Source organism: Pseudomonas sp. CH61 (assembly GCF_059429415.1).
Window position 1 is genome coordinate 3,265,495 of the sequence record NZ_CM182098.1, and the last position, 57,671, is coordinate 3,323,165.

Here is a 57,671-nt window from a genome sequence, read left to right on the forward strand (position 1 = left end):
CCCGTTTGGCGACGATCGCCTGACCAGTTGCCTGCGCCTGATCGGCAGCGCTGATGCATTGCTGCTCTCCGGCGATGCGGTGTATGCGTTGCAACCAGGCACCGCGCCGTTCAGTGCACTGGAACAACGCCAAATCAAATTATTCGTCCTTGCCGAAGATGCACAGGCTCGCGCCATTGATGTCCCGGCGTGGGCTGAGGCCATTGATTACCCGGCCTTCGTCGAACTGTCGATCCATCACGACAAGGTCAACAGCTGGCTATGAATTCCATGACCGTCGGCGCCCGCGCCATCGAACTGGACAAGGACGGTTTTCTTGTCGACCTCAGCGACTGGTCCGCCGACGTTGCCAGCGCCCTCGCTGCCGCCGAAGAGATCGAGTTGACCGCCGAACACTGGGAAGTCCTCGAACTGTTGCGCAGCTTCTACGCCGAATTCCAGCTGTCCCCGGCCACACGGCCGCTGATCAAATACACCGCGTTAAAACTCGGCCCGGACAAGGGCAACAGCCTGCACCTGAACCGACTGTTCAAAGGCACCCCCGCCAAACTCGCCGCGAAACTGGCGGGCCTGCCCAAACCGACGAATTGCTTATGACCGACTTTCCAGCGCTGACCCTCGAAACGCCTGCCGAACATCCGTTCGCCCAATTCGTGCGCATCCTCGGCAAGGGTAAACGCGGTGCGCGCGACCTGACTCGCGAAGAAGCCCGGGAAGCCATGGGCCTGGTGCTCGACGACAAGGTTGAAGACACCCAGCTCGGTGCATTCCTGATGTTGCTGCGGCACAAGGAAGAAAGCGCCGAGGAAATGGCTGGCTTCACCGAAGCCCTGCGCGAGCGTTTACAGGCACCGAAGCTGAACGTCGATCTGGACTGGCCGACCTATGCCGGCAAAAAGCGTCATCTGCCGTGGTATCTGCTGGCGGCCAAATGCCTGGCGCAAAACGGCGTGCGCATTTTCATGCACGGCGGCGGCGCACACACGGCCGGGCGGATGTACAGCGAGCAACTGCTCGGCGAGTTGAACATTCCGTTGTGCCGCACCTGGCAACAGGTCGGCACAGCACTGGACAACGGCGGCTTGGCGTTCATGCCGCTGGTGGACTGGGCGCCGCAGTTGCAGAACATGATCGACCTGCGCAACACCTTGGGCCTGCGTTCGCCGATCCATTCCCTGGCGCGGATTCTCAATCCGCTGGGCGCACGCTGCGGCCTGCAAAGCATCTTCCATCCTGGCTATCAGGCAGTTCACCGCGATGCCAGCGGTTTGCTCGGCGACACGGCGATTGTGGTCAAGGGTGATGGCGGCGAAATCGAGATCAACCCGGATGCCGACAGCCACCTCTACGGCACCACCGGCGGCGAAAGCTGGGACGAGGAATGGCCGCAATTGTCGGCGCAGCGCCACGTCAAACCGGCGACCCTGGACGTTGAACATCTGAAAGCCGTCTGGCGCGGCGATGTCGTCGACAGTTACCCGCAAATGGCCCTGATTGCGACCATGGCCCTGGCCTTGCGCGGCCTCGGTCAAAACCGTGAGCAAGCCTTCGCAACCGCCGAGCACTACTGGGCCGCGCGGGACAAATCGATTTAACCGATCATTCGCGCCCGATCTTTGCGCTTTTTGTTCGAACTCATCGGAATAGACTCGACTCCAACGATTATTGGTTTACGGAGTCTTGATCATGGGTTTACTCGTCGATGGCCACTGGCAGGACAAGTGGTACGAAAGCAGCAAGGACGGCGCGTTTCAGCGCGAACAGGCCAAGCGCCGCAACTGGGTGACCGCTAACGGCGAACCCGGTCCCAGCGGTGAAGGCGGTTTTGCCGCTGAAGCCGGGCGCTATCACCTCTACGTTTCCCTCGCCTGTCCATGGGCGCATCGCACGCTGATCCTGCGCAAGCTCAAAGGCCTGGAAAATCTGATCGACGTTTCGGTGGTCAGTTGGCTGATGCTGGAGAACGGCTGGACCTTCGACAAAGCACTCGGTTCGACGGGCGATAAGCTCGATGGTTTTGAATTCATGCACCAGCGCTATACCGCCGACACCGCCGATTACACCGGCCGCGTCACCGTACCAGTGCTGTGGGACAAAAAGCTCAAACGCATCGTCAGCAATGAATCAGCGGAAATCATCCGCATGTTCAACAGCGCCTTTGATGATCTGACTGGCAACGATCTGGACTTCTACCCGGCGCCATTACGCGGCGAAATTGATGCGCTGAACGAGCGGATCTATCCGGCGGTAAACAACGGCGTGTATCGCGCAGGCTTCGCGACTTCGCAACAGGCTTATGAAGAAGCGTTCGATGAGGTGTTTGCCGAACTGGATCATCTGGAGCGAGTGTTGGGTGCCAATCGCTACTTGTCGGGTGAGTACCTGACGGAAGCGGACATCCGTTTGTTCACCACGATGATCCGTTTTGACGCGGTGTACCACGGGCACTTCAAGTGCAACCTGCGGCGGATTGCCGATTACCCGAATCTGTCGAACTGGCTGCGTGAGCTGTATCAGCTGCCGGGGATTGCCGAGACGGTGGATTTCCAGCACATCAAGAATCACTACTACGGCAGTCACAAGACCATTAACCCGACTGGGGTTGTGCCGAAGGGGCCGGAGCAGGATTTCACCGTGGCCCATGATCGGGCGCGGTTGAGCGGCAAAGGGGTTTGGCGCCGGGGCTGATCCAGAGTTTTTGTGATTTTTTAGAGCCTCATCGCGAGCAGGCTCACTCCTACAGGGGATTTTGTGTACGACACAGATCCAATGTGGGAGCGAGCCTGCTCGCGAATGAGGCGACTCGGTTTTCAGACCTGCGCCTGAGCCCCTTCGAACCACGCCAGTTTCTCGCGCAGTTGCACCACTTCACCAACGATCACCAACGTCGGCGCATGCACTTCATGCTCCGCCACCAATCGCGGCAGATCCGCCAGCGTGCCGGTAAAGACTCGCTGATTGACCGTGGTGCCCTGTTGAATCAACGCCGCCGGGGTATCCGCTGAACGACCGTGCTTGATCAGTTGTTCGCAGATCACCGGCAACCCCACCAGGCCCATGTAGAACACCAGCGTCTGCGCCGGGGCGACAAGGTCTACCCATGGCAAATCGGTGGAACCGTCCTTCAAATGCCCGGTGACAAAGCGCACCGACTGCGCGTAATCACGATGGGTCAACGGAATCCCGGCATACGCCGCGCAACCGCTGGCCGCTGTAATGCCCGGCACCACCTGAAACGGAATGCCGTGGGCCGCCAGTTCTTCGATCTCTTCGCCACCCCGGCCGAAGATAAACGGATCACCGCCCTTCAAGCGCACTACGCGCTTGCCGGCCTTGGCCAGATCGACCAGTTGCTGGTTGATCTGATCCTGCGGCACGGCGTGATCAGCACGACGCTTGCCAACGTAGACCCGCTCGGCATCACGACGACACAGCTCAAGAATCGCTGGCGCCACCAAGCGGTCATACAGCACCACGTCGGCTTGCTGCATCAGACGCAGGGCCTTGAAGGTCAGCAGGTCAGGATCGCCCGGGCCCGCGCCAACCAGATACACCTCGCCGGTGGTGACCATGGCTTCGCCATCGATCTTGGCTTGCAGCAGACGCTCGGCTTCAGCGCCCTGCCCGGCCAGCTGGCGATCAGCAATCGGCCCCTGAAACACGTCTTCCCAGAAACCACGACGCTGCTGCACATCCGGAAACAGGCTTTTTACCTGATTGCGGAAACGCGCAGCCAGACCGGCCAACTGACCGTAAGTCGACGGAATCCAGGTTTCGATCTTGGCGCGGATCAGTCGCGCCAGCACCGGCGCATCGCCGCCGCTGGACACCGCGATGATCAGCGGCGAGCGATCGACGATCGCCGGGAAGATCACGCTGCACAAGGCCGGCGCGTCGACCACGTTGACCGGTACGCAGCGCTTGTGAGCATCGGTGGAAACTTGTGCGTTGAGCGTCTCATCGTCGGTGGCGGCGATGATCAGCCCGCAACCGTCCAGATCCGCCTCGACGTAACCGCGCAACACACATTCACCGCCAGAAGCGGCGACCAACTCACGCAGTTGCGTTTCGATTTCAGGTGCGACCACCCGCAGTAGCGCACCGGCATCGGCCAGCAGGCGGGATTTGCGCAAGGCAATTTCCCCCCCACCGACGACCAACACACGACTGCCGCGCAGGTTGTGAAACAGCGGCAGATATTTCATTTAGCCGATGACCTCAAGGCCACCCATATACGGCTTCAGCACGTCCGGCACACGGATCGAACCGTCGGCCTGCTGGTAGTTTTCCAGCACGGCCACCAGCGTACGGCCAACCGCCAGACCGGAACCGTTCAAGGTGTGCACCAGCTCAGGCTTGCCGGTTTCCGGGTTACGGAAACGCGCTTGCATACGACGGGCCTGGAAGTCGCCGCAGTTCGAGCACGAGGAGATTTCGCGGTACTTGTCCTGGCTCGGAATCCACACTTCCAGATCGTAAGTCTTGACCGCGCTGAAGCCCATGTCGCCGGTGCACAGCGCCAGGGTGCGATAAGGCAGACCGAGCAGTTGCAGGACCTTTTCGGCGTTGGCGGTCAGGCCTTCCAGTGCTTCCATCGAGGTCGACGGCTCAACGATCTGGACCATTTCAACCTTGTCGAACTGGTGCTGACGAATCATGCCGCGGGTGTCACGACCCGACGCGCCGGCTTCACTGCGGAAGCACGGAGTATGGGCAACGAACTTGATCGGCAGCAGTTTCGAATCGACGATTTCACCGGCAACGATGTTGGTCAGCGACACTTCGGCGGTCGGGATCAGGTACAGATCGGCTTCGCCTTCGCGAGCGATCTTGAACAGGTCTTCTTCGAACTTCGGCAGTTGACCGGTGCCTTGCAGCGCCGGGGCCTGAACCAGATAAGGCGTGTACGCCTCTTCGTAGCCGTGCTCGTTGACGTGCAGGTTGATCATGAACTGCGCCAGTGCGCGATGCAGACGGGCGATCGGGCCACGCAACAGGGCGAAACGCGCGCCGGACAGTTTGGCGGCGGTTTCAAAGTCCAGCCAGCCGAACTTCTCGCCCAGCGCCACGTGGTCTTTCACTTCGAAATCGAATGCAGTCGGCGTGCCCCAGCGGCGCACTTCGACGTTGTCGTCTTCGTCTTTGCCGACCGGCACGGATTCGTGTGGCAGGTTGGGGATACCGAGCAGGATCGAGTCCAGTTCGGTCTGGATCGCGTCCAGTTCGACTTTACCGGCGCTCAGTTCGCCCGCCATGCGCTCGACGTCCGCCATCAACGGCGCGATGTCTTCGCCGCGCTGCTTGGCCTGACCGATGGATTTGGAACGCGCGTTACGCTCAGCCTGCAGTGCTTCGGTGCGGGTCTGGACGGTCTTGCGCTGTTCTTCCAGCGCTTCGATGCGCGCGGTATCCAAGGCAAAGCCACGGGAAGCCAGGCGGTCCGCTACGTCCTGAAGGTTGCTACGTAACAGTTTGGAATCGAGCATGTCGGTTTCTCGTTATCAAAGTTTGGTCAAAGACAGGCCAGCCCACGTCGCGAGCAGCCCGCCGAATACGCTGAGTGCCGCATAGCCCAGGGCCAGCGGCACTTGCCCGCTTTCCAGCAGGCGCACCGTATCCAGTGAAAAGGATGAAAAAGTCGTCAGCCCCCCGAGGAAGCCAACCATCAACCCGGCGCGCACCTCGATCGGCACCTCCGGGCGTATCAAAAACAGGCCGTACAACACGCCAATCAACAGACAGCCCACGATATTAACGGCCAGCGTCGCGGTATAGAAGTGCCGCGGCCAATTGGCGTTGATCCAATTGCCCGTAGCAAAGCGCAACAAAGTGCCGGCAACCCCGCCGGCGGAGACCGCAATGATCAATGGAAGCACTATTTTCTCCGCTGCCGAGGGCTTAAACGGTCAAGTTGGGCGAGGTGGTTGAGTTTCTCGCCGATCTTCAACTCCAGGCCGCGCGGCACCGGTTGGTAGAACGGAATGGGATCGAGCTCTTCCGGGAAATAGTCTTCGCCAGCGGCATAAGCATCCGGCTCGTCGTGGGCGTAGCGGTATTCGTCACCGTAACCCAATTGTTTCATCAGTTTGGTCGGCGCGTTGCGCAGGTGCAGCGGTACTTCCAGCGAGCCGTTTTCGGCAGCGGCACGCAGGGCGGTTTTGAAGCCCATATAGACGGCGTTACTTTTCGGCGCGCAGGCCAGATAAGTAATGGCCTGGGCCACGGCCAACTCGCCTTCCGGGCTGCCGAGACGTTCTTGCACCTCCCACGCCGCCAAGCACAGGCTGAGGGCGCGCGGATCGGCGTTGCCGATGTCTTCGCTGGCCATGCGCACTACGCGTCGGGCCAGGTACAGCGGATCGCAACCGCCGTCGATCATCCGCGCAAACCAGTACAGCGCGCCGTCGGGGTTGGAGCCGCGCACCGATTTGTGCAGCGCCGAGATCTGGTCGTAGAACGCCTCGCCACCCTTGTCGAAACGCCGGCGCGTGTCACCGAGCAAACTCTGCAACAGATCGATGCCCATCTCGCTGTTGTCGTCGGCCAGATCGGAGGCGTTTTCCAACAGATTGAGTAAACGTCGGCCATCGCCATCGGCGGCGGACAGCAGCATTTGAAAGCCCTCATCGCTGAGGGTCAGGTTGCGCTTGCCCAGACCGCGCTCTTCGGTAAGTGCGCGGTGCACCAGTTTGCGCAGCGCCGCTTCGTCGAGGCTTTTCAGCACGTAGACGCGGGCACGCGACAACAGAGCGTTGTTGAGTTCGAACGAGGGGTTTTCGGTGGTGGCGCCGATGAAGATCAGCGTGCCGTCTTCAACGTAAGGCAGGAACGCGTCCTGCTGGGATTTGTTGAAGCGGTGCACTTCATCGACGAACAAAATCGTGCGCTTGCCGTACTGGCCGGCCTGCTGCTTGGCGATTTCAACGGCCTGCCGGATCTCCTTGACCCCGGCGAGCACCGCCGAGACCGTTTCGAAATGCGCATCGGAGACTTCGGCGAGCAACCGCGCCAGGGTGGTTTTGCCCACGCCCGGCGGGCCCCAGAAGATCATCGAATGCAGGGCACCCTGCTCCAGCGCCTCACGCAGAGGCTTGCCGCGAGCGAGCACGTGCTCCTGACCGACGTACTCATCCAGATTGGTCGCACGCAAACGCGCGGCCAGTGGCTGGGCAATCGGTGCACTGCGAAACAGATCCATCACTACCTATGAAACCTCACTGGGGACAACAATCCCTGTGGGAGCGAGCCTGCTCGCGAATGCAATGGTCCATTCAACATTAATGGTGACTGATACACCGCATTCGCGAGCAGGCTCGCTCCCACAGGTTATTGGGTTTATTCCTGGATCACGTCGGCACCCTTGGGGATGTCGAACTTGAACTTGGACGGCGACACCGGCTCGTTGGCCTTGACCCCGGTAAACAGGATGTTGGTGCGCTGGCCGACGCTGTCGATCAGTTGCATATCGTTAAGCAGACCGTTGCGGAACGACAGACGCAGGTTGTCGAACAGGGTGTCCTTGGTCTTCGGCTTGAGGGTGAAGTCGATCACACCGCCCGCCTCTTTCGCGCTGATATCAAAGCTCTGGCTGATCTTCGATACATCACCGGACAGCAGCAGCGCCGGGGTCTGGGTCAGACGCTCGTCGAGTTTCTTGATCGTGGCCTGTTCCAGGTCCGGGTCCCACAGGGTGACTTTCTTGCCATCGGAAACCATGGTCTGCTCGGCTGGCGCATTGGTGTGCCAGTAGAACAGGCCCGGACGCTGCAAGGTCATGTCGCCGGTGGTTTCCTGCAACTGCGTGCCGCCGCCGTCGAGGGTCAGCTGCGAGAAGTTCGCGCTCAGGGTCTTGGATGTTTCCAGCAATTGGGTCAGACGCGCCACGTCCTTGTCATCGGCGTGGGCCGTGAGAGTGGTCAGCGCCAGTACTGGCAGCAACATGCGGATAAGACGCATGGGAGTCCTCTTGAATACTCGTTGGGAGAGCGGCGGCACATCATTGTCCCGCCTCTTGCGTTTGCAATCAGTCGCGCACCGGGCCCGGGGCCAGGACTTCACGGGAACCGTTGGTGTTCATCGAGGTGACGACGCCGGCCATTTCCATGGCTTCGATCATCCGTGCGGCGCGGTTGTAGCCGATCTTCAGCTTGCGCTGTACCGCGGAAATCGAGGCGCGACGGCTTTCCAGCACAAACTGTACAGCTTCGTCGTACAGCGCGTCGGCTTCCGGATCATCACCGTCGCCGCCACCGCTGCTGCCTTCAAAACCGCTGCCGGCTTCTTCGACACCGTTGAGGATGTCGTCGTTGTATTCCGGCGCGCCGCGCAGTTTCCACGCTTCGACCACGCGGTGTACTTCATCGTCGGAAACGAACGCACCGTGAACCCGGATAGGCAGACTGGTGCCCGGTGGCATGTAGAGCATGTCACCGTGGCCGAGCAGTTGTTCGGCGCCGCCCTGATCGATGATGGTGCGGGAGTCGATCTTGCTCGACACCTGGAACGCCATACGCGTGGGAATGTTCGCTTTGATCAGACCGGTGATCACGTCCACCGATGGCCGCTGAGTGGCGAGGATCAAGTGAATACCCGCCGCACGCGCTTTCTGGGCAATACGGGCGATCAGTTCTTCGACCTTCTTGCCGACGATCATCATCATGTCGGCGAATTCGTCGACCACCACAACGATGGTCGGCAATTTCTGCAGCAGCGGCGCTTCGTCGTGAATGCTTTCGCGCTTGTACAGCGGATCGCTCAACGGTTCGCCGGCGTCCTGCGCTTCCTTGACCTTGGCGTTGAAGCCGGACAGGTTACGCACGCCCATCTTCGCCATCAGCTTGTAGCGGCGCTCCATCTCGGCAACGCTCCAGCGCAAGGCGTTGGCGGCATCCTTCATGTCAGTCACGACCGGGCACAGCAGGTGCGGAATGCCTTCGTAGATCGACAGTTCCAGCATTTTCGGGTCGATCATGATCAGCTTGGCGTCTTCCGGGCCGGACTTGAACAGGATCGACAGGATCATCGCGTTCACACCCACCGACTTACCGGAACCGGTGGTACCGGCCACCAGCAAGTGCGGCATTTTCGCCAGGTCGGTGATGACCGGTTTGCCACCGATATCGTGACCCAGCGCCAGGGTGACCGGCGATTTGAAATTGTCGTATTCAGGCGTCGACAGCACTTCGGAGAAGCGCACGATCTGCCGGTCTTCGTTGGGAATCTCGATACCGACGGTGGTCTTGCCCGGAATCACCTCAACCACCCGCACACTGGTCACGGCCAGCGAACGCGCGAGGTCTTTGGCGAGGTTGGCGATGCGGCTGACTTTTACGCCGGCGGCAGGCTGGATCTCGTAACGGGTAATTACCGGGCCGGGGTGGATCGAATCTACCGTGACCTCGACACCAAACTCCTTGAGCTTGATTTCGAGCAAATGGCCGACCGCCGCCAAGGATTCCGGTGAGTAATTGAGTTGTTTCTTTTCTGCCGGATCGAGAATCGAGATCGGCGGCAAGGTGCCTTCCACGGCGCTGTCGACGAACAACGGCACCTGCTTCTCTTTCTGTACGCGCTTGCTTGGCTCGGGCGCCTTGGCCGGAGCCGGGGCGATAACCGGCGGCACTTGTTTCTCGCGATCAGACATGTGCTTGCTCAGGGCTTGCTCACGTTCGATCAAGCGTTCTTTGACTTTGGCTTGCTCACGTTTGTCGGTGACCGTCGGCGCGACCACGTCATGCACGCGATCGTCGACTTCACGCAGTTGCGCAACCAGTTGCTTGCGCTCGGTACGCGCCGCCCACCAGCGATTGAGCGCGCCCTGGAACAGCTCGAACAGGTCGAGGGTGATCTTGCCGGTGATGTCCATCACCTTGAACCACGACAGGTCGGTGAACACCGTCAAGCCGAACAGGAACAGCGCGATGAACAACAGCGTGCTGCCCTGAATGTTCAGCGCGTTCTTTGCCAGATTGCCGAGGCTTTCGCCCAACGCGCCACCAGCACCCGCCGGCAGCCCCGAAGCCGCGTGAAAGTGCAGATGCGCCAGCGCCGCGCCGGACAGCACCAGAAACACCAGACCGATCAGGCGCCAGGAAAACAGCCAGCCGCTCCACTGCCACGGCTCATGACGCTGACGGAAGATCTGGTAGGCCTTGATCGCCAGCAACAACGGGAAGATGTAGGCGAAGTAACCCAGCACCATGAACAGGATGTCGGCGCTGTAGGAACCCGCCGGGCCGCCGAAATTCTGTACGTCGTCGATCTTGCTGTTGTGGCTCCAGCCCGGATCGTCCTTGCCGTAGGTCAGCAAGGCCATCATCAGGAACAGGCACAAGGCGCCGATGGCGATCAATGCACCTTCCTTGAGCCGGTAGTGCAATTGTTGGCGCCAGAGCGGAACGACTGTTTTTGGTGCTTCGGTGGATTTCTTCAAAACGCTTCTTTTCCTGCGCACGAGGCGCGTCCATCTATTGAATGACGATAAAAAACTGCCCAATCCAGGCAGGTAAAAAAGTGAACGAGCGCAACTGAGACTACTTTTAACACTGCGTCGCGCCTTTTATAAACACAACGCACCGCGAATATTCTGTAACAGCCCGGCATTGTACGGGTTTGTGCGTCTGATGCCATGCTTCAAACCCCAGGACTGAGCATAGTCAAGCACACAGAACCCGCGACTCAATTTGAGCATGCATTACCTTTTGTGACAAAGGCTTATGAGGTGTATTTGATGAACGTAGCGAAGCATTCACGCCTGATCATCCTCGGCTCCGGTCCGGCCGGTTACAGCGCTGCCGTGTATGCCGCCCGCGCCAACCTCAAACCGGTGGTCATTACCGGCCTGCAGGCAGGTGGCCAGCTCACCACCACCGTTGAAGTCGACAACTGGCCCGGCGACGTCGAAGGCCTCACTGGCCCGGTGTTGATGGAGCGCATGCAGAAGCACGCTGAACGCTTTGCCACAGAGATCGTTTACGACCACATCCACACCGCCAAGTTGCAGCAGCGCCCGTTCGAGCTTGTCGGCGACAGCGGCACTTACACCTGCGACGCGCTGATCATTGCCACCGGCGCGTCGGCGCAATACCTGGGCCTGCCCTCGGAAGACGCTTTTGCCGGCCGGGGTGTCTCTGCTTGTGCGACCTGTGACGGCTTTTTCTATCGCAATCAGGTGGTCGCCGTGGTCGGCGGCGGCAATACGGCCGTGGAGGAAGCCCTGTACCTGTCGAACATCGCTAAAGAAGTGCACCTGATCCACCGTCGCGACAAACTGCGCTCGGAAAAAATCCTCCAGGACAAACTGTTCGAGAAAGCCGCCAACGGCAATGTGCGCCTGCACTGGAACCAGAATCTCGACGAAGTGCTGGGCGATGCCAGCGGCGTCACCGGTGCGCGACTGCGCAACAGCCACACCGGCGAAACCCGCGAACTGGCGCTGGCCGGCGTATTCATTGCCATTGGTCACAAGCCCAACACTGACCTGTTTCAAGGACAGCTGCCGATGCGCGACGGGTACTTGCTGGTCAAGGGTGGCAGCGAAGGTGACGCTACCTCCACCGAGATCCCCGGGGTGTTTGCCGCTGGCGACGTCGCCGACCACGTTTACCGCCAGGCGGTGACGTCAGCAGGTGCCGGCTGCATGGCCGCGCTCGATGCCGAGAAGTATCTGGACGACATTCCTGTCATTTAACGGCACACTTTATCGCGGGCCGAACAGCCCGCACCGCCCTCCCCTTCTGCAAGCCTGGATGCCATGCTGACTTGGTTACAACGTAATTCCCTGACTTTTCCGCCGCTGGAAAAGGCCATGCGCGACCCTAACGGATTGCTCGCCGCCGGTGGCGATCTGTCGGCCGATCGGCTGATTCAGGCGTATCGCCATGGCTGCTTTCCGTGGTTTTCCGAGGGCCAGCCAATTCTCTGGTGGTCGCCGGATCCGCGCACAGTGCTGTTTCCCGACGAACTGCATGTCTCGCGCAGCCTCGGCAAACTGCTGCGCCAGAAACGCTATCAAGTGACCTTCGATCAGGACTTCGACGCGGTAATTCGCGCCTGTGCCGTACCCCGGGATTACGCCGACGGCACCTGGATCACCGAAGCCATGCAGGACGCCTACGTTGAGCTGCATCGTCGCGGCTTCGCGCATTCGGTGGAGGTCTGGGATCAAGGTGAACTGGTCGGCGGCCTGTACGGCCTGGCGATGGGCCAACTATTTTTCGGCGAATCGATGTTCAGCCGCGCTGACAACGCCTCGAAATTCGGCTTTGCCACGCTGGTGCGCCATCTGAAAGACTCGGGATTCGTGCTGATCGATTGCCAGATGCCGACCGATCATCTGCACAGCCTCGGCGCGCGGGCGATTCCTCGTGAGCAATTCGCCGACTATCTGGCAAATCACTTGGATCAACCCAATCGTGCCACTTGGGTTTGCTGAGCGACTTTTGCGCGCGTGGCTTACACTTAATTCATCAGCTTATCCCGAGGGTTGATCATGACCGAGTTGGCGCGGTTGAAGTTCTATGCCACTCAGCCTCACTCTTGCAGTTATCTGCCCGAGGAGCAGGCCACGACCCTGTTTCTCGATCCGAGCCAGCCCATGGATGTGCATGTCTACGCAGACCTGTCGGAAATGGGCTTTCGCCGCAGTGGCGATCATCTGTACCGCCCGCATTGCCAGAACTGCAATGCGTGCGTGCCTGCGCGCATTCCGGTGGCGCAGTTCACACCCAATCGCCAGCAGAAGCGGATTTTCAAACGCAACACGGATTTGCAGGTACGCCCGGCCAAGCCGCAGTTCAGCGAAGAATATTTCGATCTGTACCAGCGCTATATCGAACAACGCCACGCTGACGGCGATATGTACCCGCCGAGTCGTGATCAATTCTCGACGTTTCTGGTTCGTGACCTGCCCTTCTCGCGCTTTTACGAGTTCCGACTCGACGGACGGTTACTGGCCGTGGCCGTGACCGATTTACTGCCGAATGGGTTGTCGGCGGTGTACACCTTCTACGAACCCGCCGAAGAGCGCCGCAGCCTTGGCCGATTTGCCATCCTCTGGCAAATCGCCGAGGCACAGCGCCTTGGGCTTGAGGCGGTGTACCTCGGATACTGGATCAAGAACTGCAAAAAGATGAATTACAAGACGCAATATCGACCCATCGAATTGCTGATTAATCAGCGCTGGGTCATCCTCAACTAAACCCAAGCCGTAAACCCCTTGGCGTAAACCCCATTTTTCGGGCACAATGCACGCCGCTTTTGCCTGGCGCAGTTGCACCGGGCCATTCATTGGATACCGAGGGCTTTACTGCATGTCGAAAGAAGACAGCTTCGAAATGGAAGGCACTGTCGTCGACACCCTGCCCAACACCATGTTTCGTGTGGAGTTGGAAAATGGGCACGTCGTAACCGCGCATATTTCCGGCAAGATGCGCAAGAACTACATTCGTATTCTTACCGGTGACAAAGTGCGCGTCGAGCTGACGCCCTATGACTTGAGCAAAGGGCGCATTACTTACCGCGCTCGTTAATCAAGTCAATACAGAACGCCCGGTTTATGCCGGGCGTTTTTGTTTGTCTGGGATTTGGGTTTTTGGTTGGGATTGGGATTGGGGGCATATCCGTTTTTTCGGGTGCGGCCGCTGGCGGTTTCGCTCTTACAGCCATCCCTTTCAAGGTCTTTTCGTTTTGGCAGCCTTGATAACTCTGTCCGTTGAGACATGAGCATGGACCGCTGTACCTTGAACCCATGTCTTGGGTTTAGGCACCTTGGGACCGCGGGGGCTTTTCGCAACTTGTTTGGGCTGGATGTTTCTGGCCAGCTCCAACAAGCGTTGGGCCAGTTGCTCCAGAGGGACAACGGGAAGATATTCCGAGGGCAGCGCAATCTGCATTCCCTCATAACCACTCCTGACCTGAACCGCCAAGTGATAGATGGAGGCTTCCCATCCTTCAGGCTGAGTCTCCCGGTGAGCTTGCTCGACACTTCGTTTGAGGACGGCCAGGACGTTGTAGGCCAATACCGCAGTGGCGAACCCGAGCAAGGCAGCCTTTGGGCTGCCAAGGGTTTCGATTTCACTTTCCAGAATCGCTTCCAGTCGCTGGAACATACCTTCAATGCTCCAGCGGCGGCGATAGAGCTCTGCGATCTGCTGTGCACTGACGCTTTGGGGTAGGTTGCTCCAGAACATCAAGCTGCTGTCTCCCGAGTCCGTTGGCGAATGAAGCGTCAGTTCGACACGCCGACATTGGTAACCGCCTCTGACCTGGATGATCTGCTCACGCACAGTGCCTGTTTCCACAGGCACCGGCTCTTGCCACTCACCTTCTTGAATCAAGCGTGGATGCTTGGCTTGCTGGCGAATGACAAAGGAGGTCTGGGCCTGCTCACAAGCTTCCATGACCGGGAGCGTGCAATAGAGTCGATCAGCCAACCACACTTGGCCCGGCTCGGCATCAGCCAACAGCGGCAGCACGCAAACACGCTCGCTTGCGTAGGCATCCTCACACGCCTGAAGGTCGATGACCTGATCGAGGTCGGGGTCGTAGGCCACCACCGAAAAACCGGGACGAGCGGCGCCGCGCTCGTGACGTAAAGCTCCCAGACGTTTCTCAGTGGATGCCAAGTGATTACCGTCCACTACCCGAACCTGCCAACCCGGCAGCATCGTCGTGCAACCCAGCTCTTTTATGGTTGGAGTCAGGCGTTGAGCGCAGCCCGTAACCAGGGCGCGCAACAGCGCCGGCTCGGTACGACTGATCTTGTCGTAGAGAGCCGCCAAACTGACAGGAAGATCTTCCAGTTGCCGCGCGGCGGCGTGCAGGGATGGCTTCAGGCCCAATGAAACAAGGGACATCAGCTTGACGATGGTCGAGAACAGTAGCTCACGAGAATACTGCCGTTGCCGATGCTCTTCGAAAACCTGATCGACCCACTCAGGGGCAATAGCCTGCTCCAGCGCCAATTTAGCCATGACACTGGCGGGTGCTTTTTTCTCGAAACGCGCTAGAACATCGGCCCACATCGTTTGGGGATCCCTGAATGAAATTTCAGGGGATTTTACCGAAGACCTTGAAAGGGATGGCTCTTACAGCGAGTCCCTTTTTCAAACGCCAAAAAGGAACCAAAAGGCTTTGCCCCTGGCGTACGGCACTTCGCCTAGGCTCAGTGTTCCCTCGCTACGGTGTCCATCCGGGGGCATCGCCTACGGTTTGCTTCGCTGCACCTCCTCTCGATGTATGCGGCTACGCCGCACGGCGCTACGCGCCTACCCCCGGATGAACACCTCCGCTCGGCCTGCCGATGGGGCAAAAGATCAAGAGCCGAAGCAAGATCACAAGCCAAATCAAAAGCCAGATCAAGAGCCAGATCAAGAGCCAGATCAAGAGCCAGATCAAGAGCCCCTCACCCTAGCCCTCTCCCAGAGGGAGAGGGGACTGATCGCGGTGTTTGGAAGAGGTGCGCCGACGTGCGATACCGAGTTGAACTCAGGTTTTGAAAAACACACAAATCGGCCCCTCCCCCTCCACTCCGGGATATAGAGAGGACTGATCGAGGTGTTTGGGCGAGGTACGCCGACGTGCGATACCGCGGTGAACTCAGATTCTGAAAGGCCCACCATCGGCTCCCTCTCCCTCGGGAGAGGGCTGGGGTGAGGGGCAAGAGCACCGCAAAAACAAAAGCCGTGCGCGCCGTGCTCTTCACCACTCAATAGGCCGAGTGTCAGCTCGCCTGCTCTTGATCTTGATCCACGGGCGACGTCGGAAGGCTGAGTGGAGGGATTGATCCGGGCATGGGAGCGCAGCGACCGTTTGGCGCAGCCAAACACAGCGAGAGGAGGTGCAACGAAGCAAACCGTAGGCGCTGCGCGCGGATCGATCCCGCAGCGAAGGAACCCCGAGCCCCAGCGAGCGGGCCGCACGTAGGAGCAAGCGTTTTTTGCTTACTTTTTTTGGCGTTTGAAAAAAAGTGAGTCGCCGTAAGGGCGAAACCGTAATAAGCCATCACCGCAGCAACGGATATTCACCCAAAAACCCCAAACGACCAATAACAAAAAGGCGCCCGAAGGCGCCCTCTTGATCCAAGGCCGTCAGGCCATTTCTGCGGTAGTCTCGAAGTCAAACGTCAACTCACCATCCTTGATGTCGATGTGCACCACACCGCCATGCTCGGCCAGCTCGCCAAACAGAATCTCCTCCGCCAACGGACGCTTGATCTTGTCCTGAATCAGACGCGCCATCGGACGTGCGCCCATCGCCGAGTCATAACCACCCGCCGCCAGCCAACTACGCGCAGCGTCAGTCACCTCAAGCAGCACACGCTTGTCTTCCAGCTGCGCCTGAAGCTCGGTAAGGAACTTGTCCACCACACTTTTGATAACCTCATGACTGAGGCGACCAAACTGGATAATGGTGTCCAGACGGTTACGGAACTCCGGCGTGAAGCTTTTCTTGATCACTTCCATCGCATCAGACGAGTGGTCCTGATGGGTGAAACCGATCGAAGCCCGAGCTGCCGTTTCGGCACCGGCGTTAGTGGTCATGATCACGATCACGTTGCGGAAGTCCGCCTTGCGCCCGTTGTTGTCGGTCAGCGTACCGTGGTCCATCACCTGCAGCAGCAGGTTGAAGACTTCCGGATGCGCCTTCTCGATTTCATCGAGCAGCAATACGCAGTGCGGCTGCTTGGTGATCGCCTCGGTCAACAGACCGCCCTGATCGAAACCGACATAGCCCGGAGGCGCACCGATCAGACGCGATACGGTGTGACGCTCCATGTACTCGGACATGTCGAAGCGAACCAGCTCGATCCCCAACGCCTTGGCCAATTGCCGCGCAGCTTCGGTTTTACCAACACCGGTCGGGCCTGCGAACAGGAACGAACCAACTGGCTTGTCAGGCGATTTCAGCCCGGCGCGAGACAGCTTGATCGCAGTCGACAGCGAATCGATCGCTGCGTCCTGACCAAACACCGTCAGCTTTAGGTCACGCTCAAGGTTACGCAGCAGTTCCTTGTCGGAACTGGTGACGTGCTTCGGCGGAATCCGTGCAATTTTCGCCACGATGTCTTCGACCTGTGGCACTTCAATGCGCTTCACGCGTTTTTCGACCGGTTGCAGACGCTGATAGGCGCCCGCCTCGTCGATCACGTCGATGGCCTTGTCCGGCATGTGCCGGTCATTGATGTAGCGCGATGCCAGTTCAGCAGCGGCGCGCAACGACTCATCGCTGTATTCGATGTTGTGGTGCTGCTCGAAACGCCCTTTCAGGCCGCGCAGGATACCAATGGTGTCTTCCACCGACGGCTCGACGACATCGACCTTCTGGAAGCGACGTGCCAAGGCACGATCCTTCTCGAAGATGCCGCGGAATTCCTGGAACGTGGTCGAACCGATGCAGCGAATGTCGCCAGACGACAGCAGCGGCTTGAGCAGATTCGAAGCGTCCATCACGCCACCGGACGCAGCGCCGGCACCAATGATGGTGTGGATTTCGTCGATGAACAGGATCGCCTGCGGACGTTTTTTCAGCTCATTGAGCAGCGCCTTGAAGCGTTTCTCGAAATCACCGCGATACTTGGTGCCCGCGAGCAGAGCACCGAGGTCGAGGGAGTAAACAACGCTGTTGGCCAGCAGATCCGGCACCTGGTTGTCGACAATGCGCTTGGCCAGACCTTCGGCGATCGCGGTCTTACCCACGCCTGCTTCACCGACCAGCAGCGGATTGTTTTTGCGCCGACGCGCGAGAATCTGCGCGACACGCTCGACTTCCGATTCGCGGCCGACCAGCGGGTCGATGCGACCCTGGCGCGCGAGTTCGTTGAGGTTGCTGGCATAAGCATCCAGAGGATTGCCTGAAGAAGAAGACTCACCGCCCTCGTCGTCCTGCATATCTTGTTCACCTTCAGAGTGATCGCCATGCCCCGGCACTTTGGAAATGCCGTGAGCGATGTAGTTGACGACATCGATGCGCGCCACGCTCTGCTGTTTCAGCAGGAACACGGCCTGACTCTCTTGCTCACTGAAGATGGCAACCAGCACGTTGGCGCCGGTTACTTCGCGCTTGCCCGAGCTCTGTACGTGGAAAACAGCACGTTGCAGTACACGCTGGAAGCCCAGGGTTGGCTGGGTTTCGCGATCTTCGTCATGAACGGGGATCAATGGCGTGGTGGAGTCGATGAACTCCTGCAGGTCATGCTTGAGTTTGTCGAGGTTTGCGCCGCAGGCACGCAAAACGGTAGCGGCAGCCTCATTGTCCAATAGGGCCAGCAAAAGGTGTTCGACGGTCATGAATTCATGACGTTTCGAACGAGCCTCCTTGAAGGCAAGATTGAGGGTGACTTCGAGCTCGCGGTTTAACATAGCTTCACCTCATACCCAAGTGGTCGGCGATTAACCGTCCTTCTCGATTTCACAGAGTAGCGGATGCTGGCTTTCCCTGGCGTACTGGTTGACCTGCATGGCCTTTGTCTCGGCGATGTCGCGGGTAAACACTCCACATACTGCCCGTCCTTCTGTGTGGACGGCCAGCATGACCTTGGTCGCCAGCTCGCGATTCAGGTTAAAAAACACCTCGAGCACTTCGACGACGAAATCCATCGGTGTGTAGTCATCATTAAACAAAACCACCTTGTACATCGGCGGCGCCTGTAACGCAGGCTTTGCTTCCTGAACAGCAACGCCTGCCGAATCGTCGTCGTGCTCCTGTGGAAGATCCTTTTGGAGAAGCGGGCGATCCTGATTGAATGTTAGTCGAATCTGGCTGATTGCATGCATGGAAAGAAAGGTTCGTCAGTTGTGCAAATACAGTGGTGGGGGCGGTTGTCCACGTTTTCAACTCCGACTGCCCGGTCACCTTGACTATCGGGAAAACGGTGTTACAACCAATAGAGCCCACAGTGGGTAAAAAAGATCCGCGGAGTCAATCCTTTTAACGGATTAGATTGCGGATGAATTGGATGATACTCCAGCGATGGAGTCTGTTGCAGAGGGATTTGAGCATGGCTGTCGGCAAGGTGAAATGGTTCAACAATGCCAAGGGATTCGGCTTTATCAATACCGACGCCCGTGAAGGCCGCGATGAGGATGGCAAAGAGATCGATTTTTTTGCTCATTACTCCGCCATAGAGATGGACGGATACAAAACCCTGAAAGCGGGTCAGGCAGTGAAATTCGAAATCATGCAAGGCCCTAAAGGCCTCCATGCAGTGAAGATCTGCTCGGCCGACGCGGTCAAGGAAGCGACCACGGCCGCCCCCGCAGCGCAAACGGTATCCAGCTGACGCCTCAGAACCTCCAGCCATAAAAAAACCGCCTGACTCAATTCATCGAGTCAGGCGGTTTTTTTGTGCCCGCGTTTTTACATATGCGAAATCAACGCATCCCCGAAGCCCGAAGACGAAACCAGCTTGGCCCCCTCCATCAGACGTTCGAAGTCATAAGTCACCGTCTTGGCCGAAATAGCGCCGTTGGTGCCCTTGATGATCAGATCCGCCGCTTCAGTCCAGCCCATGTGCCGCAGCATCATTTCTGCCGAGAGAATCAGCGAGCCCGGGTTGACCTGATCCTTGCCGGCGTACTTCGGTGCCGTACCGTGGGTCGCTTCGAACATCGCCACGGTGTCGGACAGGTTGGCGCCCGGCGCGATACCGATACCGCCCACTTCCGCCGCCAAAGCGTCGGAGAGGTAGTCGCCGTTGAGGTTGAGGGTCGCGATCACATCGTATTCGGCCGGGCGCAGCAGGATCTGCTGGAGCATGGCGTCGGCGATGGCATCTTTGACCACTACGTTCTTGCCGGTTTTCGGGTTTTTGAACTGCATCCACGGACCGCCATCGAGCAGGGTCGCGCCGAATTCTTCAGCGGCCACTTCGTAGGCCCACTCTTTGAAGGCACCTTCGGTGAACTTCATGATGTTGCCTTTGTGCACGATGGTCAGCGAATCGCGGTCGTTATCGACCACATATTGCAGAGCCTTGCGCGCCAGACGCTTGGTGCCTTCCAGCGAAACCGGCTTGACGCCGATGCCGCAGTTTTCGTCGAAACGGATCTTGGTGACGCCCATTTCTTCTTTAAGGAATTTGATGACTTTGGTGGCTTCCGGCGAACCGGCCTTCCACTCAATGCCGGCATAGATGTCTTCGGAGTTCTCACGGAAGATGGTCATGTCGACGTCGCCAGGCTTTTTCACCGGGCTTGGCACGCCTTCAAACCAGCGCACCGGGCGCAGGCAGACATACAGGTCGAGTTGCTGACGCAGGGCCACGTTCAGCGAGCGGATGCCGCCACCGACCGGCGTGGTCAGCGGGCCTTTGATGGAAACCACGTAATCCTTGACTGCATCGAGTGTTTCCTGAGGCAGCCAGGTGTCCTGATCGTAAACCTGAGTGGCTTTTTCCCCGGCGTAGACTTCCATCCAGGAAATCTTGCGCTTACCGCCGTATGCCTTTTGAACTGCAGCATCGACAACCTTGATCATCACCGGACTGATGTCGACACCAATGCCGTCACCTTCGATGAAGGGGATGATCGGGTTATCAGGAACATTGAGAGAATGGTCTGCATTGACGGAGATTTTGTCGCCGACGGCTGGAACCTGAATCTTCTTGTAACCCATGCTGAACTCCATTGTTTGGATTGAACATCTGGCTTGGTTCGAGCGTAACCCAGTTAAATCAACACGCAAACCCTCTGTTCGTGGCGCGGCCACATCTCGTTTCGTACAAGCCTGAAAGCAAAGGGAAAAGCGCCAAACTCAAGCATTCGCGACGACTCTACGCCCCACCCTGCCCTGCGACCTTTAGACCAATGGACGAGAATCGTTGCATATGAACCATCGGCAGATTGCCAGCTACCTATGTATAATGCCGCCCGCTGACCACAGGGTCACGACGGCTGGCCTCTCTAGCACGAGACTTTCCGCCTGATTGGTCGGGTTGTTACCGCAGTCCGACTGCTTGACGCTCTACTGATGCACCCAACATCACCGCGAAGAATCTCGACATTCGGTTCATGGATGACTTTGAACGAACGCGCTTACCCGGCGCCCCTCGAGTTTCTGCGCACGCTTTAGCAAAGAAGAGAGAGTTAATCCGAATATGCCCACCCGCTCGAAGATCATCTATACCTTCACCGACGAAGCTCCAGCCCTCGCCACCTATTCCCTGCTGCCGATCATCGAGGCTTACACCGCCTCGGCCGATATCGCCGTGGAAACCCGCGATATCTCTCTTGCAGCGCGCATTCTGGCCAGCTTCCCCGAGCAACTGGGCGACAAAGCCGTAGCCGACCACCTCGCCGAACTGGGCGACCTGGCCGTTACGCCTGAAGCCAACATCATCAAGCTGCCGAACATCAGCGCTTCGGTGCCACAGCTGCAAGCCGCGATCAAAGAGCTGCAAGCTCAGGGTTACAACCTGCCGGACTACCCGGAAACCGTAACCAGCGACGCCGACAAAGACGCCAAGGCGCGTTACGACAAGGTCAAGGGCAGCGCCGTGAACCCGGTCCTGCGCGAAGGTAACTCTGACCGTCGCGCACCGCTGTCGGTGAAGAACTATGCGCGCAAGCACCCGCACAAGATGGGCGCCTGGGCCAAAGACTCCAAGTCCCACGTCGCTCACATGAGCACCGGCGATTTCTACGGCAGCGAAAAAGCTGCCCTGATCGACGCCGCTGACGCCGTGAAGATCGAGCTGATCGCCAAGGACGGTACCGCTACCGTTCTGAAAGAAAAAACCACCGTTCAGGCCGGCGAGATCCTCGACTGCGCCGTGATGAGCAAAAACGCCCTGCGCGCGTTCATCGCTGCTGAAATCGAAAGCGCCAAGGCGCAAGGCGTGCTGCTCTCGGTGCACCTGAAAGCGACCATGATGAAGGTCTCCGACCCGATCATGTTCGGCCAGATCGTTGCCGAGTTCTATAAAGACGCGCTGACCAAGCACGCTGCCGTGCTGGCCGAGATCGGCTTCAACCTGAACAACGGCATCGGCGATCTGTACGCGCGCATCAAAGCCTTGCCGGCTGAGCAGCAAGCTCAGATCGAAGCAGACATGGCTGCGGTCTACGCTGCTCGCCCATCGCTGGCGATGGTCAACTCTGACAAAGGCATCACCAACCTGCACGTGCCGAGCGACGTGATCGTCGACGCCTCGATGCCAGCGATGATCCGTGACTCCGGCAAAATGTGGGGTACCGACGGTCAGCTGCACGACACCAAGGCGGTTATCCCGGATCGTTGCTACGCAACCATCTACCAGGCCGTGATCGAAGATTGCAAAGCCAATGGCGCTTTCGATCCGACCACCATGGGCAGCGTGCCAAACGTTGGTCTGATGGCGAAGAAAGCCGAAGAGTACGGCTCGCACGACAAGACCTTCCAGATCAAGGCTGACGGCGTGGTTCGCGTCACCGACAGCAAGGGCAACCTGCTGATGGAACAGGCTGTTGAAGCCGGCGATATCTTCCGCATGTGCCAGACCAAAGACGCGCCGATCCAGGACTGGGTCAAACTGGCCGTCAACCGTGCTCGCGCCAGCAGCACCCCGGCGATCTTCTGGCTCGACCCGATGCGCGCTCACGATGGCGTAGTGATCGAGAAAGTTCAGGCATACCTGAAGGATCACGACACTGCCGGTCTGGACATCCAGATCATGGCACCGGTCGACGCCATGAAGTACACCCTGCAGCGCACCCGCGAAGGCAAGGACACCATCTCGGTGACCGGCAACGTACTGCGCGACTACCTGACTGACCTGTTCCCGATCATGGAACTGGGCACCAGCGCCAAGATGCTGTCGATCGTGCCGCTGATGAACGGCGGTGGCCTGTTCGAAACCGGCGCCGGCGGTTCGGCTCCGAAGCACGTGCAGCAACTGGTTGAAGAGAACTTCCTGCGCTGGGATTCGCTGGGCGAGTTCCTCGCACTGGCAGCCTCCCTTGAGCATCTGGGCGTGAACTACAACAACCCGAAAGCGCTGGTGCTGTCGAAGACTCTGGATCAGGCCACTGGCCAGTTCCTCGACAACAACAAGTCGCCATCGCGCAAAGTCGGCAACATCGACAACCGCGGCAGCCACTTCTACCTGGCGATGTACTGGGCTCAGGCCCTGGCCACCCAGACTGAAGACGCGGCACTGCAAGCGCAGTTCGCGACGCTGGCAAAGACCCTGACCGAGAACGAAGCAACCATCGTTGCCGAGCTCAACGCCGTTCAGGGCAAGCCAGTCGACATCGGCGGTTACTACCACGCCAATGCCGAGCTGATCAGCAAGGCCATGCGCCCAAGCGCAACCCTCAACGCCGCGATTGCTGCGCTGGTTTAAGGTTGTAAAGGGAACATCACAAACCCCGGCCCCGTGCCGGGGTTTGTGTTTCCAGAGCTCACACAATTCCCCTGTGGGAGCGAGCCTGCTCGCGAAAGCGGTTTATCATTCAGCATCTTCATTGACTGACACACCGCTTTCGCGAGCAGGCTCGCTCCCACATTTTGATTGCGTTTCAACCTTGAGACTTGAGGAAGGTTTTATGGAATGGCTCCCCCACATCACCGTCGCCACCATCGTCGAGGACAACGGTCGCTTCCTGATGGTCGAGGAACACAAGGCCGGGCGTAACGTGCTCAACCAGCCCGCCGGCCATCTCGACCCGGACGAAACCCTGATCGAAGCCGCCGTGCGCGAAACCCTCGAAGAAACCGGCTGGGACGTCGAACCCACCGGCGTCATCGGCATTTACCTGTACACCGCACCAAGCAACGGCGTGACCTATCAGCGCGTGTGTTTCAGCGCCAAAGCCATCAAACACCACCCGGATTATCAACTCGACGACGGCATCGTCGGCGCCAAGTGGCTGACCCGTGACGAATTAATGACTCAACGCGACAACTGGCGCAGCGAGCTGATCATCCGTTGCATCGACGATTATCTGGCCGGTCATCACTTCAGCCTCGAACTGATCCGCCCTTCTCTTTAGCCTTGAGGCCGCGAGCCTGCTAGAATCGCGTCCTTTTTCAAGACACTCATTGAATCCCTATGCGTGATCCAGCCCCTTCTGACACATCCAAGAAGCGCGTCATTGTCGGCATGTCCGGCGGCGTGGACTCTTCCGTTTCCGCTCTCCTGCTGATCGAGCAGGGTTATGAAGTGGAAGGCCTGTTCATGAAGAACTGGGAAGAAGACGACGGAACGGAATACTGCACCGCCATGGACGATCTGGCGGATGCCCAGGCTGTCTGCGACAAGATCGGCATCAAGCTGCACACCGCCAACTTCGCCGCCGAGTACTGGGACAACGTGTTCGAGCACTTCCTCGCCGAATACAAGGCCGGTCGTACACCGAACCCGGACATCCTGTGTAACCGCGAGATCAAGTTCAAGGCGTTCCTTGATTACGCCATGATGCTCGGCGCCGACCTGATCGCCACCGGCCACTATGTGCGCCGCCGTGACATCGATGGTCGCACCGAACTGCTCAAGGGCCTCGATCCGAACAAGGATCAGAGCTACTTCCTGCACGCCGTTGGCGGCGAACAGATCGCCAAGACCCTGTTCCCGGTCGGCGAACTGGAAAAGCCGGAAGTGCGCGCAATTGCCGAGAAATACGAGCTGGCCACCGCCAAGAAGAAGGATTCCACCGGGATCTGCTTCATCGGCGAGCGTCGCTTCAGCGATTTCCTCAAGCAATACCTGCCGGCGCAACCGGGCGAGATCAAGACCACCGAAGGCGAAGTCATCGGCCGCCACCACGGTTTGATGTACCACACCATCGGTCAGCGTCAGGGCCTCGGCATCGGCGGCCTGAAAGACGCCGGCGATGAGCCGTGGTACGTGCTGCGCAAGGATCTGGACACCAACGAGCTGATCGTCGGCCAGGGCAACAACCATCCGTGGCTGTTCTCCAGCGCCCTGCTCGCCTCGGAAATCTATTGGGTCAACCCGATCGACCTGAGCCAGCCGCTGCGCCTGACCGCGAAAGTGCGTTATCGCCAGAGCGATCAAGCCTGCACCCTGGAAAAAACCGCCAGCGGCTATCGCGCGGTGTTCGACGAACCGCAACGCGCGGTCACGCCGGGACAGTCCGTGGTGTTCTATGACGGTGAAATCTGCCTCGGTGGCGGCGTGATTGAAGTCGCCGAGCCGTGGAGCGGCCAGGCATGAGCCCGACTCAGGAACAACTGACGGCGCTCGGCGGCGTGTTTCTCGCCGCTGTGCTGGTCGACCGGATCGCCAAGACCGGGCAGACCAGCGAGGCCGGCCTGAGCTGCATGCTCGGCAGTCTGCTGGTGCGCGACCCGAAAGACACGCTGGACGTGTACGGCGGCGACGACATCAATTTGCGCGAAGGTTACCGTGCACTGATCGGCGCCCTCGAGCGCGACCCGAGCACTTTGCAGCGCGAGCCGTTGCGTTATGCCCTGTCGATGCTGGGTCTGGAGCGTCAACTGGCCAAGCGCAACGATATGCTCGACACCATCGGCAAGCGTTTGCCGCAGATCCAGTCGCAGGTCGAACATTTCGGCCCGGCTCACGAAAACGTGGTGGCTGCCTGCGGTGCGCTGTATCAGGACACCCTGAGTACCCTGCGCCAACGCATTCAGGTGCATGGCGACATGCGCAATCTGCAGCAGCCGAGCAACGCCTCGAAGATCCGCGCCCTGCTCCTCGCCGGTATCCGTTCGGCACGCCTTTGGCGGCAGCTCGGCGGCCATCGCTGGCAGCTGGTGATCAGCCGGCGCAAGCTGCTCAAAGAGCTGTATCCGTTGATGCGCAGCGAGTAAAACGCCGCGCAATAAAAGCTTTGTAGTCTGTAACGCGTAATACGCCGGTCAGTTGGCAACGGACCGGCGGATTTTTTCATGTATGATACGCGCCCCATTTCGTTGCCCGACTGTCCGAGAACACCCCATGCAGCTTTCTTCGCTCACTGCGGTTTCCCCTGTTGACGGCCGCTACGCCGGCAAAACCCAGGCCCTGCGCCCGATTTTCAGCGAGTACGGCTTGATCCGTGCCCGCGTTCTGGTTGAAGTACGCTGGCTCCAGCGCCTGGCCGCCCACGCTGGTATCCCTGAAGTGCCAGCCTTCTCCGCCGAGGCCAACGCCGTTCTCAATGAACTGGCTGAAAACTTCTCGCTGGAGCACGCCGAGCGCGTCAAAGAGATCGAGCGCACCACCAACCACGACGTCAAAGCGATTGAATATCTGCTCAAAGAGCAGGCGGCCAAGCTGCCGGAGCTGGCCAAGGTCAGCGAGTTCATTCACTTTGCCTGCACCAGCGAAGACATCAACAACCTGTCCCACGCCCTGATGCTGCGCGAAGGCCGTGACGACGTGATGCTGCCGCTGATGCGCCAGACTGCCAACGCCATCCGCGAACTGGCCATCCGTTTCGCTGACGTGCCGATGCTCTCGCGCACCCACGGTCAACCCGCTTCGCCGACCACTCTCGGCAAAGAGCTGGCGAACGTGGTTTACCGTCTCGAGCGTCAGATCGCTCAAGTCGCTGCCGTGCCACTGCTGGGCAAGATCAACGGCGCTGTCGGCAACTACAACGCGCACCTGTCGGCCTACCCGCAGATCGACTGGGAAGCCAACGCCCGCGCCTTCATCGAAGACGAGCTGGGCCTGGGCTTCAACCCGTACACCACGCAGATCGAACCGCACGACTACATCGCCGAGCTGTTCGACGCGATCGCGCGCTTCAACACCATCCTGATCGACTTCGACCGCGACATCTGGGGCTACATCTCCCTGGGTTATTTCAAGCAGCGCACCATCGCTGGCGAAATCGGTTCGTCGACCATGCCGCACAAGGTCAACCCGATCGACTTCGAAAACTCCGAAGGCAACCTGGGCATCGCCAACGCATTGTTCCAGCACCTGGCGAGCAAACTGCCGATCTCCCGCTGGCAGCGCGACCTGACCGACTCCACCGTACTGCGCAATCTCGGTGTCGGCTTCGCCCACAGCGTGATCGCCTACGAAGCCAGCCTCAAAGGCATCAGCAAACTGGAGCTCAACGAGCAGAAGATTGCCGCTGACCTCGACGCTTGCTGGGAAGTGCTGGCTGAGCCGATCCAGACCGTGATGCGCCGCTACAACATCGAAAACCCGTACGAGAAGCTGAAAGAACTGACCCGCGGCAAGGGCATCAGCCCTGAAGCGTTGCAGACTTTCATCGACGGCCTGGACATGCCTGCCGAAGCGAAAGCCGAGCTCAAGCAATTGACCCCGGCCAACTACATCGGTAACGCTGTAGCGCAAGCCAAACGCATCTGATCGACCGCTTGATCCGTTTGAGACGCCCGGCCGCGCCGGGCGTTTTTATTCCCGTCTGAAAAGTGCTTTTTTTCAATAGGTTACATATGAATCCCGATATTCCTCTTCAACTTCTGGGCGGCATCACGGCACGCGAATTCCTGCGCGACTACTGGCAGAAAAAGCCATTGCTGATCCGTCAGGCGATTCCTGACTTCGAAAGCCCGATCGACGCCGACGAACTGGCCGGCCTGGCCCTGGAAGAAGAAGTCGAATCGCGCCTGGTGATCGAGCACGGCGAGCGTCCATGGGAACTGCGTCGCGGCCCGTTCGCTGAAGACGAATTCAGCAAATTGCCGGAAAAAGAGTGGACCCTGCTGGTTCAGGCCGTCGACCAGTTCGTCCCGGAAGTCAGCGAGCTGCTGGAAAACTTCCGCTTCCTGCCGAGCTGGCGCGTTGACGACGTGATGATCAGCTTCGCCGCCCCGGGTGGCAGCGTTGGTCCGCACTTCGACAACTACGACGTGTTCCTGCTGCAAGGCCACGGTAAGCGCAACTGGAAAATCGGCCAGATGTGCGATTCCGAGAGCCCGCTGCTGCAACACGCGGACCTGCGCATCCTCGCCGAATTCCACGAGACCGAAGAGTGGGTACTGGAACCGGGCGACATGCTCTACCTGCCGCCACGCCTGGCGCACTGCGGTGTCGCGGTCGACAACTGCATGACCTACTCGGTCGGCTTCCGCGCACCGAGCGCCTCTGAAGTGCTGACCCACTTCACCGACTTCCTCAGCCAGTTCCTGACTGACGAAGAGCGCTACACCGATGCCGACGCACAGCCGGCCAGCGATCCACACCAGATTCAACACGATGCACTGGATCGCCTGAAAGCCCTGCTCGCCGAACACATGAGCGACGAGCGCCTGCTGTTGACCTGGTTCGGCCAGTACATGACCGAGCCGCGTTATCCAGAACTGGTGGCTGGCCCGGAAGAAATCGAAGAAGAAGATTTCCTCGCTGCCCTGCAGGATGGCGCGATTCTGATCCGCAACCCGAGCGCGCGCCTGGCCTGGTCGGAAGTCGATGACGACCTGCTGCTGTTCGCCAGCGGCCAGAGCCGTTACCTGCCGGGCAAACTGCGCGAACTGCTGAAGCTGATCTGCGCTGCTGACGCCCTGCACACCGACAACCTCGGTGAGTGGCTGAACGACGAAGACGCTTGCAGCCTGCTGTGCCAACTGGTCAAGCAAGGGAGCCTGGGGTTCGCCGATGAATAAGATTCGCGTACGTGTCGCAGACTGGCAGAAGGACATCGCCGAGATCCGGCGCATTCGTGAAACGGTGTTCATCGCCGAACAATCGGTGCCACCTGAGCTGGAATGGGACGCGGATGACGCGACCGCCGTGCATTTTCTGGCGTTTGAAGGCGACTTTCCGATTGGTACTGCGCGGCTGTTGCCTGATGGGCACATCGGCCGGGTTTCGGTGCTGAAAGACTGGCGCGGGATGAAGGTCGGTGATGCGCTGATGCAAGCGGTCATTGCTGAAGCTGAAGAACGTGGGTTGAAGCAGCAAATGCTCAGCGCACAGGTGCAGGCCACGGCGTTCTATGAGCGTTTGGGCTTCAGCCTGGTCAGCGAGGAATTCCTCGAAGCCGGGATTCCGCATGTCGACATGGTTCGGCATTCGGCTTAAGACCGCGGCGCGGCCTTCGCGAGCAGGCTCGCTCCCACAGGGGATCTCTATTTGGCGCAAAATTGGTGTCCACTAGAGATTTAATGTGGGAGCGAGCCTGCTCGCGAAGAGGCCAGCAAGCACACCACAAAACGCCCCGACATCCGCCGATGCCGGGGCGTTTTGCTGTCTACGACTCAACTTGCCCCACCCCGGGCCGACAAACTGGCAATATCAAGCCTTTCGAAAGCGGAGATAACGGACATGTCCCTACGCACCCTGCTCACCACCCTGCTGCTCGGTTGCAGTTTTTCGGTGATGGCAGCCACAGAAATCGTGCCTCTCAATTACCGCACCAGCGCCGACATGCTGCCGATGGCGCAAGACTTCCTCGGCAAGGACGGTCAGGTCAGCGCCTATGGCAACCAGTTGATCATCAAGGCCGAGCCGGACAAGATTCAGGAACTCAAAGCCCTGATCACGCAATTGGACACCGCACCCAAGCGCCTGCTGATCACCGTCGACACTAACGAAAACAATGGCCGTGGCGACGAAGGTTATTCGGTCAACGGCGCGCAGCCAAACCAGACCCGCATCATCAGCCGCAGCACCGCCAGCCGTGAAGGCGGCGTCCAGCAAGTGCAAGCCACCGATGGCATGCCGGCGCTGATTCAGGTCGGTCAAAGTGTGCCGATCACCAGCAGCCAGACCAACTCCTATGGCGATTACAGCAGCCAGACCCAATACCGCAACGTCACCCAGGGTTTCTACGTTACCGCCAGCGTCACCGGCGACATCGTTCACCTGGCGATCAGTACCAACCGTGACCGCATGAGCCAGGAACGTCCCGATGTAGTGAACGTGCAAAGCACCGACACAACTGTCAGCGGGCGCCTCGGCGAGTGGATCACCCTTGCCGGCGTCAATCGCCAGACTCAGGCCGACAAACAGGGCCTGACCCGCAGCTACTCGACTCAAGGCCGGGATGACATGACCTTGCGGGTCAAAGTCGACGCCTTGGACTAAAGCACCAAAAACTGACTGATTAGTCGTATTAGACGAAAGATGTAGTGCTTGAAAAAAAGCACTACAAAACGTTTGACGGGGTAAAAAAGCGAAGGCATGATGGCCTCGCTCCCGCTAATCAGAGGCCCTGGCAAGGGCCTTCGAAGCGATGTTCGCACCTACCCCGCGAACCGCTTCGTGTCTGTACCGCCCACAAGGTGTGTTTGACGAGGTTGCCGACTGGAACGAAGTTGTCCCGAGGGACGGAAGCGTATTTAGGTAACCCGGCATCACACTGTAGACCGTATAAAGGCCCACGACGCCCGAATGCGCCCGCAGTCCGCCACTACCTGCTCACTTCCCCTCGAGCCCATCGTTCATCCCGTCGCCTACCCCGCCGAATCCGCCTTGACCACCTAAGCTTCTGGTCAGCGAGCGCAGGAATTTTCCACCGCAGAACAACTTTTCATAAAGACGCGACGAGGTTTATCTCCATGGCACTGACACGCGAACAGCAAATTGCAGCCCTCGAAAAAGACTGGGCTGAAAACCCGCGCTGGAAAGGCGTGACACGCACTTACTCCGCTGCTGACGTCGTCCGTCTGCGTGGCTCGGTTCAACCTGAGCACACCTTTGCAAAAATGGGCGCCGACAAGCTGTGGAACCTGGTCACCCAGGGTGCCAAGCCGTCCTTCCGTCCTGAGAAAGATTTCGTCAACTGCATGGGCGCCCTGACCGGCGGCCAGGCTGTTCAGCAGGTTAAAGCCGGTATCCAGGCGATCTACCTGTCGGGCTGGCAAGTGGCTGCGGACAACAACTCCGCAGAATCCATGTACCCGGACCAGTCGCTGTACCCGGTGGATTCGGTTCCAACCGTGGTCAAGCGCATCAACAACTCGTTCCGTCGTGCTGACCAGATCCAGTGGAAAGCCGGCAAGAACCCGGGCGACGATGGCTACATCGACTACTTCGCGCCGATCGTGGCTGACGCTGAAGCCGGTTTCGGCGGCGTACTGAACGCCTACGAGCTGATGAAGAGCATGATCGAAGCAGGCGCCGCCGGCGTTCACTTCGAAGACCAACTGGCTTCCGTGAAAAAATGCGGTCACATGGGCGGCAAAGTACTGGTTCCAACTCAGGAAGCCGTACAGAAGCTGACCGCTGCGCGTCTGGCGGCTGACGTTGCCGGTACTCCGACCATCATCCTGGCCCGTACCGACGCCAACGCTGCTGACCTGCTGACCTCCGATTGCGACCCGTACGATCAGCCGTTCGTGACTGGCGAGCGCACTCAGGAAGGTTTCTACAAGGTTCGCGCTGGCCTCGATCAAGCGATCGCCCGTGGTCTGGCTTACGCGCCATACGCCGACCTGATCTGGTGCGAAACCGCCAAACCGGATCTGGACGAGGCTCGTCGTTTCGCTGAAGCGATCAAAAAGGAATACCCGGACCAACTGCTGTCGTACAACTGCTCGCCTTCCTTCAACTGGAAGAAAAACCTCGACGACGCGACCATCGCCAAGTTCCAGCGCGAACTGTCCGCCATGGGTTACAAGCACCAGTTCATCACCCTGGCCGGCATTCACAACATGTGGCACAGCATGTTCAACCTGGCGCACGACTACGCCCGCAACGACATGACTGCCTACGTGAAGCTGCAAGAGCAGGAATTCGCCGACGCTGCCAAGGGTTACACCTTCGTGGCTCACCAGCAGGAAGTGGGCACCGGCTACTTCGACGACATGACCACCGTGATTCAAGGTGGCTCGTCTTCGGTAACCGCACTGACCGGTTCGACTGAAGAAGAACAGTTCCACTGATTCGGCTTCGCTGAGCAAACGGCCTCTGCGGATCGTACAGAAAGCTAACCGCAGAGCCGAAAAACTGACGCCCCGACTGGTTCGGGGCGTTTTTTTTGCCCCGATTCAATGAACACCACAAATCCCTGTAGGAGTGAGCCTGCTCGCGATAGCGGTGGGTCAGTTTGCGCAGCGGTGACTGAACCACCGCTATCGCGAGCAGGCTCACTCCTACAGGGATCGGCGTCGTTCGGAGAAAACATTGATCCAGCGCGGTACATCCGTCAGAAAAATCCGCTAAAACGGGCGCCGTCGCTACTTGCAGTAACGTGCAAGTAAGACAACTTCCCAACTGACATCCCGTTAAACAGTTACAAAACCACTCCAAACGATATCAATTATCATTTAGCCACAACTATGTTCGTTACATTCCCTACAAAACATTATTTGCATAAACCCGCCTAATGCCCGCAACGCATGGGCTGCAGGGCATTGGAGATGCGCTATGTCCTTATTCCAATAAATAATTTCGCTATAGGAATTTTACTTGCAGGGTGTTTAGCCATAAAATCAGCGCGATTGATTGCTGCGACATATCGTCACTGCCTATTTCTTTATCAAGCTCAGAGACCTTTGCTCTCTGTTAAGGATTACCAGCATGCCCGAAGCGACAGGACTCATGGCCCACAACTGGGGCTTTGCCATTTTCCTTCTGGGTGTCGTCGGCCTGTGTGCCTTCATGCTTGGCGTCTCCAGCCTCCTTGGGTCAAAAGCCTGGGGCCGCAGCAAAAACGAACCGTTCGAGTCCGGCATGCTACCTACCGGTGGCGCCCGCTTGCGGCTCTCAGCCAAATTCTATCTGGTCGCGATGCTCTTCGTGATCTTCGATATCGAAGCCCTCTTTCTCTTTGCATGGTCTGTGTCCGTCCGCGAAAGCGGCTGGACCGGATTCGTCGAAGCTCTCGTTTTCATAGCAATTCTGTTGGCAGGTCTTGTCTACCTGTTCCGAGTGGGCGCCCTTGACTGGGCTCCGGAAGCTCGTCGCAAGCGGCAGGCGAAGCTGAAACAATGAGGCTTTGGCAATGCAATACAATCTCACCAGGATCGACCCCGATGCTCCTAACGAGCAATATCCGATTGGCGAACGGGAAACCGTTTCCGATCCGTTAGAAGATCAAGTCCACAAAAACATTTTCATGGGCAAGCTGGAAGACGTGCTGAGTGGCGCGGTCAACTGGGGACGTAAGAACTCCCTGTGGCCGTACAACTTCGGCTTGTCGTGCTGCTACGTGGAAATGACCACCGCCTTCACGGCGCCCCACGACATCGCGCGCTTCGGCGCCGAAGTGATCCGGGCATCGCCGCGTCAGGCCGACTTCATGGTTATCGCCGGCACCTGCTTCATCAAGATGGCGCCGATCATCCAGCGTCTCTACGAGCAGATGCTCGAGCCTAAGTGGGTTATCTCCATGGGTTCGTGCGCTAACTCCGGTGGCATGTACGACATCTACTCTGTGGTTCAAGGGGTGGACAAGTTCCTGCCCGTGGACGTCTACGTACCTGGCTGCCCTCCTCGTCCGGAAGCATTTCTGCAAGGCTTGATGCTATTGCAGGAATCAATCGGCAAGGAGCGTCGTCCGCTTTCCTGGGTCGTTGGTGATCAAGGCGTTTATCGCGCCGACATGCCTTCGCAGAAGGAACAGCGCCGCGAACAGCGAATCGCAGTCACCAACCTGCGCAGCCCTGACGAAGTCTGATCCAGATCTGTTCTGACAAAGAAACGAGAAGCTGGCTTCATTCTTTACGTTGACCGAAAGCGAAAAAATAACCATGACTACAGGCAGTGCTCTGTACATCCCGCCTTATAAGGCAGACGACCAGGATGTGGTCGTTGAATTGAACAACCGTTTTGGCCCGGAGGCGTTCACCGCCCAGCCGACCCGCACCGGCATGCCGGTGCTGTGGGTGGCGCGTGCCAAACTCGTCGAAGTCCTGACTTTCCTGCGCAACCTGCCCAAGCCGTACGTCATGCTCTATGACCTGCACGGCGTGGACGAGCGTCTGCGCACCAAGCGTCAAGGCCTGCCGAGCGACGCTGAGTTCACCGTGTTCTATCACCTCATGTCGCTGGAACGTAATAGTGACGTGATGATCAAGGTCGCCTTGTCCGAGAGCGACCTCAGCTTGCCGACCGTCACCAGCATCTGGCCGAACGCCAACTGGTACGAGCGTGAAGTCTGGGACATGTTCGGTATCGACTTCAAAGGTCACCCGCACCTGTCGCGCATCATGATGCCGCCGACCTGGGAAGGTCACCCGCTGCGCAAGGACTTCCCGGCGCGCGCCACCGAATTCGATCCGTACAGCCTCAACCTCGCCAAGCAACAGCTTGAGGAAGAAGCCGCGCGCTTCCGTCCGGAAGACTGGGGCATGAAGCGTTCCGGCCCGAACGAGGACTACATGTTCCTCAACCTCGGCCCGAACCACCCTTCGGCGCACGGTGCGTTCCGCATCATTCTGCAACTGGACGGTGAAGAGATCGTCGACTGCGTGCCGGACATCGGTTACCACCACCGTGGTGCCGAGAAGATGGCCGAGCGTCAGTCGTGGCACAGCTTCATCCCGTACACCGATCGTATTGACTACCTCGGCGGCGTGATGAACAACCTGCCGTACGTGCTCTCGGTCGAGAAGCTGGCCGGCATCAAGGTGCCTGAGAAGGTCGACGTCATCCGCATCATGATGGCCGAGTTCTTCCGGATCACCAGCCACCTGCTGTTCCTCGGGACTTACATCCAGGACGTCGGCGCCATGACTCCGGTGTTCTTCACCTTCACCGACCGCCAGAAGGCGTACACGGTGATTGAAGCCATCACCGGTTTCCGTCTGCACCCGGCCTGGTACCGCATCGGCGGTGTTGCCCACGACCTGCCGCGCGGCTGGGAAAAACTGGTGAAAGACTTCGTTGAATGGCTGCCAAAACGCCTTGACGAATACACCAAGGCTGCCCTGCAGAACAGCATCCTCAAGGGCCGTACCATCGGCGTCGCCCAGTACAACACCAAAGAAGCCCTGGAATGGGGTGTCACCGGTGCTGGCCTGCGTTCGACCGGTTGCGATTTCGACCTGCGTAAAGCACGTCCGTACTCGGGCTACGAGAACTTCGAGTTCGAAGTGCCGCTGGCCGCCAATGGCGATGCCTACGACCGCTGCATGGTTCGCGTTGAAGAAATGCGCCAGAGCATCAAGATCATCGACCAGTGCATGCGCAACATGCCGGAAGGCCCGTACAAGGCGGATCACCCGCTGACCACGCCGCCGCCGAAAGAACGCACGCTGCAGCACATCGAAACCTTGATCACGCACTTCCTGCAAGTTTCGTGGGGCCCGGTGATGCCGGCCAACGAATCCTTCCAGATGATCGAAGCGACCAAGGGCATCAACAGTTATTACCTGACGAGCGACGGCGGCACCATGAGCTACCGTACCCGGATCCGCACTCCAAGCTTCCCGCATCTGCAACAGATCCCTTCGGTGATCAAAGGCAGCATGGTCGCGGACATGATTGCGTACCTGGGTAGTATCGATTTCGTTATGGCCGACGTGGACCGCTAAGCATGAACAGCACGCTTATCCAGACAGACCGTTTCACCCTCAGTGAAACCGAGCGCTCGGCCATCGAGCACGAGCTGCATCACTACGAAGACCCGCGCGCGGCGTCGATCGAAGCCCTGAAGATCGTTCAGAAAGAACGCGGCTGGGTGCCGGATGGCGCCCTGTACGCAATCGGCGAGATCCTCGGCATCCCGGCCAGCGACGTTGAAGGTGTGGCGACGTTCTACAGCCAGATTTTCCGTCAGCCGGTTGGCCGTCACATCATTCGCGTCTGCGACAGCATGGTCTGCTACATCGGCGGCCACGAGTCGGTGGTCAGCGAAATCCAGAACAATCTGGGCATCGGCCTGGGTCAGACCACCACCGACGGTCGTTTCACCCTGCTGCCTGTCTGCTGCCTCGGCAACTGCGACAAGGCACCGGCGCTGATGATCGACGACGACACCTTTGGTGATGTGCAGCCTGCTGGCGTCGCCAAACTGCTCGAGGGCTACGTATGACCCTGACATCTTTCGGTCCTGCCAACCGCATTCAGCGTTCGGCCGAGACTCACCCGCTGACCTGGCGTCTGCGCGATGACGGCGAAGCCGTGTGGCTCGACGAGTACCAGGCCAAGAACGGTTACGCGGCTGCACGCAAAGCCTTCGCCGACATGGATCAGGACGCTATCGTCCAGACCGTGAAAGACGCAGGCTTGAAAGGTCGCGGCGGTGCAGGCTTCCCCACTGGCGTGAAGTGGGGCCTGATGCCCAAAGACGAATCCATCAACATCCGCTACCTGCTGTGCAACGCGGATGAAATGGAGCCGAACACCTGGAAAGACCGCATGCTGATGGAGCAACTGCCCCATCTGCTGATCGAAGGCATGCTGATCAGTGCTCGCGCGCTGAAAACCTACCGTGGCTACATCTTCCTGCGTGGCGAATACACCACCGCCGCCAAGCACCTCAATCGTGCCGTGGAAGAAGCCAAGGCTGCGGGCCTGCTGGGCAAGAACATTCTGGGCAGCGGCTTCGATTTCGAGCTGTTCGTCCACACCGGCGCCGGGCGTTACATCTGCGGTGAAGAAACTGCACTGATCAACTCCCTCGAAGGCCGCCGCGCCAACCCGCGCTCCAAGCCGCCCTTCCCTGCCGCCGTCGGCGTGTGGGGCAAGCCGACTTGCGTGAACAACGTGGAAACCCTGTGCAACGTGCCGGCGATCATTGCCGACGGCGTTGACTGGTACAAATCGTTGGCCCGCGAAGGCAGCGAAGACATGGGCACCAAGCTCATGGGCTTCTCCGGCAAAGTCAAAAACCCGGGCCTGTGGGAGCTGCCATTCGGCGTCACCGGTCGCGAGTTGTTCGAAGACTACGCCGGCGGCATGCGCGACGGCTTCAAGCTCAAGGCCTGGCAGCCAGGTGGCGCCGGTACCGGTTTCCTTCTGCCAGAACACCTCGACGCACAAATGTATGCCGGCGGCATCGCCAAAGTGGGCACCCGTATGGGTACCGGCCTGGCCATGGCGGTGGATGACAGCGTCAACATGGTCTCCTTGCTGCGCAACATGGAGCAGTTCTTCGCTCGCGAGTCGTGCGGTTTCTGCACCCCGTGCCGCGATGGTTTGCCATGGAGCGTCAAGCTCTTGATGGCCATCGAACAAGGTCGCGGTCAGCCAGGCGACATCGAGACCCTGCTGGGTCTGGTCAACTTCCTCGGCCCGGGCAAGACCTTCTGTGCTCACGCACCGGGTGCCGTGGAACCGTTGGGCAGCGCGATCAAATACTTCCGTCCAGAGTTCGAAGCCGGTATCGCGCCAGTCAGCGCCGCCGTCCCGCCTCTGGCAAGGCCGATCGTAATCGGCGCGTAAACGCTTAAAAAGGCGAAGGGTCCGTGCCCTTCGCCTTTCGTCCGATGACGCCTTTCGGGGCTGACTGGATTCGGACGGATAACAAGATTCCATTAGCCACGCCCGCTGACACCGGGCCAACGAAGACCTTTGAACCATGGCCACTATCCACGTAGACGGCAAAGCGCTCGAAGTCGACGGGGCAGACAACCTGTTACAGGCATGTCTGTCGCTGGGCCTCGACATTCCATATTTCTGCTGGCACCCCGCGCTCGGTAGCGTCGGGGCTTGCCGCCAGTGCGCGGTCAAGCAGTACACCGACGAGAACGACACCCGTGGTCGCATCGTCATGTCCTGCATGACCCCTGCCACTGACAACACCTGGATCTCCATCGAAGATGAAGAATCCAAGGCGTTCCGCGCCAGTGTTGTCGAATGGCTGATGACCAACCACCCGCACGACTGCCCTGTGTGCGAAGAAGGCGGTCATTGCCACCTGCAAGACATGACCGTGATGACCGGCCACAACGAGCGCCGTTATCGCTTCACCAAACGCACGCACCAGAATCAGCAACTGGGCCCGTTCATTTCCCACGAAATGAACCGCTGCATCGCTTGCTACCGCTGCGTGCGTTTCTATAAGGATTACGCTGGCGGCACCGACCTCGGTGTATTCGGCGCCCACGACAACGTGTACTTCGGTCGCGTTGAAGACGGCACCCTCGAAAGCGAGTTCTCCGGCAACCTCACCGAGGTCTGCCCGACCGGTGTGTTCACCGACAAGACTCACTCCGAGCGCTACAACCGCAAGTGGGACATGCAGTTCGCGCCGAGCATCTGCCATGGCTGCTCGAGCGGTTGCAACATCTCCCCGGGCGAGCGTTACGGTGAACTGCGTCGCATCGAAAACCGTTTCAACGGTTCGGTGAACCAGTACTTCCTGTGCGACCGTGGCCGTTTCGGTTATGGCTACGTCAACCGCACCGACCGTCCACGTCAGCCGCTGCTGGCCGACGGCACCAAGCTCGGTCTCGACGCTGCACTGGATAAAGCTGCTGATCTGCTGCGCGGTCGCAACATCGTCGGTATCGGTTCACCGCGTGCCAGCCTTGAAAGCAACTACGCGTTGCGCGAACTGGTTGGCGCCGAGCACTTCTACTCGGGTATCGAAGCCTCCGAACTGGAGCGCATCCGTCTGGTCCTGCAAGTGCTGAAAGACAGCCCGCTGCCAGTGCCGAACATGCGCGACATCGAAGACCACGACGCCATTTTCGTGCTCGGTGAAGACCTGACCCAGACCGCCGCCCGTGTGGCGCTGTCGCTGCGTCAGTCGGTCAAGGGCAAAGCCGAAGACATGGCCGAAGCCATGCGCGTTCAGCCTTGGCTCGACGCCGCCGTGAAGAACATCGGTCAGCACGCGCTGAACCCGCTGTTCATCGCCAGCCTGGCGGAAACCAAGCTCGACGACATCGCTGAAGAATGCGTACACGCCGCTCCAGACGATCTGGCGCGCATCGGTTTCGCCGTTGCTCACGCTCTGGACGCCAGCGCCCCGGCCGTTGAAGGTCTGGACGCCGAAGCACTGCAACTGGCTCAGCGTATTGCTGATGCCCTGCTCGCCGCCAAACGTCCGCTGATCATCGCCGGTACTTCGCTGGGCTCCAAAGCCCTGATCGAAGCTGCCGCGAACATCGCCAAGGCGCTGAAGCTGCGCGAGAAGAACGGTTCGATCAGCCTGATCGTGCCGGAAGCCAACAGCCTCGGTCTGGCCATGCTCGGTGGCGAATCGGTCGACGCGGCGCTGCAAGCCGTCATCGACGGTAAGGCTGACGCGATCGTTGTGCTGGAAAACGATTTGTACACCCGCACCGCCAAAGAAAAAGTCGATGCTGCACTGAACGCCGCGCAAGTGGTGATCGTTGCTGACCATCAGAAGACGGCTACCAGCGACCGCGCGCACCTGGTTCTGCCAGCGGCAAGCTTCGCCGAAGGCGACGGTACGCTGGTCAGCCAGGAAGGCCGCGCCCAGCGCTTCTTCCAGGTTTTCGATCCGCAATACATGGATGCGAGCATCCTGGTTCACGAAGGCTGGCGCTGGCTGCACGCCCTGCGCGCGACCCTGCTGAACCAGCCAATCGACTGGACGCAACTCGACCACGTCACCGCTGCCGTTGCTTCGAGCACCGAGCAACTGGCGCGTATCGTCGACGCTGCACCATCGGCGGCGTTCCGCATCAAGGGTCTGAAACTGGCGCGTGAGCCGCTGCGTTACTCCGGTCGCACCGCAATGCGCGCCGACATCAGCGTTCACGAACCGCGCACCCCGCAAGACAAAGACACCGCGTTCGCCTTCTCCATGGAAGGTTACTCGGGCTCTGCCGAACCGCGTCAGCAGGTACCATTTGCATGGTCGCCGGGCTGGAACTCGCCACAAGCGTGGAACAAGTTCCAGGACGAAGTCGGCGGTCACATCCGCGCTGGCGACCCGGGCACCCGCCTGATCGAAAGCACCGGCGATTCGCTGAATTGGTTCGCTGCCGCACCGCGTGCATTCAATCCGGCGCCGGGCACCTGGCAAGCCGTGCCGTTCTTCCACCTGTTCGGCAGCGAAGAGAACTCTTCGAAAGCCGCACCGGTTCAAGAGCGTATTCCGGCTCCATACGTGGCTCTGGCCAAGTCCGAAGCGGATCGTCTGGGCGTCAACGACGGTGCCCTGCTGAGCCTGAACGTGGCCGGTCAGACCCTGCGTCTGCCACTGCGCATCAATGAAGAACTGGGCGCCGGTCTGGTGGCATTGCCTGCGGGCATCGCCGGCATTCCACCGGCATTCGCCGGCGTATCCGTCGACGGTCTGCAGGAGGCAGCGCAATGACCTGGTTCACCCCTGAAGTGATCGATGTGATCCTCTCGGTCGTCAAAGCCATCGTGATTCTGCTGGCCGTTGTGGTGGCAGGCGCGTTGCTCAGCTTTGTCGAACGTCGCCTGCTGGGCTGGTGGCAGGACCGTTACGGTCCGAACCGCGTTGGCCCGTTCGGCATGTTCCAGATCGCCGCCGACATGCTGAAGATGTTCTTCAAGGAAGACTGGACCCCGCCGTTTGCCGATAAAGTGATTTTCACTTTGGCGCCGGTGGTGGCGATGTCCGCACTGCTGATCGCGTTTGCGATCATCCCGATCACCCCGACCTGGGGCGTCGCGGATCTGAACATCGGCCTGCTGTTCTTCTTCGCCATGGCCGGTCTGTCGGTCTACGCGGTGTTGTTCGCCGGCTGGTCGAGTAACAACAAGTTCGCCCTGCTCGGCAGCTTGCGTGCGTCGGCGCAGACCGTGTCCTACGAAGTGTTCATGGGCCTGGCCCTGATGGGCATCGTGGTCCAGGTCGGCTCGTTCAACATGCGCGACATCGTCGAGTACCAGGCGCAGAACCTGTGGTTCATCATTCCGCAGTTCTTCGGCTTCTGTACCTTCTTCATCGCTGGCGTCGCCGTGACTCACCGTCACCCGTTCGACCAGCCGGAAGCGGAACAGGAACTGGCCGACGGTTACCACATTGAATACGCCGGTATGAAATGGGGCATGTTCTTCGTCGGTGAATACATCGGCATCATCCTGATCTCGGCGCTGCTGGTCACCCTGTTCTTCGGTGGCTGGCACGGTCCGTTCGGCATCTTGCCGCAACTGGCGTTCGTCTGGTTCGCACTGAAGACCGCGTTCTTCATCATGCTGTTCATCCTGCTGCGCGCTTCCATCCCGCGTCCGCGTTATGACCAGGTGATGGATTTCAGCTGGAAATTCTGCCTGCCACTGACCCTGATCAATTTGCTGGTGACCGCTGCGGTCGTGTTGTGGAACACGCCTGCAGTCGCGGTTCAGTGAGGATTTGACCCATGTTCAAATATATTGGCGACATCGTTAAGGGTACCGGTACCCAGTTGCGCAGCCTGGTCATGGTCTTCGGCCATGGCTTTCGCAAGCGCGACACCCTGCAATACCCGGAAGAAGCGGTCTACCTGCCACCACGCTACCGTGGTCGCATCGTCCTGACCCGCGACCCCGATGGCGAAGAGCGTTGCGTTGCCTGCAACCTGTGCGCCGTGGCTTGTCCGGTGGGTTGCATCTCGCTGCAGAAAGCTGAAACCGAAGACGGTCGCTGGTACCCGGACTTCTTCCGTATCAACTTCTCGCGCTGCATTTTCTGCGGTCTCTGCGAGGAAGCCTGTCCGACCACCGCGATCCAGCTGACCCCGGATTTCGAGATGGCCGAGTTCAAACGTCAGGACCTGGTGTACGAGAAAGAAGATCTGTTGATCTCCGGCCCCGGCAAAAACCCTGATTACAACTTCTATCGTGTTGCAGGTATGGCAATCGCTGGCAAGCCGAAAGGCTCCGCGCAGAACGAAGCCGAACCGATCAACGTGAAGAGCTTGCTGCCTTAAGGAAGAACGATGGAATTCGCTTTCTATTTCGCATCGGGTATCGCTGTTGTGTCCACGCTTCGCGTAGTCACCAACACCAATCCTGTGCACGCCCTGCTCTACCTGATCATCTCGTTGATCGCCGTGGCCATGACCTTCTTCGCACTCGGCGCACCGTTCGCCGGCGTGCTGGAAGTGATCGCCTACGCTGGCGCAATCATGGTGCTGTTCGTGTTCGTGGTGATGATGCTCAACCTCGGCCCGGCCTCGGTTCAGCAAGAACGCGTCTGGCTCAAGCCCGGCATCTGGGCCGGCCCGGTGATTCTCGCCGCGCTGCTGCTGGCCGAACTGCTGTATGTGCTGTTCGCTCACCAGAGCGGCCAGGCCATCGGCCACACCACCGTAGACGCGAAAGCCGTGGGCATCAGCCTGTTCGGCCCGTACCTGCTGGTGGTCGAACTCGCCTCGATGCTGCTGCTTGCTGCAGCCGTCACGGCGTTCCATTTGGGCCGTAACGAGGCGAAGGAGTAAGACATGCCTGCTATCCCTCTCGAACATGGTCTGGCGGTTGCCGGCATCCTGTTCTGCCTTGGTCTGGTCGGCCTGATGGTCCGCCGCAACATTTTGTTCGTGTTGATGAGTCTGGAAGTGATGATGAACGCCTCTGCACTGGCGTTCATTGTTGCTGGCGCCCGTTGGGGCCAGCCGGATGGACAGATCATGTTCATCCTGGTGATCAGCCTTGCAGCCGCCGAGGCCAGTATTGGTCTGGCGATCCTGCTGCAACTGTATCGCCGCTTCCACACGCTCGATATCGACGCTGCCAGTGAGATGCGCGGATGAACCTGATCTTTCTGACTTTCGTATTCCCTCTGATCGGTTTCCTGCTGCTGTCGTTCTCCCGTGGACGCTGGTCGGAAAACCTCTCGGCGCTGATCGGCGTGGGTTCCATTGGCTTGTCGGCGATTGTCGCCGCCTACGTCATCTGGCAATTCAACGTCGCGCCACCGGAAGGCGGTCACTACACGCTGGTACTGTGGAAGTGGATGGCGGTCGAAGGCTTCAAGCCTGACTTCGCCCTCTACGTCGACGGCCTGTCGATCACCATGCTCGGCGTGGTTGTCGGTGTGGGTTTCCTGATCCACCTGTTCGCGTCCTGGTACATGCGCGGCGAAGCGGGCTACTCGCGCTTCTTCTCGTACACCAACCTGTTTATCGCCAGCATGCTGTTCCTGGTGCTCGGCGATAACCTGTTGTTCCTGTACTTCGGCTGGGAAGGCGTGGGCCTGTGCTCGTACCTGTTGATCGGTTTCTACTACAGCAACCGCAACAACGGTAACGCCGCACTCAAGGCCTTCATCGTGACCCGGATCGGCGACGTGTTCATGGCCATCGGCCTGTTCATCCTGTTCCAGCAAGTCGGCACGCTGAACATCCAGGAACTGCTGGTGCTGGCACCGCAGAAATTCCAGGTCGGCGACTTCTGGATTACCCTGGCAACCCTGATGCTGCTGGGTGGCGCGGTCGGTAAATCGGCACAACTGCCGCTGCAAACCTGGCTGGCGGACGCGATGGCCGGTCCTACGCCGGTGTCGGCACTGATCCACGCCGCAACCATGGTGACTGCCGGTGTCTACCTGATCGCCCGTACCCACGGTCTGTTCACCTTGGCACCGGAAATCCTCCACCTGGTCGGCATCGTCGGTGGTGTGACCCTGGTTCTCGCAGGCTTCGCCGCATTGGTACAGACCGACATCAAACGTATCCTCGCCTACTCGACCATGAGCCAGATCGGCTACATGTTCCTGGCGTTGGGCGTTGGTGCATGGGATGGCGCGATTTTCCACCTGATGACCCACGCCTTCTTCAAGGCCTTGCTGTTCCTTGCTTCCGGTGCGGTGATCGTTGCCTGCCACCACGAGCAGAACATCTTCAAGATGGGCGGTCTGTGGAAAAAACTGCCACTGGCCTACGCCAGCTTCATCGTTGGTGGTGCTGCGCTGGCCGCTCTGCCACTGGTCACCGCAGGCTTCTACTCCAAGGACGAGATCCTTTGGGAAGCGTTCGCCAGCGGCAACCACGGTCTGCTCTACGCAGGTCTGGTCGGCGCGTTCATGACGTCGCTGTACACCTTCCGCCTGATCTTCATCACGTTCCACGGTGAAGCCAAGACTGAAGCCCACGCCGGTCACGGCATCTCGCACTGGCTGCCACTGTCGGTGCTGATCGTACTGTCGACTTTCGTCGGCGCGATGATCGTGCCACCGCTGCACGGCGTGCTGCCAGAAAGCGTTGGCCATGCCGGCGGCGAAGCCAAGCACAGTCTGGAAATCGCTTCGGGCGCCATCGCCCTGGCCGGTATCCTGCTGGCAGCGCTGCTGTTCCTCGGCAAGCGTCGCTTCGTCACGGCGATCGCCAACAGCGGCATCGGCCGTTTCCTTTCGGCCTGGTGGTTCGCTGCCTGGGGCTTCGACTGGATCTACGACAAACTGTTCGTCAAGCCTTACCTGGCGATCAGCCACGTACTGCGCAAAGACCCGCTCGACCAGACCATCGGTCTGATCCCGCGTATGGCCAAGGGTGGTCATACCGCCCTGAGCCGCACCGAGACCGGTCAACTGCGTTGGTACGCTGCTTCGATGGCTGCTGGTGCCGTGCTGGTAATCGGCGCCATCGTGCTGGTAGCGGTCTGATATGAACCTTGCGAATTTGCGAAAGGAAACGAGCCCGTCATGATTCTGCCTTGGCTAATCCTGATCCCCTTCATCGGCGGCCTGCTGTGCTGGATGGGTGAGCGCTTCGGCGCTACCCTGCCCCGCTGGATTGCGCTGTTGACCATGACCCTGGAACTCGCCCTCGGCCTCTGGCTGTGGGCCCACGGTGACTATTCATTTGCGCCGGCGCCTGGCGCCGATCCGACTTGGGCGCTTGAGTTCAAGCATGTCTGGATCCAGCGCTTCGGCATCAACGTGCACCTGGCCCTCGACGGCCTGTCGCTGTTGATGATCCTGCTGACCGGCCTGCTGGGTATCCTCTCGGTACTCTGCTCGTGGAAAGAGATTCAACGTCACGTTGGCTTCTTCCACCTGAACCTGATGTGGATCCTGGGCGGCGTTGTCGGCGTGTTCCTCGCCCTCGACCTGTTCATGTTCTTCTTCTTCTGGGAAATGATGCTGGTGCCGATGTACTTCCTCATCGCGCTCTGGGGTCACAGTTCTTCGGACGGCAAGAAAACCCGGATCTATGCGGCGACCAAGTTCTTCATCTTCACTCAGGCTTCCGGCCTGATCATGCTGGTGGCGATCCTCGGTCTGGTGCTGGTCAACTTCAACAACACTGGCGTGATTACTTTCAACTACGCCGACCTGTTGAAAACCAAGATGTCGATGACCACCGAGTACATCCTGATGCTCGGCTTCTTCATCGCCTTCGCGGTCAAGCTGCCAGTGGTGCCGTTCCACTCGTGGTTGCCTGATGCCCACGCCCAGGCGCCGACTGCCGGTTCCGTCGACCTCGCCGGTATCTTGCTGAAAACCGCTGCCTACGGTCTGCTGCGTTTCGCTCTGCCGCTGTTCCCGAACGCTTCGGCCGAGTTTGCGCCGATCGCCATGACCCTCGGTCTGGTCGGGATCTTCTACGGTGCGTTCCTCGCTTTCGCACAAACCGACATCAAGCGTCTGATCGCCTTCTCGTCCGTTTCCCACATGGGTTTCGTGTTGATCGGCATCTACTCCGGCAGCCAACTGGCCCTGCAAGGTGCAGTGATCCAGATGCTCGCGCACGGTGTGTCGGCGGCGGCACTGTTTATCCTCAGCGGTCAGTTGTACGAGCGTCTGCACACTCGTGACATGCGTGAGATGGGCGGTGTGTGGTCGCGTATCGCTTACCTGCCGGCGATCAGCCTGTTCTTTGCAGCCGCGTCCCTGGGTCTGCCGGGTACCGGTAACTTTGTCGGTGAGTTCCTGATTCTGATCGGCTCCTTCGCAAGCTGGCCGTGGATCACTGCGATTGCCACCTCCGGTCTGGTGTTCGGTTCGGTCTACTCGCTGATCATGATCCACCGTGCCTACTTCGGTCCGTCGAAATCGGATTCGATCCTGCACGGTATGGACGCTCGCGAACTGATCATGGTGCTGGGCCTTGCGGTGCTGCTGATTTACCTCGGCGTCTACCCGCAACCGTTCCTCGACACGTCTGCCGCCACGATGCATGGCGTGCAGCAGTGGCTCGGCACCGCCTTCACTCAACTCGCTTCGGCCCGGTAAGAGCGCTATGGAATTCACGATTCAACACTTTATTGCGCTTGCGCCACTGTTGATCACCAGCCTCACCATTATCGTGGTGATGCTGGCAATCGCCTGGCGCCGCAACCACTCGCAGACCTTCCTGATCTCGGTCGCCGGTCTGAACCTGGCCTTGCTGTCGATCCTGCCAGCCCTGAAAGTCGCGCCTCTGGCCGTGACCCCATTGCTGCAAATCGACACCTTCGCTTGCCTGTACATGGCGCTGATCCTGGTCGCCACCCTCGCCTGCGTCACCCTCGCCCACGCCTATTTGGGTGATGGCGGTTCGGGTTACCCGGGCAACCGTGAAGAACTGTACTTGCTGATCCTGATGGCCGCCGCCGGTGGTCTGGTTCTGGTCAGCGCGCAGCACCTCGCCGGTTTGTTCATCGGCCTGGAACTGCTTTCGGTACCGGTTTACGGTCTGGTGGCTTACGCCTTCTTCAACAAGCGTTCGCTGGAAGCCGGCATCAAATACATGGTGCTGTCGGCCGCCGGTTCCGCGTTCCTGTTGTTCGGTATGGCGCTGCTGTACGCCGACTCGGGTTCGCTGAGCTTCGTTGGTATCGGTCAGGCCCTGGCTGCGACGGGCCTGCCTAGCTCGCTGGCTCAGTTGGGTCTGGGCATGATGCTGATCGGTCTGGCGTTCAAGCTGTCGCTGGTACCGTTCCACCTGTGGACGCCGGACGTTTACGAAGGTGCTCCGGCACCGGTGGCGGCGTTCCTTGCGACCGCTTCCAAGGTTGCGGTGTTTGCGGTGATGGTGCGTCTGTTCCAGATCTCCCCTGCTGCCAGCAGCGGCGTACTGAGCGACGTACTGACCGTCATCGCCATCGCCTCGATCCTGTTCGGTAACCTGTTGGCCCTGACCCAAAGCAACCTCAAGCGTCTGCTCGGTTACTCGTCCATCGCGCACTTCGGCTACCTGCTGATCGCCCTGGTGGCGAGCAAGGGTCTGGCAGTGGAAGCCATCGGCGTGTACCTGGTCACCTACGTGATCACCAGCCTCGGCGCCTTCGGCGTGATCACCCTGATGTCCTCGCCGTACAACGGCCGTGACGCGGATGCGCTGTACGAGTATCGCGGCCTGTTCTGGCGCCGTCCGTACCTGACCGCCGTCCTGACCGTGATGATGCTGTCGCTGGCCGGTATCCCGCTGACCGCAGGCTTCATCGGCAAGTTCTACATCATCGCTACCGGTGTTGAATCGCACCAATGGTGGCTGGTCGGTTCGCTGGTGCTGGGCAGCGCCATCGGCGTCTTCTACTACCTGCGCGTGATGGTCACCCTGTACCTGATCGAGCCAAACCTGCGTCGCCACGACGCCCAACTGCACTGGGAACAGAAGGCAGGCGGCGTGATGCTGCTGGCCATCGCCCTGGTCGCGTTCTTCCTGGGCGTGTACCCGCAGCCATTGCTGACCCTGGTTCAGCAGGCGGGTCTGGCGGGCTGATTGCTCCGTTAGCTACAAATGAAAACGGCACCTTCGGGTGCCGTTTTTGTTTTTGTGGGATCTTTTACTGATGCCCTGCCCTTCCTGCTGAAAGCCCAGAAAGCTCCCGCTCAATTATCGGTTTCGTCCTACAGTCCGCATCCGGCTGTTGGAGCTATTGTGTATGTGTGAGGCAACGCGAAAACTCGAAGGCACATTGAAAGTACTTGCCGACCAACAGGGCACAAGGAAACCATATTGAACACTGACAACATCCACACCACATATGAAAAAATGTATGCATACGAAGAAGAGATAAAAAACAGCATCTCGATAAAAACTCAAATAATTTTTACTGCGATATTTGCGCTAGCTTCTGCAACCATCTATCTAGCTCGTTTTTTGGATTTCACCTTCAACCCCGAAATCGCATACATCATTTCCTTTCTCGTAACTTTAACCCTGACAATCTCAACTATCTCTACATACTTCAACTTCAGAGCATTTAGCGGATCTGAATTCAACAGAATGCCATACGCAGAAAAAATAAAAGAGTATTACGACAGCCAAACACAATACAACATTGAACTTGGAAAATATAACTCACAGGTATCGCAGCACGAGCAAATACCTTTGATCGATCCTGACAAAGAGACCGCAAGCTTCATTTCAAACACCTACATCAGTTGTTCCACACACAATGCTTTAGTCAATGAAGAGCGATCACGATGGGTTTTCAAATCCATTTCAACTTTTCTGATGGCCTGCATTCCTCTTGCTATCGGTAGCTTGTTGTTTGTCCTTTTTGACATGGATACTTCCTCGCCCAGGAAAAACTTTGCAATAAAAGATACGTACGTGGGCGACCAAATATCCGACTTGAGAAAGCAGTTGCTGAATGACCCAAAAGCCGAAGGCGTAGCAGATCTGAAAAAAAGGACTATAATCCTTGAGAATTTACTTCTTGAAAAAGGGGCAGGGAAATTGAGCGAATCCAACAAGCCAACATTAAGTGAAAAAAAACCTTTGCCCCAAGCTCCTGTCAAACCGACTGCTCCATCTTCTAGAAGAACATATGACGATGTTAACGGCGGCACCAATAGGGATCAGAAATGAAAGCTACTAATGATCGGCCTAAGCCACAAAATGCGACAAGACCTACACCACCAGAGAAACCTTCTGCACCGGTTGTACGTCGTATCGTTAACGAAAAAGTTATCAATAGAAAAGAGATAGCTTTAGATAACAGATGACAACGCAACTAAAGCACTCTTGCCCTCGCAGAGCTTTATAAAAAGGCGGCACCTTCAGGTGCCGCCTTCGCGTTTGTAGGATTCAGTATCAGCAGACTGCGCCAGCGCGTCCAGATGATCGCTCGCTATGCTTTCTTGGTCTTCACACTCTCACCTTTTGAAGAATTTTCCTGCAAAGCATCGAGCAATGGCTGACATTCTGCAGAAGGTGATTGCGGTTAAATTTAAGGATCACCTATCAAGTGGAGATCCACGAATCATGAAGCGGGATATTTATTCAGAATTGATGGATGGTCTTGATGCGTTAGCCGAAGAACGCAAAGGCAAAATCACCTTGAAGAAGATCCGTGTAAAACGGATCGGCGCCATGAAGGGCAAACTCACACTTCCCGAAGAATTTGATGCATCTCTATCACACAATTTGCTGGATACCTTCGAACGATAAAAAGCCACATCTGCACTCATGCGACCTATCAGACTCACTCGCTCCCACAGGTTTGTGTGGCGTTCACTCAATCCATATAACCACATGACGAAATTGTAATTCCCTCATCACCTTGGCGTTATCCGCAGCTTGCAACGATGTCACCCGGCGACCAATGCCGGCGGGCCCTGCCCCGTCGAACAATAAAACCCACGCCGAAGCACGTTCCCGTTCTGCCGAACCCAAGGAGTGTTTGATGGTTAACCCTACAAAAATATCGATGGCCGCCTTAGCGGTGGTGGTCGGCGCCGGGCCGTCCATGGTGTTTGCTGAAGACAAGCCTGAAGGCTTTGTCGAAGGCAGCAGCCTGACGGTGCTCAACCGTAACTTCTACTTCAATCGTGATCATCGCAACGGCCAGTCCAACCCGACCGGCAACGGTTATTCCGAAGCCTGGGCGCACGCGGTGATAAGCAGGTTCGAATCCGGTTTTACTCAAGGCACCGTCGGGGTCGGGGTTGATGCGTTTGCGATGATCGGTCTGAAACTCGACAGCGGTGACGGGCGCAACGGTGGGCGCAGTTCGTTTGATGTGTTGCCGGTCAACAGTGACGGCGAGGCGCGGGACGAATACACCAAGGTCGGCGGCGCCGCGAAAATTCGGGCGTTCGATACGGTGATCAAGGTTGGCGATGTGTTCCCGGCCAATCCGGTGGTTGCGGCAGGTGACTCGCGCTTGCTGCCGGAAAGCTTTCGCGGAGTGACGGCGAGCAACACCAGCATTGAAGGTCTTTCGTTGCAGGGCGGTCGGTTGCATGCGATGAGCCAACCGGTGTCCAGCGACATGCGCGAGAACTTCGCCACGTTCTACGCAGGCCCGGTCAACTCGCCGTGGATCGCTTATGGCGGCGGCGATTATGCGCTGAACAAGCACCTCAGTTTCAGCCTGTATTCGAGTCGCCTGAAGGATGCGTGGAATCAGTATTACGCCGGCACTGCCTGGACGTATCCGCTGTCGGACGACCTATCGCTGTTCGGTGGTCTGAACTATTACAAGGCCATCGATGAGGGCAAACAACTGCTCGGCGAGTTCGACAACAACATCTGGAGCGGCCGTGTCGGCGTAAAACTCGGCGCCCATTCGGTCGCCCTGTCCCACCAACGCAATAACGGCAATGACGACTTCGATTACCTGCGCCAGTCCGACTCGATCTTCCTCGACAACTCGATCCAGTACAGCGACTTCAACTCGCCGAAAGAGCGTTCGTGGATGGTGCGTTATGACCTCGACATGAGCACCTATGGCGTACCGGGTCTGTCGTTCATGACCCGTTATGCGCGCGGCACCGACGCCGACTATTCCAACGCCAACGCGGTGTACATGCGCCGCGATGCCGAGGGCAATCCGCTGACCGATCAGAAGCGTTGGGAGCGCGATATCGAAGTCAAATACGTGGTGCAAAGCGGCTCGATGAAAGACCTGTCACTGCGCTTGCGCCAGGCCACAACCCGCGCCACGACGTTCGAGTCGGATCTGGATGAAGTGCGGGTGATTGTCGAGTATCCGCTGGCGATTCTCTGATTGCGCGGTTGATGCAAATTCACCTTTAGAAGCTCCTTGCTCCTTTGGTAAGAGGTGAATCTTTTGGCGTCCTTCGGGGCGCCTTTTTTTGCTCTGTGTTTTGCCGTGGTTATGTTTTTCAGGTTTAGGCCCGGCCCTCACCCTAGCCCTCTCCCAGAGGTAGAGGGGACTGACCGAGTTGGCTGTTGCAAATACATCGACCTGAAAAACCGAGGCGTACTCTGGTTTTGAATGGCTCGAAAGCCTGCTCCCTTTCCCCCTGGGTGAGAGGGGACTGACCGAGCTGGTTGTTGAAGATACATCGACCTGAAAAACCGGGGCGTACTCTGGTTTTGAATGGCTCGAAAGCCTGCTCCCTTTCCCCCTGGGTGAGAGGGGACTGACCGAGCTGGTTGTTGAAGTTATATCGACCTGAAAAACCGAGGCGTACTCTGGTTTTGAATGGCTTGAAGATCTGCTCCCTTTCCCCCTCGCCCCCTCGGGGGAGAGGGCTGGGGTGAGGGGGCAGGATTTTGAGGTCAACGCAAAAACAACGGATAAAACCCGGCCATTGATAGCTACGCGTTTGGATCTACGTTATCCAGCGCTTTGTTCACCGCTAATTCGCCAAGCATGACGACCTGCGCGATACCCAGCAGCGTCTTACGATGGGTGCCGCCCAACAGCGCGGCGAAGTCACCGAGCATCACCGTGGCCGAGGCCAGGGATTCGCTGGCGTTGGCCAGCAAGGATTCGGTGTCGGCTTTGGGGTTGACCAGGAACATCTGGTTGGGGATGTACGGTGCGGACATGATGGCGGCTGAGGGTTTGAGGTAGTAATCGAGGGCGCGGTCTGCGGCTTCGTGGAGTTTTCTAGTCTCAACGGAGGCGTAGGGGGATGTTGAGTTGGCGTCGGGGATTGCGTCTGCTTCGGGGGGATTTGGGGTTGGCTTTTTCATAAGGTTCATCTTCTGTTCTGAAAGTGGAGCTGGCCCATTCGGTTCCAATCGAAAGGGTGGCAGCTGTACGCAGGTTGGAACCCGGGGAACAGAAAACCCGACAGACTCGAAGTCTCCCGCGCACAGCTGCCATAACGAACTGCATACCATCAAAGGTGTGCAAGCATACGTCATGAAAAGTGCTTTCGCTTTCTGTAAAGCCACGGGGTTCCAATCCCGATCGCTGAATTGGCAGCGACCCACACAGGCTAGAGAGCGGACGTCCGACGGACAACCTGAAAACATTGTGGGAAGGTTCCGCGCTTCCCACACAACCTTTAAACATCACGAATTGAAATACAGAACGTGTAGGAGCTGCCGAAGGCTGCGATCTTTTGATTTTCAAGATCAAGATCAAAAGATCGCAGCCTTCGGCAGCTCCTACAGGGGACCGCGATTAGACGTTACAGATTCAGCTCCCGCCGTTTCGACACACGCCCATCACGTTGTACTTGATGGTGTTGAGCTGCCCCTTGGAATCCTCATAAGTCATGGCCGTTGGCACCACTTTGCACGCAGGCTGCGGCTTCACCACGCTCACCACCTTGACCACGTCCAGCTTCATTCCATATTCATAATCCTTCACCACCGGCGGCGCTTTGCCCTGGTTGGCGGCGTACTGTTCCATGGCCTTACTGTTGGCGCTAAGTGCGCGTTCGAAAGTGCGGTCACCGCCACCTTCAGCCAGCACATTCACCGACATCGCCATGACGCCGGCGAACACAATCCACTTGAGCATTTTCATATCCATTTCCTTCCCGTCCGGGCGTAAAAAAAGCCCGGCATCGATGCGCGATGAAGGGCTTGTTCAGGTGCAGCAGGCTTACAGATCGCGGGTCTTGTCGTCTTTCTTGTCAGTGACGACCACCGGGTTGCCGGCGGCTTTTTCCTTGGCGACGAACAACTCCATGGAGCGGTCGTTGCTGCTCATCATCCGCTCGAATGTGCGGTCGCCGCCGCCTTCGGCCAGGGCCACGGAAGAGATTGCCAACGCCACAACAAAAGCACCCATCTGTACGATTTTCATCTTTGATTCCTCGTTTAAGTAACTGACGGGATCAAGGTAACAATCCGAACCTATCGTGACGGTGGCGGGGAAATTACATATCCGTTATCTCCCGGATCAGTGCACGGAAACCCTGTGGGAGCGAGCCTGCTCGCGAAAGCGGTGGTTCAGTCACATCATTGTTGACTGACAGATCGTCTTCGCGAGCAGGCTCGCTCCCACAGGGGGATTAACTATTGAATTGGAACGGCGTCCTCATCCCGGCGATGGGCGAGTTGGTAGAGCGCCGGCAAGATCAGCAGCGTGAGGATCGTGGAGGACAGGATTCCGCCGATCACCACGGTTGCCAGTGGGCGTTGCACTTCAGCGCCGGTGCCGGTAGCCAGAGCCATCGGAATAAAGCCCAGCGACGCCACCAACGCCGTCATCAACACCGGCCGCAAACGCGTCAGCGCACCTTCGTGAATGGCATCGGACAGCGAACGCCCCTCCTCACGCAAATTACGAATAAACGCAATCATCACCAAGCCGTTCAACACCGCCACCCCGGACAACGCGATAAACCCGACCCCCGCCGAAATCGACAGCGGAATATCCCGCAGCCACAGCGCCATGACCCCACCGGTCAAGGCAAACGGAATCCCGGTAAACACCAGCAAGCCGTCCTTGAGATTGTTGAACATCATGAACAACAACCCGAACACCAGCAGCAACGCCACCGGCACGACAATCTGCAAGCGCTTGGCCGCCGATTGCAGTTGCTCGAACTGCCCGCCCCAACTGGTCCAGTAACCGGCCGGGACTTGCACATCACGCTCGATCACCTCGCCGGCCTCGCTGACGAATGAACCGATATCACGCCCACGCACGTTGGCGCTGACGATCACCAGACGCTTGCCGTTCTCGCGGCTGACCTGATTCGGCCCGAGCACCAGATCCAGACTGGCGACTTCTTGCAGCGCAATGAAACCGATCTGATTCGCCGAACCATTCACCGCAGGCACCGGAATCAGCAACGCCGACAGCCCATCGATGTCCTTGCGCATGGCATCGGACAAACGCACCACCATGTCGAAACGCCGGTCGCCCTCATACAACGTTCCGGCCTGCCGCCCGCCCACCGCGACCGCGATGGTGTCCTGCACATCACCGACGTTCAGCCCGTAACGCGCAGCCTTGTCGCGATCAATGTTGATGGTCAGTACCGGCAATCCGGTGGTTTGTTCGACCTTCACTTCCGAGGCGCCGTTAACCTTCTGCATCGCGGCGGCAATCTTCGCCGCTGTGGCATTGAGCACATCCATGTCATCGCCAAACACCTTCACTGCCACATCGCTACGCACACCAGAGATCAATTCGTTGAAGCGCAACTGGATCGGCTGCGAAAGTTCATAGTTGCTGCCCGGCAGCGTCGCGGCGGCCGCTTGCAGTTCCGCCATCAAGGTTTCACGGGACTTGCCCGGGTCCGGCCACTGCTCTTTCGGCTTGAGCATCACGTAGCTGTCGGAGATGTTCGGCGGCATCGGATCGGAAGCGATTTCGGCGGTGCCAGTGCGGGCAAACACGCGCTCGACTTCCGGCACCTTCGCCAAAATCAAGGTTTCCAAACGCTGCTGCATATCCACCGATTGCGTCAGGCTGGTGCCCGGTACACGCAACGCTTGCAGGGCAAAATCGCCCTCACTGAGGCTCGGCACAAATTCGCTGCCCATACGACTGGTGAGCACACCGCTGAGCACGATCACGCCCAACGCCACACCCACAGCGATTGCGCGATGGGACATCACCCACGCGAGCGCCGGCGCATAAACACGACGGGCGCCACGCATCACTGCGCCCTCTTCTTCCTTGACCTTGCCGGTCACGAACAGCGCAATCGCCGCCGGCACAAAGGTCACGGAAAGCAACATCGCGCCAAGCAAAGCGATGACCACAGTGAACGCCATCGGGTGGAACATTTTCCCTTCTACGCCGCTCAGGGCGAAAATCGGCAGGTACACGACCATGATGATCAACTGGCCGAAAATCAGCGGTCGTCGCGCCTCTTTCGCTGCGGCAAAGACTTCCTTGAAACGCTCGGCACGGGTCAACAATCGTCCGTGATGCTGCTGCGCATGGGCCAGTCGACGCAGGGTGTTTTCAACGATCACCACTGCGCCGTCGACGATGATGCCGAAGTCCAGCGCGCCGAGGCTCATCAGGTTGGCACTGACCTTGTTGCTGAACATCCCGGTGAAGGTGAACAGCATCGACAGCGGAATCACCATCGCGGTAATCAGCGCCGCGCGGATATTGCCGAGGAACAGGAACAGAATCGCGATGACCAGAATCGCGCCTTCGATCAGGTTCTTTTTCACCGTGGCAATGGCTTTGTCGACCAGGTGCGTACGGTCGTAAACCGGCACGGCGATCACCCCGACAGGCAGGGATTTATTGATCTGTTCAAGCTTGCTCGCGACTGCTTGCGACACCGTACGGCTGTTCTCGCCGATCAACATGAACACGGTGCCGAGCACCACTTCCCGCCCGTTTTCCGTGGCCGCGCCGCTGCGCAATTCACGGCCGATTTCCACGGTGGCGACGTTCTTCACGCGGATCGGCGTGCCGTCGACATTGGCCATGACGATGTTGGCGATGTCCTCGGTGCTCGCCACCTGGCCCGGCGCGCGGATCAGCAATTGTTCGCCGCTGCGCTCGATGTAACCGGCGCCGACGTTGGCGTTGTTACGCTCCAGCGCGGTGACCAGATCGGTGAGGGTCAGCTTGTACGCCGCCAGGCGTTTCGGGTCCGGCGCGATCTGATATTCCTTGGCAAAGCCACCGATGGTGTTGATCTCGGCGACACCGGGTACGTTGCGCAATTGCGGCTTGATGATCCAGTCCTGAATCACCCGCAGATCAGTCGGCGTGTACGGCGTGCCGTCGTCCTTCAGCGCGCCCTCCTTCGCCTCGACTGTCCACAAAAAGATCTCACCGAGACCGGTGGAAATCGGCCCCATCACCGCTTCCGCGCCTTCGGGCAATTGCTCCTTGGCGATCTGCAAACGCTCGTTGACCAACTGACGGGCGAAGAACAGGTCGGTGCCGTCCTTGAAGATCACCGTGACTTGCGACAGGCCCGAGCGCGACAGCGAACGGGTCTGCTCCAGTGCCGGCAAACCGGCCATCGCGGTTTCAATCGGGAAGGTGATGCGCTGCTCGGTTTCCAGCGGCGAGAACCCGGCGGCGCCGGTGTTGATCTGTACCTGGACGTTGGTGATGTCGGGCACGGCGTCGATCGGCAGTTTCTGATAACTGGCGATGCCGAGGCCGGCCATGAGCAGAACGGCGAGCAGCACGATGATGCGTTGCTCGATGGCAAACTGGATCAGGCGTTCGAACATGAGGACCTTCCAGAATTAATGACTGTGCTCGGCTGAGGCTTTGCCCAGCTCCGACTTGAGGACGAAGCTGCCGGCGCTGGCGACTTGCGCGCCCGGTTCCAGCCCTTGAGTGATTTCCACATGGCCGGCGGCGCGGCTGCCCAGTTCAACCGCGCGCGCTTCGAAGCCATCGTCGGTACGCACGAACACCGTAGGTTTGTCCTCGACGGTCTGGATCGCGGTTTCCGGTACGGCAACCTTCGCTTCGCGACTGTCGGTCGCCACCAGCGCAGTGACGAACAGACCGGGGCGCCATGAACCTTGTGGGTTTTCCAGGGTGACGCGTACGGTTGCCGTGCGGGTCTGTTCGCCGAGCAAACTGCCAACGTAAGCCACGCTGCCGACGACTTCCGCGTTCAATTCCGGGGCGCTGACGGTGACCGCTTTGCCCACTTGCACCTTGTTCAGATCCTTCGGCGAAACGCCGAACGTGACCCACACTCGCGACAGATCCGAGAGGGTGAACGCCGCCGTGGCCTCATCGACCACCTCGCCCGGCGTCAGGTGTTTTTCCACCACCACGCCATCGAACGGCGCGCGCAATTCATAGCGATTGCCGCCGGTGGCGACCACGCTGCCGCTGAGCACGCTGATCTTTTGCCGGGCATTGCTCACGGCGATTTCGGCCTCTTGCAGTGCCTGGCGCGCCTGGAGGAAATCCTGCTCGGCGGAGATCTTGTCCTGCCACAGCTTTTTCTCGCGCTCATAGGTGGTGCGCGCCAGGGCCAGGCGACGTTGCGCGGCGGCCTGCTCGCTGCGTTGATCGGAGATCTGCTGACTGGCGATCACCGCCAGTAACTGGCCCTTCTTCACCGTTTGCCCGAGGTTGACCGCCACCGCCTCGACCACACCTGGCACGCGCGGTACGACGTGGGCGGTGCGGTCTTCGTCGAAGCGCACTTCGCCGGGGAACGGCAGGCCGCGGCTGATGTTTTGCGGCTTTGCTTCGGCCAGTTGAATGCCGGCGGCAGTGATTTGCTCGGCACTCAATTTGATGTGGCCTTCTTCGCCATGTTCGCCTTCGGCAGCGGCGCCTTCTTCGGCGTGATCGGCGTGTTCAGCAGCCTCATCGGCGTGGGCGTCGATGCTTGAGTTGGCTGACCACTGCGAGCCTATGCCAATCCCCAACGCCAACGTCGCCACCGCGACAACCATCAGTTTTTTGTCCATGGAAACTCCTCTGCGCCATGCCATCGCGCAGTTGTCTGAAAAATGAAATTCAACGGCTGACGTTGAGGTCGCCAAAGATCCGTTCGATGCGTACGCGGGCGTCGGTGGCCTCGCTGACGGCCTGGATGTACTGGCTACGGGCGCTGATCAACGTGCGTTGCGCATCGAGTACATCGAGGAAGCCGAACTTGCCCATTTCGAAACCGCGGGTTGCGCTGTCGACCGCACTTTGCGCGGCGGGCAGGATGGTCTGGTTGAACGCGGTGACTTCGCCGTTGGCGGTCTGCCATTGCTCGAGACTGGTCTGGATTTCCGTGCGCAAGCGCAGCTCGGTGGCGTTGCGCAGATCCCGCGCCTGATCAGTTCGGCGCGCTGCGGCGAGCACGTTGCCCTGATTGCGGTTGAACAGTGGAATCGGCATCGACAGGCCGACCACGTTGACCCGCTCGCGCTCGGTTTCGCTGTACTGACTGCCGATGCTCACGGTGAGGTCGGGGATGCGCTGGGACTTTTCCAGGCCCAATGACGCTTCG

General features: G+C 58.9%; 51 protein-coding genes (2 of these 51 only partly in view). 35 read left to right on the plus strand and 16 right to left on the minus strand.

Annotation, left to right across the window (positions count from 1 at the left end):
- The 4 genes from tusB to AC5SEM_RS14595 form a co-directional block, all read left to right on the plus strand.
- Positions 1 to 265: the 3' portion of a sulfurtransferase complex subunit TusB gene (gene tusB, locus AC5SEM_RS14580; RefSeq protein ID WP_495473421.1), read on the plus strand. 29 nt of this gene lie to the left of the window's left edge; only the last 265 of its 294 coding nucleotides appear in the window; its start codon lies beyond the left edge, outside the window; its stop codon occupies positions 263 to 265.
- Positions 262 to 597 carry a TusE/DsrC/DsvC family sulfur relay protein gene (locus tag AC5SEM_RS14585; protein ID WP_116030131.1) on the plus strand — a complete coding sequence of 112 codons (336 nt, stop codon included), beginning with the start codon at positions 262 to 264 and terminating at the stop codon, positions 595 to 597. The genes tusB and AC5SEM_RS14585 overlap by 4 nt, the downstream gene beginning before the upstream one ends.
- On the plus strand, positions 594 to 1,595 hold the full coding sequence (locus AC5SEM_RS14590; RefSeq protein ID WP_495473422.1) for a glycosyl transferase family protein: 1,002 nt from the start codon (positions 594 to 596) through the stop codon (positions 1,593 to 1,595). Before AC5SEM_RS14585 ends, AC5SEM_RS14590 begins: the two co-directional genes overlap by 4 nt.
- Before the next feature lie 91 nt (positions 1,596 to 1,686).
- Positions 1,687 to 2,688, plus strand: coding sequence for a glutathione S-transferase family protein (locus AC5SEM_RS14595; RefSeq protein WP_495473423.1), 1,002 nt, complete (start codon positions 1,687 to 1,689; stop codon positions 2,686 to 2,688).
- Positions 2,689 to 2,810: 122 nt separating this feature from the next.
- Here AC5SEM_RS14595 and cysG read toward each other — a convergent pair whose 3' ends face one another.
- The 6 genes from cysG to AC5SEM_RS14625 all read right to left on the minus strand — a co-directional run bounded on the left by cysG (position 2,811) and on the right by AC5SEM_RS14625 (position 10,453).
- Positions 2,811 to 4,205 carry a siroheme synthase CysG gene (gene cysG, locus AC5SEM_RS14600; protein ID WP_495473424.1) on the minus strand — a complete coding sequence of 465 codons (1,395 nt, stop codon included), beginning with the start codon at positions 4,203 to 4,205 and terminating at the stop codon, positions 2,811 to 2,813.
- Entirely contained in the window at positions 4,206 to 5,486 is a 1,281-nt protein-coding gene (serS, locus tag AC5SEM_RS14605; RefSeq protein WP_007908080.1) for a serine--tRNA ligase, read from the minus strand.
- 15 nt (positions 5,487 to 5,501) lie between these two features.
- Complete coding sequence (crcB, locus tag AC5SEM_RS14610) at positions 5,502 to 5,876, minus strand: fluoride efflux transporter CrcB (protein ID WP_053121588.1); 375 nt, start codon at positions 5,874 to 5,876, stop codon at positions 5,502 to 5,504.
- The gene (locus tag AC5SEM_RS14615; protein ID WP_212621553.1) at positions 5,876 to 7,198 is read right to left on the minus strand and encodes a replication-associated recombination protein A; all 1,323 of its coding nucleotides are present in this window, start codon (positions 7,196 to 7,198) and stop codon (positions 5,876 to 5,878) included. Before AC5SEM_RS14615 ends, crcB begins: the two co-directional genes overlap by 1 nt.
- A 137-nt stretch (positions 7,199 to 7,335) precedes the next feature.
- On the minus strand, positions 7,336 to 7,956 hold the full coding sequence (gene lolA / locus AC5SEM_RS14620; protein WP_077573591.1) for an outer membrane lipoprotein periplasmic chaperone LolA: 621 nt from the start codon (positions 7,954 to 7,956) through the stop codon (positions 7,336 to 7,338).
- Between the two features lie 67 nt (positions 7,957 to 8,023).
- Positions 8,024 to 10,453, minus strand: a complete 2,430-nt coding sequence (locus AC5SEM_RS14625) for a DNA translocase FtsK (RefSeq protein ID WP_161986613.1) — start codon at positions 10,451 to 10,453, stop codon at positions 8,024 to 8,026.
- Positions 10,454 to 10,729: 276 nt separating this feature from the next.
- Here AC5SEM_RS14625 and trxB point away from each other — a divergent pair, with 276 nt between their 5' ends.
- The 4 genes from trxB (at position 10,730) to infA (ending at position 13,529) form a co-directional block, all read left to right on the plus strand.
- On the plus strand, positions 10,730 to 11,689 hold the full coding sequence (gene trxB, locus AC5SEM_RS14630; RefSeq protein WP_495473425.1) for a thioredoxin-disulfide reductase: 960 nt from the start codon (positions 10,730 to 10,732) through the stop codon (positions 11,687 to 11,689).
- A 63-nt stretch (positions 11,690 to 11,752) separates the two neighbouring features.
- A complete protein-coding gene (aat, locus tag AC5SEM_RS14635) occupies positions 11,753 to 12,433 on the plus strand; it encodes a leucyl/phenylalanyl-tRNA--protein transferase (RefSeq protein ID WP_495473426.1) in 681 nt (226 codons plus the stop codon).
- Positions 12,434 to 12,490: 57 nt separating this feature from the next.
- Positions 12,491 to 13,198 carry an arginyltransferase gene (locus AC5SEM_RS14640; RefSeq protein WP_007908064.1) on the plus strand — a complete coding sequence of 236 codons (708 nt, stop codon included), beginning with the start codon at positions 12,491 to 12,493 and terminating at the stop codon, positions 13,196 to 13,198.
- 112 nt (positions 13,199 to 13,310) lie between these two features.
- A complete protein-coding gene (infA, locus tag AC5SEM_RS14645; protein ID WP_002553999.1) occupies positions 13,311 to 13,529 on the plus strand; it encodes a translation initiation factor IF-1 in 219 nt (72 codons plus the stop codon).
- 141 nt (positions 13,530 to 13,670) lie between these two features.
- On the opposite strand, the gene AC5SEM_RS14650 is transcribed toward infA, so the two are convergent.
- The 3 genes from AC5SEM_RS14650 to clpS all read right to left on the minus strand — a co-directional run bounded on the left by AC5SEM_RS14650 (position 13,671) and on the right by clpS (position 18,773).
- On the minus strand, positions 13,671 to 14,972 hold the full coding sequence (locus AC5SEM_RS14650) for an IS4 family transposase (protein ID WP_495473472.1): 1,302 nt from the start codon (positions 14,970 to 14,972) through the stop codon (positions 13,671 to 13,673).
- Between the two features lie 1,116 nt (positions 14,973 to 16,088).
- Complete coding sequence (gene clpA, locus AC5SEM_RS14655; protein ID WP_016987404.1) at positions 16,089 to 18,359, minus strand: ATP-dependent Clp protease ATP-binding subunit ClpA; 2,271 nt, start codon at positions 18,357 to 18,359, stop codon at positions 16,089 to 16,091.
- Positions 18,360 to 18,389: 30 nt separating this feature from the next.
- On the minus strand, positions 18,390 to 18,773 hold the full coding sequence (clpS, locus tag AC5SEM_RS14660) for an ATP-dependent Clp protease adapter ClpS (RefSeq protein ID WP_011334948.1): 384 nt from the start codon (positions 18,771 to 18,773) through the stop codon (positions 18,390 to 18,392).
- A gap of 224 nt (positions 18,774 to 18,997) precedes the next feature.
- Here clpS and AC5SEM_RS14665 point away from each other — a divergent pair, with 224 nt between their 5' ends.
- Complete coding sequence (locus AC5SEM_RS14665; protein ID WP_495473427.1) at positions 18,998 to 19,279, plus strand: cold shock domain-containing protein; 282 nt, start codon at positions 18,998 to 19,000, stop codon at positions 19,277 to 19,279.
- Positions 19,280 to 19,356: 77 nt separating this feature from the next.
- Here AC5SEM_RS14665 and icd read toward each other — a convergent pair whose 3' ends face one another.
- Positions 19,357 to 20,613, minus strand: coding sequence for an NADP-dependent isocitrate dehydrogenase (icd, locus tag AC5SEM_RS14670; RefSeq protein WP_150597244.1), 1,257 nt, complete (start codon positions 20,611 to 20,613; stop codon positions 19,357 to 19,359).
- Between the two features lie 481 nt (positions 20,614 to 21,094).
- Between icd and AC5SEM_RS14675 the strand changes: the two genes are divergently transcribed.
- The 26 genes from AC5SEM_RS14675 (at position 21,095) to AC5SEM_RS14800 (ending at position 50,563) form a co-directional block, all read left to right on the plus strand.
- Positions 21,095 to 23,320, plus strand: a complete 2,226-nt coding sequence (locus tag AC5SEM_RS14675; RefSeq protein WP_495473428.1) for an NADP-dependent isocitrate dehydrogenase — start codon at positions 21,095 to 21,097, stop codon at positions 23,318 to 23,320.
- 202 nt (positions 23,321 to 23,522) lie between these two features.
- Complete coding sequence (locus AC5SEM_RS14680; RefSeq protein WP_495473429.1) at positions 23,523 to 23,969, plus strand: NUDIX hydrolase; 447 nt, start codon at positions 23,523 to 23,525, stop codon at positions 23,967 to 23,969.
- Between the two features lie 59 nt (positions 23,970 to 24,028).
- Positions 24,029 to 25,153: a tRNA 2-thiouridine(34) synthase MnmA gene (gene mnmA / locus AC5SEM_RS14685; RefSeq protein ID WP_003223826.1), complete on the plus strand. Its 1,125-nt coding sequence runs from the start codon at positions 24,029 to 24,031 to the stop codon at positions 25,151 to 25,153.
- Complete coding sequence (gene hflD / locus AC5SEM_RS14690; RefSeq protein WP_025108999.1) at positions 25,150 to 25,773, plus strand: high frequency lysogenization protein HflD; 624 nt, start codon at positions 25,150 to 25,152, stop codon at positions 25,771 to 25,773. The genes mnmA and hflD overlap by 4 nt, the downstream gene beginning before the upstream one ends.
- A gap of 127 nt (positions 25,774 to 25,900) precedes the next feature.
- Complete coding sequence (purB, locus tag AC5SEM_RS14695) at positions 25,901 to 27,271, plus strand: adenylosuccinate lyase (RefSeq protein ID WP_003223822.1); 1,371 nt, start codon at positions 25,901 to 25,903, stop codon at positions 27,269 to 27,271.
- 86 nt (positions 27,272 to 27,357) lie between these two features.
- Entirely contained in the window at positions 27,358 to 28,527 is a 1,170-nt protein-coding gene (locus tag AC5SEM_RS14700) for a ribosomal protein uL16 3-hydroxylase (RefSeq protein ID WP_095118223.1), read from the plus strand.
- Complete coding sequence (locus AC5SEM_RS14705; protein ID WP_034155132.1) at positions 28,520 to 28,945, plus strand: GNAT family N-acetyltransferase; 426 nt, start codon at positions 28,520 to 28,522, stop codon at positions 28,943 to 28,945. The genes AC5SEM_RS14700 and AC5SEM_RS14705 overlap by 8 nt, the downstream gene beginning before the upstream one ends.
- A gap of 243 nt (positions 28,946 to 29,188) precedes the next feature.
- Positions 29,189 to 29,950 carry a secretin N-terminal domain-containing protein gene (locus AC5SEM_RS14710; RefSeq protein WP_077573621.1) on the plus strand — a complete coding sequence of 254 codons (762 nt, stop codon included), beginning with the start codon at positions 29,189 to 29,191 and terminating at the stop codon, positions 29,948 to 29,950.
- A 473-nt stretch (positions 29,951 to 30,423) separates the two neighbouring features.
- Complete coding sequence (aceA, locus tag AC5SEM_RS14715) at positions 30,424 to 31,749, plus strand: isocitrate lyase (protein ID WP_007920195.1); 1,326 nt, start codon at positions 30,424 to 30,426, stop codon at positions 31,747 to 31,749.
- Positions 31,750 to 32,386: 637 nt separating this feature from the next.
- Complete coding sequence (locus AC5SEM_RS14720) at positions 32,387 to 32,800, plus strand: NADH-quinone oxidoreductase subunit A (RefSeq protein WP_003223812.1); 414 nt, start codon at positions 32,387 to 32,389, stop codon at positions 32,798 to 32,800.
- Between the two features lie 10 nt (positions 32,801 to 32,810).
- Complete coding sequence (locus AC5SEM_RS14725) at positions 32,811 to 33,485, plus strand: NuoB/complex I 20 kDa subunit family protein (protein ID WP_053121628.1); 675 nt, start codon at positions 32,811 to 32,813, stop codon at positions 33,483 to 33,485.
- A 73-nt stretch (positions 33,486 to 33,558) separates the two neighbouring features.
- Entirely contained in the window at positions 33,559 to 35,343 is a 1,785-nt protein-coding gene (gene nuoC / locus AC5SEM_RS14730) for an NADH-quinone oxidoreductase subunit C/D (RefSeq protein WP_016987416.1), read from the plus strand.
- A gap of 2 nt (positions 35,344 to 35,345) precedes the next feature.
- Positions 35,346 to 35,843, plus strand: coding sequence for an NADH-quinone oxidoreductase subunit NuoE (nuoE, locus tag AC5SEM_RS14735; RefSeq protein WP_007920186.1), 498 nt, complete (start codon positions 35,346 to 35,348; stop codon positions 35,841 to 35,843).
- Complete coding sequence (gene nuoF, locus AC5SEM_RS14740; protein ID WP_007920184.1) at positions 35,840 to 37,195, plus strand: NADH-quinone oxidoreductase subunit NuoF; 1,356 nt, start codon at positions 35,840 to 35,842, stop codon at positions 37,193 to 37,195. The genes nuoE and nuoF overlap by 4 nt, the downstream gene beginning before the upstream one ends.
- A 136-nt stretch (positions 37,196 to 37,331) precedes the next feature.
- Positions 37,332 to 40,046 (plus strand): NADH-quinone oxidoreductase subunit NuoG, encoded by a 2,715-nt coding sequence (gene nuoG, locus AC5SEM_RS14745; protein WP_134176553.1) that lies wholly within the window; start codon positions 37,332 to 37,334, stop codon positions 40,044 to 40,046.
- Positions 40,043 to 41,050, plus strand: a complete 1,008-nt coding sequence (nuoH, locus tag AC5SEM_RS14750; RefSeq protein ID WP_007920179.1) for an NADH-quinone oxidoreductase subunit NuoH — start codon at positions 40,043 to 40,045, stop codon at positions 41,048 to 41,050. Before nuoG ends, nuoH begins: the two co-directional genes overlap by 4 nt.
- An 11-nt stretch (positions 41,051 to 41,061) precedes the next feature.
- A complete protein-coding gene (gene nuoI / locus AC5SEM_RS14755; protein WP_007920177.1) occupies positions 41,062 to 41,610 on the plus strand; it encodes an NADH-quinone oxidoreductase subunit NuoI in 549 nt (182 codons plus the stop codon).
- A 9-nt stretch (positions 41,611 to 41,619) separates the two neighbouring features.
- The gene (nuoJ, locus tag AC5SEM_RS14760) at positions 41,620 to 42,120 is read left to right on the plus strand and encodes an NADH-quinone oxidoreductase subunit J (protein WP_007920176.1); all 501 of its coding nucleotides are present in this window, start codon (positions 41,620 to 41,622) and stop codon (positions 42,118 to 42,120) included.
- Positions 42,121 to 42,123: 3 nt separating this feature from the next.
- Positions 42,124 to 42,432 (plus strand): NADH-quinone oxidoreductase subunit NuoK, encoded by a 309-nt coding sequence (gene nuoK / locus AC5SEM_RS14765; protein ID WP_003223790.1) that lies wholly within the window; start codon positions 42,124 to 42,126, stop codon positions 42,430 to 42,432.
- On the plus strand, positions 42,429 to 44,282 hold the full coding sequence (gene nuoL, locus AC5SEM_RS14770; protein WP_007920175.1) for an NADH-quinone oxidoreductase subunit L: 1,854 nt from the start codon (positions 42,429 to 42,431) through the stop codon (positions 44,280 to 44,282). The genes nuoK and nuoL overlap by 4 nt, the downstream gene beginning before the upstream one ends.
- 39 nt (positions 44,283 to 44,321) lie before the next feature.
- Positions 44,322 to 45,854 carry an NADH-quinone oxidoreductase subunit M gene (nuoM, locus tag AC5SEM_RS14775; RefSeq protein WP_495470650.1) on the plus strand — a complete coding sequence of 511 codons (1,533 nt, stop codon included), beginning with the start codon at positions 44,322 to 44,324 and terminating at the stop codon, positions 45,852 to 45,854.
- A gap of 7 nt (positions 45,855 to 45,861) precedes the next feature.
- Entirely contained in the window at positions 45,862 to 47,325 is a 1,464-nt protein-coding gene (gene nuoN, locus AC5SEM_RS14780; protein ID WP_007920173.1) for an NADH-quinone oxidoreductase subunit NuoN, read from the plus strand.
- Between the two features lie 237 nt (positions 47,326 to 47,562).
- Complete coding sequence (locus tag AC5SEM_RS14785; RefSeq protein WP_495470651.1) at positions 47,563 to 48,420, plus strand: hypothetical protein; 858 nt, start codon at positions 47,563 to 47,565, stop codon at positions 48,418 to 48,420.
- On the plus strand, positions 48,417 to 48,557 hold the full coding sequence (locus AC5SEM_RS14790; protein WP_495470652.1) for a hypothetical protein: 141 nt from the start codon (positions 48,417 to 48,419) through the stop codon (positions 48,555 to 48,557). Before AC5SEM_RS14785 ends, AC5SEM_RS14790 begins: the two co-directional genes overlap by 4 nt.
- A 187-nt stretch (positions 48,558 to 48,744) precedes the next feature.
- Entirely contained in the window at positions 48,745 to 49,002 is a 258-nt protein-coding gene (locus AC5SEM_RS14795; RefSeq protein WP_258380101.1) for a hypothetical protein, read from the plus strand.
- A gap of 235 nt (positions 49,003 to 49,237) precedes the next feature.
- A complete protein-coding gene (locus AC5SEM_RS14800) occupies positions 49,238 to 50,563 on the plus strand; it encodes an OprD family porin (RefSeq protein ID WP_495470653.1) in 1,326 nt (441 codons plus the stop codon).
- A 557-nt stretch (positions 50,564 to 51,120) separates the two neighbouring features.
- On the opposite strand, the gene AC5SEM_RS14805 is transcribed toward AC5SEM_RS14800, so the two are convergent.
- The 6 genes from AC5SEM_RS14805 to AC5SEM_RS14830 all read right to left on the minus strand — a co-directional run.
- Positions 51,121 to 51,501 (minus strand): DUF6124 family protein, encoded by a 381-nt coding sequence (locus AC5SEM_RS14805; protein ID WP_495470654.1) that lies wholly within the window; start codon positions 51,499 to 51,501, stop codon positions 51,121 to 51,123.
- A gap of 451 nt (positions 51,502 to 51,952) precedes the next feature.
- Positions 51,953 to 52,285: a DUF2790 domain-containing protein gene (locus AC5SEM_RS14810; RefSeq protein ID WP_495470655.1), complete on the minus strand. Its 333-nt coding sequence runs from the start codon at positions 52,283 to 52,285 to the stop codon at positions 51,953 to 51,955.
- A gap of 78 nt (positions 52,286 to 52,363) precedes the next feature.
- Positions 52,364 to 52,567 (minus strand): co-regulatory protein PtrA N-terminal domain-containing protein, encoded by a 204-nt coding sequence (locus AC5SEM_RS14815; protein ID WP_495470656.1) that lies wholly within the window; start codon positions 52,565 to 52,567, stop codon positions 52,364 to 52,366.
- Positions 52,568 to 52,779: 212 nt separating this feature from the next.
- On the minus strand, positions 52,780 to 55,929 hold the full coding sequence (locus tag AC5SEM_RS14820) for a CusA/CzcA family heavy metal efflux RND transporter (protein ID WP_495470657.1): 3,150 nt from the start codon (positions 55,927 to 55,929) through the stop codon (positions 52,780 to 52,782).
- 15 nt (positions 55,930 to 55,944) lie between these two features.
- The gene (locus AC5SEM_RS14825; RefSeq protein ID WP_495470658.1) at positions 55,945 to 57,138 is read right to left on the minus strand and encodes an efflux RND transporter periplasmic adaptor subunit; all 1,194 of its coding nucleotides are present in this window, start codon (positions 57,136 to 57,138) and stop codon (positions 55,945 to 55,947) included.
- Between the two features lie 49 nt (positions 57,139 to 57,187).
- Positions 57,188 to 57,671 carry the end of a TolC family protein gene (locus AC5SEM_RS14830; protein WP_495470659.1) on the minus strand. 764 nt of this gene lie beyond the right edge of the window, so only the last 484 of its 1,248 coding nucleotides appear in the window; its start codon lies beyond the right edge, outside the window — the gene reads right to left on this strand; its stop codon occupies positions 57,188 to 57,190.

Coding starts and splice junctions, on each gene's coding strand:
- AC5SEM_RS14710 (WP_077573621.1), top strand. CDS start 29,189: ATGTCCCTACGCACCCTGCTCACCACCCTGCTGCTCGGTTGCAGTTTT.
- nuoI (WP_007920177.1), top strand. CDS start 41,062: ATGTTCAAATATATTGGCGACATCGTTAAGGGTACCGGTACCCAGTTG.
- AC5SEM_RS14585 (WP_116030131.1), top strand. CDS start 262: ATGAATTCCATGACCGTCGGCGCCCGCGCCATCGAACTGGACAAGGAC.
- AC5SEM_RS14825 (WP_495470658.1), bottom strand. CDS start 57,138: ATGGACAAAAAACTGATGGTTGTCGCGGTGGCGACGTTGGCGTTGGGG.
- AC5SEM_RS14810 (WP_495470655.1), bottom strand. CDS start 52,285: ATGAAAATGCTCAAGTGGATTGTGTTCGCCGGCGTCATGGCGATGTCG.
- nuoK (WP_003223790.1), top strand. CDS start 42,124: ATGCCTGCTATCCCTCTCGAACATGGTCTGGCGGTTGCCGGCATCCTG.
- AC5SEM_RS14595 (WP_495473423.1), top strand. CDS start 1,687: ATGGGTTTACTCGTCGATGGCCACTGGCAGGACAAGTGGTACGAAAGC.
- nuoE (WP_007920186.1), top strand. CDS start 35,346: ATGAACAGCACGCTTATCCAGACAGACCGTTTCACCCTCAGTGAAACC.
- infA (WP_002553999.1), top strand. CDS start 13,311: ATGTCGAAAGAAGACAGCTTCGAAATGGAAGGCACTGTCGTCGACACC.
- AC5SEM_RS14700 (WP_095118223.1), top strand. CDS start 27,358: ATGAATCCCGATATTCCTCTTCAACTTCTGGGCGGCATCACGGCACGC.
- nuoH (WP_007920179.1), top strand. CDS start 40,043: ATGACCTGGTTCACCCCTGAAGTGATCGATGTGATCCTCTCGGTCGTC.
- aceA (WP_007920195.1), top strand. CDS start 30,424: ATGGCACTGACACGCGAACAGCAAATTGCAGCCCTCGAAAAAGACTGG.
- clpA (WP_016987404.1), bottom strand. CDS start 18,359: ATGTTAAACCGCGAGCTCGAAGTCACCCTCAATCTTGCCTTCAAGGAG.
- AC5SEM_RS14815 (WP_495470656.1), bottom strand. CDS start 52,567: ATGAAAATCGTACAGATGGGTGCTTTTGTTGTGGCGTTGGCAATCTCT.
- purB (WP_003223822.1), top strand. CDS start 25,901: ATGCAGCTTTCTTCGCTCACTGCGGTTTCCCCTGTTGACGGCCGCTAC.
- nuoF (WP_007920184.1), top strand. CDS start 35,840: ATGACCCTGACATCTTTCGGTCCTGCCAACCGCATTCAGCGTTCGGCC.
- AC5SEM_RS14805 (WP_495470654.1), bottom strand. CDS start 51,501: ATGAAAAAGCCAACCCCAAATCCCCCCGAAGCAGACGCAATCCCCGAC.
- cysG (WP_495473424.1), bottom strand. CDS start 4,205: ATGAAATATCTGCCGCTGTTTCACAACCTGCGCGGCAGTCGTGTGTTG.
- nuoG (WP_134176553.1), top strand. CDS start 37,332: ATGGCCACTATCCACGTAGACGGCAAAGCGCTCGAAGTCGACGGGGCA.
- aat (WP_495473426.1), top strand. CDS start 11,753: ATGCTGACTTGGTTACAACGTAATTCCCTGACTTTTCCGCCGCTGGAA.
- AC5SEM_RS14725 (WP_053121628.1), top strand. CDS start 32,811: ATGCAATACAATCTCACCAGGATCGACCCCGATGCTCCTAACGAGCAA.
- nuoL (WP_007920175.1), top strand. CDS start 42,429: ATGAACCTGATCTTTCTGACTTTCGTATTCCCTCTGATCGGTTTCCTG.
- AC5SEM_RS14705 (WP_034155132.1), top strand. CDS start 28,520: ATGAATAAGATTCGCGTACGTGTCGCAGACTGGCAGAAGGACATCGCC.
- AC5SEM_RS14790 (WP_495470652.1), top strand. CDS start 48,417: ATGAAAGCTACTAATGATCGGCCTAAGCCACAAAATGCGACAAGACCT.
- hflD (WP_025108999.1), top strand. CDS start 25,150: ATGAGCCCGACTCAGGAACAACTGACGGCGCTCGGCGGCGTGTTTCTC.
- AC5SEM_RS14590 (WP_495473422.1), top strand. CDS start 594: ATGACCGACTTTCCAGCGCTGACCCTCGAAACGCCTGCCGAACATCCG.
- AC5SEM_RS14800 (WP_495470653.1), top strand. CDS start 49,238: ATGGTTAACCCTACAAAAATATCGATGGCCGCCTTAGCGGTGGTGGTC.
- nuoC (WP_016987416.1), top strand. CDS start 33,559: ATGACTACAGGCAGTGCTCTGTACATCCCGCCTTATAAGGCAGACGAC.
- AC5SEM_RS14675 (WP_495473428.1), top strand. CDS start 21,095: ATGCCCACCCGCTCGAAGATCATCTATACCTTCACCGACGAAGCTCCA.
- AC5SEM_RS14640 (WP_007908064.1), top strand. CDS start 12,491: ATGACCGAGTTGGCGCGGTTGAAGTTCTATGCCACTCAGCCTCACTCT.
- mnmA (WP_003223826.1), top strand. CDS start 24,029: ATGCGTGATCCAGCCCCTTCTGACACATCCAAGAAGCGCGTCATTGTC.
- icd (WP_150597244.1), bottom strand. CDS start 20,613: ATGGGTTACAAGAAGATTCAGGTTCCAGCCGTCGGCGACAAAATCTCC.
- trxB (WP_495473425.1), top strand. CDS start 10,730: ATGAACGTAGCGAAGCATTCACGCCTGATCATCCTCGGCTCCGGTCCG.
- AC5SEM_RS14795 (WP_258380101.1), top strand. CDS start 48,745: ATGGCTGACATTCTGCAGAAGGTGATTGCGGTTAAATTTAAGGATCAC.
- nuoM (WP_495470650.1), top strand. CDS start 44,322: ATGATTCTGCCTTGGCTAATCCTGATCCCCTTCATCGGCGGCCTGCTG.
- AC5SEM_RS14615 (WP_212621553.1), bottom strand. CDS start 7,198: ATGGATCTGTTTCGCAGTGCACCGATTGCCCAGCCACTGGCCGCGCGT.
- lolA (WP_077573591.1), bottom strand. CDS start 7,956: ATGCGTCTTATCCGCATGTTGCTGCCAGTACTGGCGCTGACCACTCTC.
- AC5SEM_RS14720 (WP_003223812.1), top strand. CDS start 32,387: ATGCCCGAAGCGACAGGACTCATGGCCCACAACTGGGGCTTTGCCATT.
- nuoN (WP_007920173.1), top strand. CDS start 45,862: ATGGAATTCACGATTCAACACTTTATTGCGCTTGCGCCACTGTTGATC.
- serS (WP_007908080.1), bottom strand. CDS start 5,486: ATGCTCGATTCCAAACTGTTACGTAGCAACCTTCAGGACGTAGCGGAC.
- AC5SEM_RS14820 (WP_495470657.1), bottom strand. CDS start 55,929: ATGTTCGAACGCCTGATCCAGTTTGCCATCGAGCAACGCATCATCGTG.
- nuoJ (WP_007920176.1), top strand. CDS start 41,620: ATGGAATTCGCTTTCTATTTCGCATCGGGTATCGCTGTTGTGTCCACG.
- clpS (WP_011334948.1), bottom strand. CDS start 18,773: ATGCATGCAATCAGCCAGATTCGACTAACATTCAATCAGGATCGCCCG.
- AC5SEM_RS14650 (WP_495473472.1), bottom strand. CDS start 14,972: ATGGCTAAATTGGCGCTGGAGCAGGCTATTGCCCCTGAGTGGGTCGAT.
- AC5SEM_RS14665 (WP_495473427.1), top strand. CDS start 18,998: ATGGCTGTCGGCAAGGTGAAATGGTTCAACAATGCCAAGGGATTCGGC.
- AC5SEM_RS14680 (WP_495473429.1), top strand. CDS start 23,523: ATGGAATGGCTCCCCCACATCACCGTCGCCACCATCGTCGAGGACAAC.